General features: G+C 63.8%; 54 protein-coding genes and 1 pseudogene (1 of these 55 only partly in view). 23 read left to right on the top strand and 32 right to left on the bottom strand.

The genetic code is table 11. The annotated features are described in order from the left end of the window. Positions 1–89 precede the first annotated feature (89 nt). Positions 90–1,700: an ABC transporter substrate-binding protein gene (locus tag FJ949_RS25780; protein WP_140500423.1), complete on the bottom strand. Its 1,611-nt coding sequence runs from the start codon at positions 1,698–1,700 to the stop codon at positions 90–92. A 363-nt stretch (positions 1,701–2,063) separates the two neighbouring features. Here FJ949_RS25780 and FJ949_RS25775 point away from each other — a divergent pair, with 363 nt between their 5' ends. After that, positions 2,064–3,251: a Xaa-Pro peptidase family protein gene (locus tag FJ949_RS25775; RefSeq protein ID WP_140500421.1), complete on the top strand. Its 1,188-nt coding sequence runs from the start codon at positions 2,064–2,066 to the stop codon at positions 3,249–3,251. A 123-nt stretch (positions 3,252–3,374) separates the two neighbouring features. Here the strand turns inward: FJ949_RS25775 and FJ949_RS25770 are convergent, their stop codons facing one another. The 4 genes from FJ949_RS25770 to FJ949_RS25755 are packed head-to-tail and all read right to left on the bottom strand — an operon-like array spanning position 3,375 to position 6,413. After that, complete coding sequence (locus FJ949_RS25770) at positions 3,375–3,848, bottom strand: hypothetical protein (RefSeq protein ID WP_140500419.1); 474 nt, start codon at positions 3,846–3,848, stop codon at positions 3,375–3,377. Positions 3,849–3,899: 51 nt separating this feature from the next. Further along, positions 3,900–4,334: a cupin domain-containing protein gene (locus tag FJ949_RS25765; protein WP_140500417.1), complete on the bottom strand. Its 435-nt coding sequence runs from the start codon at positions 4,332–4,334 to the stop codon at positions 3,900–3,902. A 2-nt stretch (positions 4,335–4,336) separates the two neighbouring features. Next, complete coding sequence (locus FJ949_RS25760) at positions 4,337–5,206, bottom strand: phosphoenolpyruvate hydrolase family protein (protein WP_140500416.1); 870 nt, start codon at positions 5,204–5,206, stop codon at positions 4,337–4,339. A 10-nt stretch (positions 5,207–5,216) separates the two neighbouring features. Beyond that, entirely contained in the window at positions 5,217–6,413 is a 1,197-nt protein-coding gene (locus FJ949_RS25755; RefSeq protein ID WP_140500414.1) for a Tm-1-like ATP-binding domain-containing protein, read from the bottom strand. 120 nt (positions 6,414–6,533) lie between these two features. Between FJ949_RS25755 and FJ949_RS25750 the strand changes: the two genes are divergently transcribed. The 7 genes from FJ949_RS25750 to FJ949_RS25720 all read left to right on the top strand — a co-directional run bounded on the left by FJ949_RS25750 (position 6,534) and on the right by FJ949_RS25720 (position 13,242). Continuing rightward, positions 6,534–7,217: a TetR/AcrR family transcriptional regulator gene (locus FJ949_RS25750; RefSeq protein WP_140500412.1), complete on the top strand. Its 684-nt coding sequence runs from the start codon at positions 6,534–6,536 to the stop codon at positions 7,215–7,217. A gap of 357 nt (positions 7,218–7,574) precedes the next feature. Continuing rightward, positions 7,575–8,891, top strand: coding sequence for an ABC transporter substrate-binding protein (locus FJ949_RS25745; protein WP_140500410.1), 1,317 nt, complete (start codon positions 7,575–7,577; stop codon positions 8,889–8,891). 69 nt (positions 8,892–8,960) lie between these two features. Next, the gene (locus FJ949_RS25740; RefSeq protein ID WP_140500408.1) at positions 8,961–9,866 is read left to right on the top strand and encodes a sugar ABC transporter permease; all 906 of its coding nucleotides are present in this window, start codon (positions 8,961–8,963) and stop codon (positions 9,864–9,866) included. Position 9,867: 1 nt separating this feature from the next. Continuing rightward, positions 9,868–10,827 (top strand): carbohydrate ABC transporter permease, encoded by a 960-nt coding sequence (locus tag FJ949_RS25735; RefSeq protein ID WP_140500406.1) that lies wholly within the window; start codon positions 9,868–9,870, stop codon positions 10,825–10,827. Continuing rightward, positions 10,824–11,057 carry a hypothetical protein gene (locus FJ949_RS25730; protein ID WP_140500404.1) on the top strand — a complete coding sequence of 78 codons (234 nt, stop codon included), beginning with the start codon at positions 10,824–10,826 and terminating at the stop codon, positions 11,055–11,057. The genes FJ949_RS25735 and FJ949_RS25730 overlap by 4 nt, the downstream gene beginning before the upstream one ends. Beyond that, positions 11,054–12,157, top strand: a complete 1,104-nt coding sequence (locus FJ949_RS25725; RefSeq protein ID WP_140500402.1) for an ABC transporter ATP-binding protein — start codon at positions 11,054–11,056, stop codon at positions 12,155–12,157. The genes FJ949_RS25730 and FJ949_RS25725 overlap by 4 nt, the downstream gene beginning before the upstream one ends. Then, a complete protein-coding gene (locus FJ949_RS25720) occupies positions 12,157–13,242 on the top strand; it encodes an ABC transporter ATP-binding protein (protein ID WP_140500400.1) in 1,086 nt (361 codons plus the stop codon). The genes FJ949_RS25725 and FJ949_RS25720 overlap by 1 nt, the downstream gene beginning before the upstream one ends. A gap of 328 nt (positions 13,243–13,570) precedes the next feature. Here the strand turns inward: FJ949_RS25720 and FJ949_RS25715 are convergent, their stop codons facing one another. From FJ949_RS25715 to FJ949_RS25705, 3 genes are all read right to left on the bottom strand, one after another. After that, entirely contained in the window at positions 13,571–14,002 is a 432-nt protein-coding gene (locus FJ949_RS25715) for a DUF4437 domain-containing protein (protein WP_140500399.1), read from the bottom strand. Between the two features lie 146 nt (positions 14,003–14,148). Then, the gene (locus FJ949_RS25710; protein WP_140500397.1) at positions 14,149–15,120 is read right to left on the bottom strand and encodes an AraC family transcriptional regulator; all 972 of its coding nucleotides are present in this window, start codon (positions 15,118–15,120) and stop codon (positions 14,149–14,151) included. Between the two features lie 106 nt (positions 15,121–15,226). After that, entirely contained in the window at positions 15,227–16,213 is a 987-nt protein-coding gene (locus FJ949_RS25705) for an AraC family transcriptional regulator (RefSeq protein WP_140500395.1), read from the bottom strand. A 91-nt stretch (positions 16,214–16,304) separates the two neighbouring features. Here FJ949_RS25705 and FJ949_RS25700 point away from each other — a divergent pair, with 91 nt between their 5' ends. After that, positions 16,305–17,519, top strand: a complete 1,215-nt coding sequence (locus tag FJ949_RS25700) for an MFS transporter (RefSeq protein ID WP_140500393.1) — start codon at positions 16,305–16,307, stop codon at positions 17,517–17,519. Between the two features lie 120 nt (positions 17,520–17,639). On the opposite strand, the gene FJ949_RS25695 is transcribed toward FJ949_RS25700, so the two are convergent. Beyond that, entirely contained in the window at positions 17,640–17,987 is a 348-nt protein-coding gene (locus FJ949_RS25695) for a GFA family protein (protein ID WP_140500391.1), read from the bottom strand. Positions 17,988–18,107: 120 nt separating this feature from the next. On the opposite strand from FJ949_RS25695, the gene FJ949_RS25690 reads away from it, so the two are divergent. After that, positions 18,108–19,403 (top strand): amidase, encoded by a 1,296-nt coding sequence (locus FJ949_RS25690; RefSeq protein ID WP_140500389.1) that lies wholly within the window; start codon positions 18,108–18,110, stop codon positions 19,401–19,403. 18 nt (positions 19,404–19,421) lie between these two features. Here FJ949_RS25690 and FJ949_RS25685 read toward each other — a convergent pair whose 3' ends face one another. Genes FJ949_RS25685 through FJ949_RS25665 form a run of 5 tightly spaced genes read right to left on the bottom strand, consistent with a single transcriptional unit; the run spans position 19,422 to position 23,671 of the window. Continuing rightward, complete coding sequence (locus FJ949_RS25685) at positions 19,422–19,811, bottom strand: hypothetical protein (protein ID WP_140500387.1); 390 nt, start codon at positions 19,809–19,811, stop codon at positions 19,422–19,424. 41 nt (positions 19,812–19,852) lie between these two features. After that, a complete protein-coding gene (locus FJ949_RS25680) occupies positions 19,853–20,833 on the bottom strand; it encodes a hydroxyacid dehydrogenase (RefSeq protein ID WP_140500385.1) in 981 nt (326 codons plus the stop codon). A gap of 5 nt (positions 20,834–20,838) precedes the next feature. After that, positions 20,839–21,555, bottom strand: a complete 717-nt coding sequence (locus tag FJ949_RS25675) for a FadR/GntR family transcriptional regulator (protein ID WP_140500383.1) — start codon at positions 21,553–21,555, stop codon at positions 20,839–20,841. Positions 21,556–21,557: 2 nt separating this feature from the next. Next, positions 21,558–22,727 (bottom strand): mandelate racemase/muconate lactonizing enzyme family protein, encoded by a 1,170-nt coding sequence (locus FJ949_RS25670; protein ID WP_140500381.1) that lies wholly within the window; start codon positions 22,725–22,727, stop codon positions 21,558–21,560. A 56-nt stretch (positions 22,728–22,783) separates the two neighbouring features. Continuing rightward, positions 22,784–23,671 (bottom strand): sugar phosphate isomerase/epimerase, encoded by an 888-nt coding sequence (locus FJ949_RS25665; protein WP_140500380.1) that lies wholly within the window; start codon positions 23,669–23,671, stop codon positions 22,784–22,786. Between the two features lie 399 nt (positions 23,672–24,070). On the opposite strand from FJ949_RS25665, the gene FJ949_RS25660 reads away from it, so the two are divergent. From FJ949_RS25660 to FJ949_RS25650, 3 genes are read left to right on the top strand one after another with little or no spacing between them, the layout of a single operon-like run. Further along, positions 24,071–25,126 (top strand): sugar phosphate isomerase/epimerase, encoded by a 1,056-nt coding sequence (locus FJ949_RS25660; protein WP_140500378.1) that lies wholly within the window; start codon positions 24,071–24,073, stop codon positions 25,124–25,126. A gap of 55 nt (positions 25,127–25,181) precedes the next feature. Beyond that, positions 25,182–26,369: a Gfo/Idh/MocA family oxidoreductase gene (locus FJ949_RS25655; protein WP_140500376.1), complete on the top strand. Its 1,188-nt coding sequence runs from the start codon at positions 25,182–25,184 to the stop codon at positions 26,367–26,369. Positions 26,370–26,410: 41 nt separating this feature from the next. Beyond that, positions 26,411–27,262, top strand: coding sequence for a sugar phosphate isomerase/epimerase (locus FJ949_RS25650; protein ID WP_140500375.1), 852 nt, complete (start codon positions 26,411–26,413; stop codon positions 27,260–27,262). A gap of 350 nt (positions 27,263–27,612) precedes the next feature. Here FJ949_RS25650 and phnE (FJ949_RS25640) read toward each other — a convergent pair whose 3' ends face one another. The 11 genes and pseudogenes from phnE (FJ949_RS25640) to phnG form a co-directional block, all read right to left on the bottom strand. Continuing rightward, positions 27,613–28,971 (bottom strand): phosphonate ABC transporter, permease protein PhnE, encoded by a 1,359-nt coding sequence (phnE, locus tag FJ949_RS25640; RefSeq protein WP_140500373.1) that lies wholly within the window; start codon positions 28,969–28,971, stop codon positions 27,613–27,615. A 3-nt stretch (positions 28,972–28,974) separates the two neighbouring features. Beyond that, positions 28,975–29,931, bottom strand: coding sequence for a phosphonate ABC transporter, permease protein PhnE (gene phnE, locus FJ949_RS25635; protein WP_140500371.1), 957 nt, complete (start codon positions 29,929–29,931; stop codon positions 28,975–28,977). Positions 29,932–29,989: 58 nt separating this feature from the next. After that, entirely contained in the window at positions 29,990–30,898 is a 909-nt protein-coding gene (phnD, locus tag FJ949_RS25630; protein ID WP_140500369.1) for a phosphonate ABC transporter substrate-binding protein, read from the bottom strand. A gap of 91 nt (positions 30,899–30,989) precedes the next feature. Beyond that, a complete protein-coding gene (phnC, locus tag FJ949_RS25625; RefSeq protein WP_140500368.1) occupies positions 30,990–31,838 on the bottom strand; it encodes a phosphonate ABC transporter ATP-binding protein in 849 nt (282 codons plus the stop codon). A 259-nt stretch (positions 31,839–32,097) separates the two neighbouring features. Next, a complete protein-coding gene (locus FJ949_RS25620; RefSeq protein WP_140500366.1) occupies positions 32,098–32,715 on the bottom strand; it encodes a DapH/DapD/GlmU-related protein in 618 nt (205 codons plus the stop codon). Further along, a complete protein-coding gene (gene phnL, locus FJ949_RS25615) occupies positions 32,712–33,419 on the bottom strand; it encodes a phosphonate C-P lyase system protein PhnL (protein ID WP_140500320.1) in 708 nt (235 codons plus the stop codon). The genes FJ949_RS25620 and phnL overlap by 4 nt, the downstream gene beginning before the upstream one ends. 64 nt (positions 33,420–33,483) lie before the next feature. After that, positions 33,484–34,260 (bottom strand): phosphonate C-P lyase system protein PhnK, encoded by a 777-nt coding sequence (gene phnK, locus FJ949_RS25610; RefSeq protein ID WP_140500318.1) that lies wholly within the window; start codon positions 34,258–34,260, stop codon positions 33,484–33,486. 128 nt (positions 34,261–34,388) lie between these two features. After that, a pseudogene (locus FJ949_RS25605) lies at positions 34,389–35,228 on the bottom strand (alpha-D-ribose 1-methylphosphonate 5-phosphate C-P-lyase PhnJ); the annotation flags it as partial. After that, entirely contained in the window at positions 35,225–36,337 is a 1,113-nt protein-coding gene (locus FJ949_RS25600) for a carbon-phosphorus lyase complex subunit PhnI (RefSeq protein ID WP_140500316.1), read from the bottom strand. The pseudogene FJ949_RS25605 and the gene FJ949_RS25600, both read right to left, overlap by 4 nt. 2 nt (positions 36,338–36,339) lie before the next feature. Then, positions 36,340–36,951 carry a phosphonate C-P lyase system protein PhnH gene (phnH, locus tag FJ949_RS25595; protein ID WP_140500314.1) on the bottom strand — a complete coding sequence of 204 codons (612 nt, stop codon included), beginning with the start codon at positions 36,949–36,951 and terminating at the stop codon, positions 36,340–36,342. Further along, a complete protein-coding gene (phnG, locus tag FJ949_RS25590; protein ID WP_140500313.1) occupies positions 36,951–37,412 on the bottom strand; it encodes a phosphonate C-P lyase system protein PhnG in 462 nt (153 codons plus the stop codon). The genes phnH and phnG overlap by 1 nt, the downstream gene beginning before the upstream one ends. Positions 37,413–37,528: 116 nt before the next feature. Here phnG and phnF point away from each other — a divergent pair, with 116 nt between their 5' ends. Continuing rightward, positions 37,529–38,278 carry a phosphonate metabolism transcriptional regulator PhnF gene (phnF, locus tag FJ949_RS25585; RefSeq protein WP_140500311.1) on the top strand — a complete coding sequence of 250 codons (750 nt, stop codon included), beginning with the start codon at positions 37,529–37,531 and terminating at the stop codon, positions 38,276–38,278. Between the two features lie 120 nt (positions 38,279–38,398). Here phnF and FJ949_RS25580 read toward each other — a convergent pair whose 3' ends face one another. The 6 genes from FJ949_RS25580 to FJ949_RS25555 form a co-directional block, all read right to left on the bottom strand. After that, positions 38,399–39,418 carry a zinc-binding alcohol dehydrogenase family protein gene (locus tag FJ949_RS25580; RefSeq protein WP_140500309.1) on the bottom strand — a complete coding sequence of 340 codons (1,020 nt, stop codon included), beginning with the start codon at positions 39,416–39,418 and terminating at the stop codon, positions 38,399–38,401. 61 nt (positions 39,419–39,479) lie between these two features. Beyond that, on the bottom strand, positions 39,480–40,448 hold the full coding sequence (locus FJ949_RS25575) for an ABC transporter permease (protein WP_140500307.1): 969 nt from the start codon (positions 40,446–40,448) through the stop codon (positions 39,480–39,482). Next, entirely contained in the window at positions 40,445–41,998 is a 1,554-nt protein-coding gene (locus tag FJ949_RS25570; RefSeq protein ID WP_140500305.1) for a sugar ABC transporter ATP-binding protein, read from the bottom strand. The genes FJ949_RS25575 and FJ949_RS25570 overlap by 4 nt, the downstream gene beginning before the upstream one ends. Before the next feature lie 62 nt (positions 41,999–42,060). Next, on the bottom strand, positions 42,061–43,056 hold the full coding sequence (locus FJ949_RS25565; protein WP_140500303.1) for an ABC transporter substrate-binding protein: 996 nt from the start codon (positions 43,054–43,056) through the stop codon (positions 42,061–42,063). A 329-nt stretch (positions 43,057–43,385) separates the two neighbouring features. Beyond that, positions 43,386–44,384, bottom strand: a complete 999-nt coding sequence (locus FJ949_RS25560; RefSeq protein WP_140500301.1) for an aldo/keto reductase — start codon at positions 44,382–44,384, stop codon at positions 43,386–43,388. Positions 44,385–44,496: 112 nt separating this feature from the next. Continuing rightward, on the bottom strand, positions 44,497–46,002 hold the full coding sequence (locus tag FJ949_RS25555) for an altronate dehydratase family protein (RefSeq protein WP_140500299.1): 1,506 nt from the start codon (positions 46,000–46,002) through the stop codon (positions 44,497–44,499). Positions 46,003–46,254: 252 nt separating this feature from the next. Between FJ949_RS25555 and FJ949_RS25550 the strand changes: the two genes are divergently transcribed. The 6 genes from FJ949_RS25550 to gndA all read left to right on the top strand — a co-directional run bounded on the left by FJ949_RS25550 (position 46,255) and on the right by gndA (position 52,108). After that, positions 46,255–47,157 (top strand): GntR family transcriptional regulator, encoded by a 903-nt coding sequence (locus FJ949_RS25550; RefSeq protein WP_140500297.1) that lies wholly within the window; start codon positions 46,255–46,257, stop codon positions 47,155–47,157. A gap of 138 nt (positions 47,158–47,295) precedes the next feature. Then, the gene (locus tag FJ949_RS25545) at positions 47,296–47,652 is read left to right on the top strand and encodes a DUF2946 family protein (protein ID WP_140500463.1); all 357 of its coding nucleotides are present in this window, start codon (positions 47,296–47,298) and stop codon (positions 47,650–47,652) included. Positions 47,653–47,754: 102 nt separating this feature from the next. After that, positions 47,755–48,297, top strand: coding sequence for a copper chaperone PCu(A)C (locus tag FJ949_RS25540; protein WP_140500295.1), 543 nt, complete (start codon positions 47,755–47,757; stop codon positions 48,295–48,297). A gap of 38 nt (positions 48,298–48,335) precedes the next feature. Further along, positions 48,336–48,854 (top strand): YcnI family protein, encoded by a 519-nt coding sequence (locus tag FJ949_RS25535; RefSeq protein WP_140500293.1) that lies wholly within the window; start codon positions 48,336–48,338, stop codon positions 48,852–48,854. An 85-nt stretch (positions 48,855–48,939) separates the two neighbouring features. Beyond that, entirely contained in the window at positions 48,940–50,544 is a 1,605-nt protein-coding gene (locus FJ949_RS25530; RefSeq protein ID WP_224646447.1) for a copper resistance CopC/CopD family protein, read from the top strand. A 115-nt stretch (positions 50,545–50,659) separates the two neighbouring features. Beyond that, positions 50,660–52,108: an NADP-dependent phosphogluconate dehydrogenase gene (gene gndA / locus FJ949_RS25525; RefSeq protein WP_281405498.1), complete on the top strand. Its 1,449-nt coding sequence runs from the start codon at positions 50,660–50,662 to the stop codon at positions 52,106–52,108. Between the two features lie 102 nt (positions 52,109–52,210). Here the strand turns inward: gndA and FJ949_RS25520 are convergent, their stop codons facing one another. Next, entirely contained in the window at positions 52,211–53,254 is a 1,044-nt protein-coding gene (locus FJ949_RS25520) for a LacI family transcriptional regulator (RefSeq protein WP_140500287.1), read from the bottom strand. 403 nt (positions 53,255–53,657) lie between these two features. Between FJ949_RS25520 and FJ949_RS25515 the strand changes: the two genes are divergently transcribed. From FJ949_RS25515 to FJ949_RS25505, 3 genes are all read left to right on the top strand, one after another. Then, positions 53,658–54,896: an ABC transporter substrate-binding protein gene (locus FJ949_RS25515; RefSeq protein ID WP_140500285.1), complete on the top strand. Its 1,239-nt coding sequence runs from the start codon at positions 53,658–53,660 to the stop codon at positions 54,894–54,896. A gap of 99 nt (positions 54,897–54,995) precedes the next feature. Beyond that, positions 54,996–55,889, top strand: coding sequence for a sugar ABC transporter permease (locus tag FJ949_RS25510; protein WP_140500283.1), 894 nt, complete (start codon positions 54,996–54,998; stop codon positions 55,887–55,889). 34 nt (positions 55,890–55,923) lie between these two features. Further along, a protein-coding gene (locus FJ949_RS25505) for a carbohydrate ABC transporter permease (protein WP_224618053.1) crosses the window boundary here: on the top strand, positions 55,924–56,085 show its beginning. 732 nt of this gene lie beyond the right edge of the window; the window shows 162 of its 894 coding nt (coding positions 1–162); it begins with the start codon at positions 55,924–55,926; the stop codon falls past the right edge of the window.

Raw genomic sequence — 56,085 nt, 5'->3', positions numbered from 1 at the left:
TGAGGGGGAGATGTCCGGCAGGACAGAGGGCGGCCTCGTAGAACTCAACGCCTACGATGATTTCGCGAACGTTCATCCGCGAAATACTGTCACGATTCCAGATATGTGTCCGCCCAGTTCGATACCGCCCAGCGCGGATTGTTGGCGATGTTGCCGACCGTCTCGCGCGCGACGCTGATGAAGCTCCATTCGGCGACATTGATCAGCGGCAGGTCGGCGGCCACCTCTTTCTGGAACTCCTTGTAAAGATTGGTGCGGGCCGATGTACCGAGCGTCTCGGACGCCTTGGCGATGAGCGCGTCCAGCGCATCGTTCTTGTAGCCGCCCTGGTTGGAGAACGGCACGCCGTCCGGAATGCCGCTCTGCACCAGGATGGTGGTCGAGATCGCCGGGTCGCCGCGGAACACCGGCGGGCCGACGGCGAGGTCGAAAGCGTGGTCGGTGTAGACGGCCTTGATATGCGCGGCGGAATCGTTGTTGACGAGCTGGGCGTCGATGCCGATGGCGGCGAGCGCCTGGCGCAGATAGTCGCCGAACTGCTTGGTTTCGTTGAAATAGGGAGCCGGCAACAGTTTCAGCGAAAAGCGCTTGCCGTCGGCGCCCTTCTTGTAACCCGCCTCGTCGAGCAGCGCATTGGCCTTGGCGACGTCGAAGGCATAGGTCGGGACGTCGGCGGTATAGAACTGCGGGTCGTTCTTCGGCACCGGGCCGGTGGCGGTGGCGGCATAGCCGAGGAACACCGTCTTGACGACGAAATCCTTGTCGATGGCATGCGCGATGGCCTGGCGCACCTTCAGGTCGGCGAGCTCCTTGCGACGATGATTGATCTCGACGACGAGCTGGTAGGTCAGTCCCTCATAGCCCTTGGTGATCACCTTCAGGCCCGGCACTTTCGAGATGCGGTCAAGATCGGCCAGCGGCACGGCGGAGAAGGCGGCGAGCTGGATCTCTCCTGCTTCCAGCGCGCTCGCCGCCGAAGTGCGGTCGGGCAGCACCTGGTAGATGATCTCATCGAGATAGGGCTCGCCCTTGCCCCAATAATCCGTGTTCTTCGTCAGCCGGTAGTATTGGCCGGCCTTGTATTCGGCGAACTTGAACGGGCCGGTGCCGATGGGCGCGTTGTTGGCCGGGTTGTCCTCGATCTTGCCAACTTCGTAAACGTGCTTCGGCACCACGCTGCTCAGCGCCGGCAGAGCGTTGCGGATCAGCTGGAAGGGCGTGGGCTTGGCGAATTTGAACACGGCGGTCAATTCATCAGGGATATCTACCGAGGCAAGATCCTTGAACACGGTGCGGCCGAGATTCTGCAGCGGCTTCCAGATCTGCAGCGCCGAGAAGGCGACGTCGGCCGAGGTAAACGGCTTGCCGTCATGCCATTTGACCCCTTCGCGCAGTTTGAAGGTCGCCGACAGCCCGTCGGCGGCGCCTTCCCAACTGACCGCCAGGCGTGGTGCAAGCCCGTCCTTGCCATCGAAGGAGGCTTCGGCCAGCGTTTCGACGATCTTGCTGGAGATGAAGAAGACGCCATTCGAGGCGACGATGGCCGGGTTGAGGTTGCGCGGCTCGGAATCGGCGGCGAGCACCAGGCGGCCACCCTTCTTCGGCGTCTGCGCCCAGCTCAAGGCCGGCATCGCGGTGGAGGCCAGAAGCACGGCAGAGCCCGCAAGCACCGTGCGGCGTGAAATCCTGAACTCCGACATCATCCTATTCCCCCTCTATCTCATATCTTGCACGGAGGCCTTTCGGGCGTTTCCATGCACGTTTGATTATGGGCCTTGCCGTGGCTTTCGCCAGAGACGGAATTGGCGCATCGTGGCGTGGCTTTGAAATTTTTGTTCGCTGGACCAGTTACGGGAGAGTGGTCGATAAACCTGACCTGGTAAGACCAGGTCATCCGATGCACCTCACATTATGGGCACCGGCGACGGCCATTCAGCTGTGCGAGCCTGTTTCTGGCTGGACCAGATGGGCGAAAATGGTGCAGATTTGACCCGAAGTCGGTATCGGGATCGGGCAGCCGGCGGTCCAGCGCGATCTGCGCCGAAAATTCAGGGAGAGAGACAATGAACATAGCTCCGGGGAAGAGCGCGGTCGGCGACATCCCATTCGACCACGCCAGGGTCGATGGCCTGATGCAAGAGGCTGATATCGACGTTCTGCTCGCGACATCCAAGCACAACACCCAATATCTGCTCGGCGGCTACAAGTTCATCTTCTTCGCCGCCATGGATGCGATCGGCCACAGCCGGTACCTGCCGATCGTGATCTACGAAAAAGGCGGACCGGACCACGCCGCCTATATCGGCAACCGCATGGAGGGTGGCGAACACCAGAACCACCCGTTCTGGACGCCGACGCTGCATGCCGCCTGCTGGGGTACGCTCGATGCCGCCAATCTCGCCGTCGAGCATGTGCGCAAGATCGGCAAGGGCGACGCTCGCATCGGCATCGAGCCGGGTTTCCTGCCGTCGGACGCCTATGCCCTGATCCGCAAAGCGCTCCCCGACGCCAAGCTGGTCGATGCCACCGGCATGCTGGAGCGCATGCGCGCCATCAAGACCGAGGCCGAGCTGGAGAAACTGCGTATCGCTTCCGAACTGATCACCGATTCCATGCTGGCGACCATCCAATGGGCGCGCGAAGGCACGACCAAGAGCGAGATGATCGAACAGCTTCGCCGCGAGGAGACGAATCGCGGCGCGCATTTCGAATATTGCCTGCTGACGCTGGGCTCCAGCCACAACCGCGCGGCGTCGCCGCAAGCGTGGAAGAAGGGCGAAGTGCTGTCGATCGATTCCGGCGGCAATTATCATGGCTATATCGGCGACCTCTGCCGCATGGGGGTTCTCGGAGACCCGGATGCCGAGTTGGAGGACCTGCTGGCGGAGGTCGAGGCGGTGCAGCAGGCGGCGTTCTCGAAGGTAAAGGCGGGTACGCTGGGTGGTGACATGATTTCCCATGCCGAAGGCGTGCTGAAAAAATCCAAGGTCGCGCCCTACACGGATTTCTTCGCTCACGGCATGGGGCTGATCACGCATGAGGCGCCGTTCCTGATGACCAACCATCCGGTGACCTATGAAGGCACCTATGCGGGCAAGCCGCTGGAGAGGAACATGGTGCTATCGGTGGAGACGACCATGCTTCACCCGACGCGCGGCTTCATCAAGCTGGAGGATACGGTGGCGGTTACCGATACCGGCTATGTGATGTTCGGGGATCGGGGTCGGGAATGGAACCGGGGTGGCATGTAACCTGCCACGTTACAAATGAGCGTGCCGGTCTCGATTGTCTCTAAGGCGCGTCGCGTCGAAACGAATTCATGCGCGGCGCTTTGCCGTTGCCGCTAAACAGAAGTCACTTTTGCGCGACAGGCACTAAACCATTCCAGTGCAGACGACTTCCAATCTTCCGTCGATCGTCTGGGTGCAGCATATGGTAAGCCCCTCGGATGCGGAGACGACGGCGCAATCGGATGCAAACGTTGACGCCCACGGACTGCCGGATTTGGCGTTGCGATGGAACCAGGAGAGTTGGCTCTGAAGCCCGGCCATGATCATAAGCAGGGCATTGATGTCACGTTGATCCGGCGAGGGCGGTGTAAAAGCGATCTTGACCAGCGGATGCTTATGGTCTTTGCAGTTGACCGTCCGTACCTGCTCGACCGTCTGGATCAAGCTCAGCGGCACGGGTATCCAGGATTCGCAGGACAAATCGGTCGAAAAGAGAAGCGTTGACGGGTCGGCGTCGTTGGCCTTGACAATACCGCCAACCGTCATGGCCGGGTTGCCGTCCGGCAGGCTGCCCGTTGCGAGCTTTTCCACGAATTCCTGGGGACTGAAACGCGTCATCGCTTCTCTCTCAAGGAGGCATGCTGGACGATAGCATATCGGAAGGGCGCCTCAAAGTCGCGAGCGAGGGGAGTTCCCGGCCGGCAGCAACCTGAAATCCGGCAGTTCGCGCAATCCCAGTTCCGGCCCTGCCGGCGAATAGACGACGAACAGCTGCATCGGCCCGTCGCCGGTGTTGAGCGTCGAGTGGAAGCGGCTCTCCGGCACGTAAATGGTGCAGCCGGGGCCGACCTTCTCGACCACCGGATTGCCTTGCTCGTCCTCGACCATCTGCTCGCCATGGCCCGAAATGACAAAGATGATTTCCTCCGCGCCCGGATGGTTATGACGGGTATGGCCCTTGCCGGAGGGCAGGTCGACGACGCCGCCGGAAAAACGGGTCGCGCCGTTCACTTCCGGAGCGACCGTCAGCGACAATTTTCCCCAGTCGAATCCGAAGGCGCTGACATCCTTCGGGTACACGAACACCTTGCTCTTGTCGGTCATTCTCATGATCCCTTCTTTTTCTTCGTGGTCGTCTTCAGGCCGCCAAGCGTGACGGCCTTGAAATCGGCGGTCTGCCGGGCGATCGCCGCTTCCGCCGGCAGCCGCTCCATCGAGCTCGCGCCATAGAAGCCGTGCAGCCCCTTGCAGCGTTCGAGGATGTAGCGGGCGTCGTCCGGCATCGAGATCGGCCCGCCATGGCAAAGCAGGATGACATCCTTGCGCACCGAACGGGCCGCTTCGGCGATCGCGTCGATGGCGACCACGCAGTCGTCGAGCGACTTGGCAGAGGTGGCGCCGATCGAGCCCCCCGTCGTCACGCCCATATGAGCCACGACGATATCGGCGCCGGCCCTGGTCATGGCGCGCGCCTCGTCCGGGTTGAAGACATAGGGCGTGGTCAGAAGATCGAGCTTGCGGGCTTCGGCGATCATGTCGACCTCGAGCCCAAAACCCATGCCGGTCTCCTCGAAGCTCTGTCGCATGCTGCCGTCGAACAGGCCGATGGTGGGGAAATTCTGCACCCCGGAAAAACCCATCGTCTTCAGTTCGGAGAGCAGCAGCGGCATGATGACGAACGGATCGGTGCCGTTGACACCAGCCAGCACCGGCGTCTTCCTGACCACCGGCAGCACCTCGTAGGCCATCTCCTTGACGATCTCATTGGCATTGCCATAGGCAAGCAGGCCGGCGGCCGAGCCGCGACCGGCCATGCGGTAGCGGCCGGAATTGTAGATGATGATGAGGTCGATGCCGCCGGCCTCTTCGGCCTTGGCCGACAGGCCGGTGCCAGCGCCGCCGCCGACGATCGGCACGCCCTTGTCGATCATCCCCCTGAATTTCTTCAGTATGTCCTTGCGCGGTATTGCCGGCATGTCTTGGATCTCACTGTCTGGCGATTTCGAGGAAAGCCGCGACCGCGGCCTTGGCGAATCGGGGATCATTGATGTGCAGCGGCAGGCGTGTCAGCCGGCGCGTCGCGTTCGGCTTAATCGTGCGCTCAATGGCTTCGAACAGGGCGGCATCGGCTTGCGGGTCGAAGAAGGCGCCGCCTTCGATGTCGAGCGCCGAGACGCCTTTCTCCGGGACAAGGAAATGCACAGGCCCCTTGCAGCGGGCGAGCCTTGTGCCGATCCACTCGCCGATCTTGCGGCATTCCTGCGCCGTCGTGCGCATCAGCGTGACGTTCGGGTTGTGCTCGTAGAACAGCCGCCCGCGATAATGGTCCGGAATGGTCGCAGGCGCCCAGAAATTGACCATGTCGAGCGCGCCGACCGAGCCGACATAAGGCAGGCCGGTGCGGGCAACGGCACCGAAACGATCCTCCGTCGCCGGCAGCACGCCGCCGAACAGGAGATCGCAGACCTCAGTGGTGGTGATGTCGATGACGCCGGACAGCAGGCCGCTGTCGGCCAGTTTCTCCATGCTGCGGCCGCCGGTGCCGGTGGCGTGAAAGACCATGCAGTCATAGGTCGAACGGAGCTGATCCGCGATTGCCGTCACGCAGGGCGTGGTGACGCCGAACATGGTGAGGCCGATCGACGGCTTGCCCTCGGGCGGCGGCGGCGGTCCGGCGGCCATGCCCGATATCGCTTGGGCCGCATTGTGCAGAACGACACGCGAGAGCTGGTTCAGCCCGGCCATGTCGGTCACCGACGGCATCATGATGATGTCCGAGATGTCGACATAGGGCGCGGTGTCGCCGGAAGCGAGCGTCGAAACCATGATCTTGGGCAGGCCGAGCGGCAGCGTGCGCATGCCTGCGGTGATGATCGACGTGCCGCCGCCGCCGCCGATGCCGATCATGGCGGCAATGTCGTTTCGTGATTGGGCAAAGCGAGCGAAGGCGATGCCCATGGCGGCGACCGCGGCGCCGCGGTCGTTGCCGGCGAGCACCGCGTCTCGCCCGCCGGGATGGTGGCCTGCCACATCCTCAGCGGCAATGTCGACCGGCACGCTCGCGCCGCGCGTTCCGACGTCGACCCGGCAGACAGCGGCACCCGTGGCGGCGATCGCGTCGGCCAGGAAGGCGAGTTCCTCACCCTTGGTGTCCGCGGTGCCCACCACATAAATGCGCTTCATCGATGCCTCCCTCTGCCGGTCCAAGTCACCCAAGGCTCAGTGCTCTACAGAGCGTCAACCTAGCCATTCCAAAAATGAGGAGGTCATTGCAATTTTTTGAGACGCGCGTATCATATTGATATGGATGTCTCACGTCAACACGCCGCAGCAAGCGACGACACCGCCGGGGGACCCGAACGTGGACCGCGCGCGCGCACGAAACGGCTGATGCTGGAGACGGCGACGAGGCTGATGCAGGCAGGCGCAACACCTTCGGTCAGCGAGGTTGCCGAGGCGGCGCAGGTGTCCCGCGCCACCGCCTACCGGTATTTTCCGAGCCAGGCGGCACTGGTGCAGGCAGTGGTTAACGAGGGGCTCGGGCCGATCCTCACCTGGAAATCCACCTCTGCCGATGCCGAGCGCCGCGTTGCCGAGCTCTTCGACACGGCCATGCCGCGCATCGAGGCTTTCGAGGCGACCTTCAAGGCGGCATTGAAACTGTCGCTCGATCAGTGGGCGCGGCGCCAGGCCGGTACTTTGGGAAACGAACCGGCCTTCAAGCGGGGCCACCGCGTCGAATTGCTTCAGGACGCGCTCGCTCCGCTCATGGGCCGGCTGCCGCCGCGCGACCTCAAGCGGCTGGCGCAGGCGCTGTCGCTGATCTTCGGCGTCGAGGTGCTTATCGTGCTGAAGGACATCTGGGGACTGGACGGTCGCCGGACGATGTCCGTTGCCCAGTGGGCGGCGGTCGCCCTGGTGCGCGCGGCGATCGCGGAATCAGTCTCCGAAGCACAAGCGATCGAACCAACAAGGGTCACGAAATAGCAGGTATCTGGTTCTACCAGATTTGCATACTGGTTGCCGATATTAACCGCAATGCTGAAGCATGAACAAGGCCGATGTCTATCAATGAGTAGGAAAATTTAGGAAAAACAGGCAGATAAGGCTGGAATTCGAGGCTTCGAGCTGTCACCATTGCTCAAGAAAGGGCTTGACGGAGCTTCAAAATTGGTAATACCAGATCAAAGGAGAAAAGCGGATCGAAAGTGAGGGCTGCGATCCATTTCCGGACGGGCGAGGAGGCTCCAAACCGGAAGGCGCGACCAAGGGAGGAACTACCAGGGCCGGCCCCGTTTGCCGGCTCGCTTGATACGGTAGAATGCGCACAAGGGAGGAAACATCATGCGCAAGATAGTGACCAGCTTGCTTGCTGGTATCGGCTTGACACTTGCCTGCGGAACATCCGTCTACGCCCAGGACAAATCGCTCACCATCTTCTGGGCGGAATGGGATCCTGCCAACTACCTCCAGGAACTCGGCAACGAGTACGAGAAGGAAACCGGCGTCAAGATCACGGTGGAGACCACGCCCTGGGCCGACTTCCAGACCAAGGCCTTCACCGAGTTCAACGCTCATGGCGATGCCTATGACCTGGTCGTCGGCGACTCGCAGTGGCTCGGCGCCGGCTCGACCGGTGGCCACTATGTCGACCTCACCGACTTCTTCAACAAGCACAAGCTCGGCGAGGTGATGGCGCCGGCGACGGTGAAGTACTACGCCGAATATCCTGGCAACAGCGGCAAGTACTGGGCCATCCCGCTCGAAGGCGACGCCGTCGGCTGGTCCTATCGCAAGGACTGGTTCGAGGATCCCAAGGAGAAGGAAGCCTTCAAGGCCAAATACGGCTACGACCTCGACGTGCCGAAGGATTTCAAGGCGCTGCGCGACATCGCCGAATTCTTCCACCGGCCGGACCAGAAGAGATACGGCATCGCCATCTACACCGACAATTCCTATGACGCGATGGCGATGGGCTTCGAGAACGCGCTGTTCTCCTATGGCGGCGAACTGGGTGACTATTCGACCTACAAGGTCGACGGTTTCATCAATTCCGACAAGGCTGTCGCCGCGCTCGACGCCTATAAGGAGCTCTACAAGTTCACGCCTCCGGGCTGGGCCAAGTCGTTCTTTGTCGAGGACAACCAGGCGATCACCGAAAACCTGGCCGCGATGAGCATGAACTACTTCGCGTTCTTCCCCTCGCTGATCAACGAGGCGTCGAACCCGAACGCCAAGAACACCGGCTTCTTCGCCAATCCTCCCGGGCCGAACGGCGACCAGTTCGCCGCACTCGGTGGTCAGGGCATCTCCGTCGTCTCCTACTCGCAGAAGCAGGACGAGGCGATGAAGTTCCTCGAATGGTTCATCAAGGACGAGACCCAGAAGAAGTGGGCGGCACTCGGCGGCTACACCTGCAGCGCAGCCGTGCTCAAGTCCGAAGAGTTCCAGAATGCGACGCCCTACAACAAGGCCTTCTACGAGACCATGTTCAAGGTGAAGGATTTCTGGGCGGTGCCGGAATATGCCGAACTGCTCCAGCAGCTCAACCAGCGCGTCTATCCCTACATGATCGGCGGCGAAGGCACCGCCAAGGAAACGCTCGACGCACTGGCCGCCGACTGGAACGCGACCTTCAAGAAATACGGCCGCGGCCAATAATCGTTCATGTCCCACGGAGGGGGCGCTCATGCCTCCTCCGTTTCTTTTTCTTCAAGCGGGAGCAGGGTCTTGGCGACCACGATGATCACCACGCTGGACAGATCTTCACGCGCGGCCGCGCGTGGCCTTAGCGATATTTCGATCCGCAATCTTTTCATCATCCCGACGATCCTGTTCCTGATCGTCTTCAACATCTTTCCGCTGATCTATTCGCTCGGCTATTCCTTCACCGATTTCCGCGCCTCGACCAACGCGCCGGCGAATTTCGTCGGGTTGCAGAACTACCGCGACCTGCTCAGCGATCCTTATGTCTGGTCCAACTTCGCGATCACCGCCAAATACGTGATCATCTCGGTCGCCGGACAGTTGCTGGTCGGTTTCGGCGTGGCGATGCTGCTCAACCGCGATATTCCGCTGAAGGGGCTGCTGACGACCCTGCTGCTGCTGCCGATGATGCTGTCGATGGCCGTCGTCGGCCTGTTCTGGAAACTGCTCTACGATCCGTCATGGGGCGTCATCAACTATGCGCTTGGGCTTGGCAATTTCGAGTGGCTGGCCGACCCCAAGATGGCACTCTACGCGGTGGCGCTGACCGACATCTGGATGTGGTCGCCCTTCGTCATGCTGCTGTCGCTGGCCGGCCTCTCGGCGGTGCCGAAGCACCTCTACGAAGCCGCCGCTATCGACCGCGCCGGTCCGTTCTACACCTTCTTCCGCATCACCTTGCCGCTGGTCGCGCCGATCCTGATGATCGCCGTCATCTTCCGCACCATGGAAGCGTTCAAGACCTTCGATCTGGCCTACATCCTGACCACCCAGCCGACGGCTGAACTGATCTCGATCCGGCTCTACAAGATGGCGTTCCAGGAATGGCAGACCGGGCGCTCCTGCGCGCTCGCCTACATCGTGCTGATCATGGTGCTGGCCATCACCAACATCTACGTCAAATATCTGAACAAAGTGAAGGAGCGCTGAGATGGCCGCCGTCCGCACTTCTTCCGAGATCGCCCTCAACCGCGTCGCAATCGTCGCCGTGCTGGTGGCGACAGTGATCTTCCTGGCACCGATCTACTGGATCGCCTCGACGGCGTTCAAGCCGCGCAACCTTGCCACCACCATCCCGCCGACGGTCGTGTTCCAGCCGGAGATATCGCCCTTCGTGAAGCTGTTCACCAAGCGCTCGCAATTGCGCAGCCCGCCTTCGCCCGAAGAATACGCGGCGGCGCCCTGGTGGGAACGCGTCGTCTTCGACGGCGGCGAAAAGATCGTGCGCGACGGCAAGGGCCAGGTGCAATGGTCGGGCTATCCGAACCGTTTCATGAATTCGCTGATCGTCGCGATCACCTCGACGGTGCTGGCGGTCGGCATGGGTACATTCACCGCCTATGGCTTCTCGCGCTTCAGGGTCAAAGGCGAGGCGGACCTTTTGTTCTTCATCCTCTCGACCCGCATGCTGCCGCCCGTGGTGGTGGCGATCCCGATGTTCCTGATGTACCGGGCGGTCGGCCTCAACGATTCCCATATCGGGCTGATCATCCTCTACACCGCCTTCAACCTGTCCTTCTCGGTTTGGCTGATGAAGGGCTTCATGGACGAGATCCCGAAGGAGTACGAGGAAGCGGCGCTCGTCGACGGCTATACGCGCATGGAAGCCTTCTTCAAGATCGTGCTGCCCGAAGCCGCCACCGGCATCGCCGCCACGGCCGTGTTCTGCTTCATCACGGCATGGAACGAATATGCCTTCGCGCTGATCATGACCAATCGCCGCGCCCAGACGGCACCGCCGTTCATCCCGAGCCAGGTCGGCTCCGGGCTGCCGGACTGGACGGTGATCGCCGCCGGCACTTTCCTGTTCCTGCTTCCTGTCGCCATCTTCACCTTCCTGCTTCGTAATCACCTGTTGCGCGGCATGTCCTTCGGAGCGATCCGCAAATGAGCTTTCGCGCCATCAACCAGAAATATCTGGAACCAGGCAGCCAGGTGCTGATGGTGCTCGGCATCATTGCGCTATGCCAGCCCTGGAGCTTGCTGCTGCACAGCTATGGGCTGACCATCATCCTGATCGGCCTGATCGGCTTCAACATCACCTCCAAGATCGCACCGCAAGAGGAAGCCGGAACCGGCCAGTCAGGCGATCCGCAGCGAAATCCGGGAGCGCAGCATTGACCCAGATCGAGCTTCGCGGCGTCCAGAAGTTCTTCGGCGCCGTCCAGGTCATCAAGGACCTCAACCTCAAGATCGAAGACAACGAGTTCATCGTGCTGCTCGGTCAGTCGGGCTGCGGCAAGACGACGACGCTGCGCGCCATTGCCGGGCTGGAGACGATCGACGAGGGCGACATCCTCATCGACGGCAAGCCCATCCAGCATCTGAAGGCCGCCGATCGCGACATCGCCATGGTCTTCCAGTCGTTCTCGCTGTACCCGCATATGAGCGTCTACGAGAACATCGCCTTTCCCTTGCGCGCCACGCGAAAGAGCAAGAGCGAAATCGACCAGGAAGTTCGCTCGGTCGCCAAGACGCTGCAAATCACGGACCTGCTCGGCAAGAAACCGTCGGCGCTGTCGGGCGGCGACATGCAGCGCGTGGCGATCGGCCGGGCACTGGTGCGGCGGCCGAAAGCGATGCTGATGGACGAGCCGATCGGCGCGCTCGACGCCAAGCTGCGCGAGGAGATGCGGGCCGAGATCAAGCGGCTGCACATCAAGCAAGGCTCGACCACCATCTACGTCACCCATGACCAGATCGAGGCGATGAGCCTCGCCGATCGCATCGTCATCATGCATGAGGGGGTTCTCCAGCAGGTCGGCTCCCCCGACGAGGTCTATTCGCACCCGGCCAACCTCTTCGTCGCGCAATTCGTCGGCAGTCCGGTGATGAACGTGGCCGACGCGGCGGTGGCCGAAAAAGCCTCGTCGGCCTCGGTGACGGTGGGCGATGCGCCAACCGGTTTCGAATTCCCGCGCGCGCTCCTGTCGAAGCTGAACGGCCATGCGGGCGGCCGGCTGGCACTCGGCATCAGGCCGGAAGGCGTCCTCATCAGCCGTGAGGCGGCGGAGGGCTTCATGGCGGTCGAGACGCAGATCGTCGAGCCGCTCGGCTCGTTCGACATCGTCGACCTGAAAGTCGGCTCCAAGATGCTGCGCGCCCGCACCAAGAGCGGCTTCATTTCAGGTCCCGGCGAGAGGGTGTTCGCCAGGATCGATCCGACACAGGCGCATTTCTTCGACGCGGCGAGCGGCAAGTCGCTCGGAGTGAGACTCTGATGGCCCATATCCAGCTCAAGAACATCTCCAAGACGTTCGGCAATCACACGGCCCTGACCGGGCTCGACCTCGACATCGCCGATGGCGAGTTCTTCGTCCTGCTCGGCGAGACGGGCGCGGGCAAGACAACGACGCTGCGGCTGATCGCCGGACTGGAAAGGCCGAGCGAGGGCCAGGTCTTCATCGACGGGATCGACGTTGCCGACTGGGGCGCCGCGGAGCGCGACGTGGCGCTGGTGCTACAGCAATATTCGCTCTACCCGCGCTATACGGTGCGCGAAAACCTCGAATTCCCGCTGAAGCCGAAGATCCGGCGGCTGCCCGACGCCGAAATCAAGGACCGCGTCGATCGCGCGGCGCGGACGCTCAGGATCGAGCATCTGCTCGACCGCAAGACCGACCGGCTGTCGGGCGGCGAGATGCAGCGCGTCTCGATCGGCCGGGCCATCGTGCGCAAGCCGCGCGTGTTCCTGATGGACGAGCCGCTGTCGGCGCTCGACGCCAAGCTGCGCGAGGCGCTGCGCACGGAACTGAAGAACCTGCAGATGCAGCTCGGCGCCACCTTCCTGTTCGTCACCCACGACCAGATCGAGGCGATGTCCATGGGCGACAAGGTGGGCGTGCTCAACCATGGCCGCATCGTCCAGACCGGCACGCCGCATGAGATCTACAACAATCCGCGCGACACCTATGTGGCGAGCTTCGTGGGCTCGCCGCCGATGAACCTCATCGACGGCAGGGTGGTCAACGATCGTGCGGTCATGGCGCCGCTGAATTTCGAATTGCCGCTTTCAGGGGGAGCCAAGGCGAGTGCGGCGACCGACGGTCGCCCGCTCGTCTTCGGCATCCGCCCCGAGGACGTCTATCTCGAGAGCGGTGCGCCGGTCGAGGCGCGCGTCCACGACGTCGAAAACCATGGCGTGGAAAAGATCCTGACGCTGCGCGTGGGCGAGACCACGCTGCGCGCCACGGTGCCGGCGCGGACCGATGTCGCGATCGAGCAGCCGGTGCGCTTTGCCTGGAATCCGGACAAGGTGGTGCTGTTCGACAAGGGCAGCGGCGTGAGTTTGCGGCACGCCGGATGAGGCGAATATCGCGAATGCGATGTTCCGGACAGCGCCCTAAACAAAAAGCCCGCCTTGCGGCAGGGCAAGGAATCCGGGTTAACGGGTCCCTCCGGAGCCTTCGTCGGTGCGCTGTTGATGAAGCATTGAACGGAAAAACCCGCCTGTGCGGCGGGTCCCTGGCGCAACTCAGCACCATAACCAAATATCTACCATAGTTGCCTTCACCCAGTCAAGAAAAAATTCCTATCATGGGAAACTGGCACAGCGGGACCGGCTGTGGTCAGGTCTTGTCAACCCGAGTTCTGAGCCCCCGCAGCAATGTCGGCCGGACAGCCGTCCCGCACCTCTACTTCGGCAGGTAGGTCTCATAGGGCTCGGTGTTGATCAGCAGGATCACGCATTCCGTGTCCGAGAGGCAGGCGTCGTCATGCATCTCATTGGCCTTCTGGGTCCAGTAGGATCCGGGAGGCAGTTCGACCTTGCTCGCCTCGCCGCCTTCCATCTGCCAGTGCGCCCATAGGCCCTGGATCACCACGGCGCGATAATCGGCGGTGTGCGCGTGAACAGGAGCGCGCCAGTTGCCCGGGACTTTCAGCAAGGTTCCCGCGGGGCCCTTGGCCCTTTCTCCCCATAGCGGACCGAGGCGCTGCGGCTGGTCCGGCGCCTCGGAAACATAGGGAATCTTGCTGGCCGGCAGATAGCTGTCCTCAAGGGCGAAGGCACGGCCGGGGATAGTGAGCATTGCAGCCAGCGTCAGGATTTTTAAGTGATTTGGCATCGCTTCTCCTCTTCGGGCCGACTTGCCGCCGGCGCTCGTCTGTTGGATGACAAGCTATTGCAAATGGCCAAACCGGGAATGGCATTCTGTCCGGAACACTTGGCAATTCATCCAGGCCGGAAATCGCCACTGCAAACAGCGTTGATTTAGCCTTTTCCCGAGCCGCCGCCCGCGGCGCGCAAATGGCTGGGCGCGCTGCCGACGATGCGCTTGAAGGCCCGGCTGAACGACGCTTCCGAATCATAGCCCAATCTGGCGGCGATCACCGACACCCGCATCCCTTCTTCCTCGAGCCACCGTCTTGCCTGATGCATGCGCACCCCGGCGACATATTTTGCCGGCGTCTCTCCGACGACGGCCGTGAAACGTTCGGCAAAAGCCGACCGTGAGGCGCCCATCTCGCGGGCCAGCGCTTCGACGGTCCAGTTCCTGTCAGGCTGCCGATGAATGGCGACCAGCACGCGGCCGATGTCCCGATCCTTGATCGCCGCGATCCAACCCGTGATGTCACCGGCGCTGTTCTCCACCCAGGAGCGGATGATGGCTGCGGCCAATACATCGGCCAGCCGCGCCAGCATCATGCCGGAGCCGGCCCGGTTCCTCGTCGCCTCGTCGGCCATGGCTTCCAGCAAATGCGGGATGCTTGGCTCGCCGGCCATCAGCTCCTTCGCGCGCAGCATATCCGGCATCATGGCCAGCAGTGGATGCGAGCCATCGTGGTTGAAGTGCATGCTGCCGCAGAACAGCAGCGTTTTTGCACCATGGCCGCCGTTCGAGACGGCGTAGACATTGTCCTGCAGGGGCTCGACGCTGTAGCTTTCGAGCGGTTCGGCTTGTACACCGGGTGCGCTGGCAAGGATATGCCCGGCGCCGCGCGGCAACAGCAATGCATCGCCGGCTTTCAGTTCCATCCATTCGCCTAGTGGCGAAAGCAGCCAGCATCCGGCACGGCCGATGAAGTGAAACCGCGCCGCCTTCTGCACCGGAAAGAGCACGGCCCAAGGCGCGCCCAGTTCGCAGCGGCCATAGTCGACGCCCTCGAGGCGCAGCGCGCGCAACATCTCGGTCAACGCACCCCCCGGGGCCGGCACAGTGTCGTTGGGCGAGGTCAAGTCCATGCCGATTCCTACAGCAGTTCAGCGTCCCACGGAAACGCTGAACTGCTGTACCTCTTCGGGCAATTCCGGACGGAATTGCTCCAGCCTGGAGTCACGGCCTGGCGCTTCAGCCGGCCTGGCGGATCTCAGCATGTTCCTCGGCACGCAGGTGGCTGGGAGCCGAGCCGATGACGCGCTTGAAGGCCCGGCTGAAGGCGGCGTCCGACTCATAACCCAGGCGTGTGGCGACGACGGAAATCTTCTGGCGATCGCGCACCAGCCATTGTCGGGCCTGGTGCATGCGCACCTGGGTGACGTACCTGGCCGGCGTCTCGCCGACAATGGTGGCAAAACGCTCGGCAAAGCCCGATCGCGAGGCGCCCATCATCCTGGCGAGCGCCTCGACGGTCCAGTCGCGGTCCGGTTCGAGATGGATGGCGGCCAGAACGCGCCCGATGTCGGGATCCCTGACCGCCGCGATCCAACCGCTTGAATCGCCGCAGCCGCGCTCGACCCATGAGCGGATCACGGTGGCGGCAAGGACGTCGGCGAGCCGCGCCAGAATGCCGCCGGAGCCGACGCGCTCCATCGTCACTTCACGCGCCATCGAGTCCAGGAGATGCGGAATACCCGGCTCATAAGCTTCGAGTTCATGCGCGCGCATGACATCAGGCATCATGCCGAGCAGGGGATGCAGGCCATCGATGTTGAAGTACATGCTGCCGAAAAACAGCAGCGTGCCCGGACAGCGACCATCGGGGCACATGGCTTCATTGGACATGCAATAGACGTTCTTGCAGACTTCTTCGGCCGCGTAGCCCTGGATCGGCCAAGCCTTGGTGCCCGGTTCGCTTGCCAGCACATGCGCTGCGCCACGCGGCAGCAGCGCCGCGTCGCCCGCCTTGAGCTCGACCCACTCGCCCGAGGGCTGCATCAGCCAGCAGCCCTTGCGGCCGATGAAGTGGAATCGCGCCGCTGCCTGGGCCGGAAACTGGATGCCCCAAGGCTCCCGCATTTCGCAACGGGCGTAGTCGACGCCGTCGAGACGCAGCCCGCGCAATATGTCGGTCAGCGGATCGCCAGTGGTCGGAATTTTGGACGAACGGTCAAACATAATGGTGTTTCTAGCATGGAAACTCCAGGCCGTCACTCCCTATGTTGCAGTGCAGCCAAATGTTGCGCTGCAACTTCATCGGAGACTGACCATGGCCGAACCCGCGACGGGCGTCGTCGACGCCGCCCTATTGAACACTGTCGATCAGGAGGAACGAACAGAGCCGGCATGGGGCGCCGTCGTCTCGCTGGCGCTTGGTGTTTTCGGTCTCGTCACGGCGGAATTCCTGCCCGCCAGCCTGTTGACGCCGATGGCGAGCGATCTCGGCGTCAGCGAAGGCGTTGCGGGACAAGCGGTCACCGCGACCGCGATCGTCGGCGCCATTGCCGCCCCCACAATGGCGATCATGACACGGCGCATGGATCGCAGGCTGGTGATGTGGATGCTGACCGCGTTTCTGATCGCCTCGAACCTTTTGGCCGCCTTTGCCTCGTCGCTGTCCATGCTTCTGCTTGCCCGCGTCGTGCTCGGCGTTGCACTCGGCGGCTTCTGGGCTATGTCGGCGGCCATGGCGTTGCGGCTGGTGCCGATGCGGCTGATGCCGCGCGCCATGTCGATCATCCTGACCGGCGTTTCGCTGGCCACCGTCACTGCCGCCCCTGTCGGGGCCTATGTCGGCGACATCTGGGGCTGGCGCACGGCTTTCATGATCGCCACCGTCGTCGCCGCGCTGGCGTTGCTGGTGCAGGTCGCCACCATTCCGAAGCTGCCGCCGATGGGCGTGGCAAGTTTCCGCACCTTGCTCGAGGTGCTGGAACGCCCGTCCATCAGGGTGGCGCTGCTGGTCGTGCTGCTGGTCGCTTCGGGGCACTTTGCCGGCTTCACCTATGTGCGCCCCTTCCTCGAGAAGATCCCGATGCTCGGCATCGAGACAATCTCGCTGGTGCTCCTGGCCTATGGCATAGGCGGCTTCTTCGGCAATATCGCCGGCGGCATCCTGGCCGAACGCAATCTCAAGGCCGCCGTCGCGCTGGCACCCCTGCTGATCGCAGTGGCCGCCGCCTCGATGCTGGTCTTCGGCGCCTCGCCGGCGATCGCCGCCGCCGCCGTGGCGGCCTGGGGCTTTGCCTTCGGCGCGGTGCCGGTCGGGCTGCAGACATGGCTGGTGCGGGCCGCGCCCGATCAGGCCGAGAGCGCCGGCGGCCTGATGGTCTCCACCTTCCAGGTGGCGATTGCGCTCGGCGCCGTCTTTGGCGGCCTGCTGGTCGATCATGCCGGCGTCGCCAGTGCCTTCGCCTATTGCGGCGTGGCGACTTTGCTGGCGGCAGTCGTGGTGTTTCTGCTCGGCCCAAAACGCGCCGAGTAGGCTCTCCCGACAACCATCCCTGACTTGCGCAACGGCCCGAGAACCATCATGGTTCTCGGGCCGTTGCCTTTGCGATGGCGGCGTCGCTGACAGGCAGACGCGGCAGGCTGCCGGCGAAATTCAGGCTGAACGCCCATCGAAGTCGAAGATCGACAAGGCGGACGGATCGACATCGGCGACACAGTTGACGTTGATGTAGGCGCTGCGTTCACTCCCCTCGCGCACATCCTCGGCGAAAGGATGGATGCCGCAGGTGCGACAGAAGCGGTGCGCGATGGCGCGGTTGCCGAAAGTGTAGGTGCCGATCTCGTCGCTCCAGGCCAGCACCCGCAGCGCCTGATGCGGAACGGCGCACAGCAAGGCGCCCTTGCGCGAGCAGATCGAGCAATTGCACCGCACGGCTCCGGTCAGTTCCGCCTCGAACTCGAAGGCGACCTTGCCGCAATGACAGCTGCCTTTGTAGAGCATCGTTCTCTTCCTTGCGTCCGCCAGGGGTGCAAAACCGCCCGCGCCGGGTTAAGTCTCGGCACGCCACGCGCCGGCTGCTAAGCTTAAGACGTCCCAGAGGTCCGGAGTCCGACACCGAAGATGCAATCCGTCCGCGATCACCTGGAAACTACCCTTGCGCGTCTCGCCGCCCGTGCCGGTGAAGAACGTGTGTTCACGAAACTCTATATCGAAGCCGCGCGAGCCGCAGCCGATGCCGCCGACGCGCGGCGGAGGGCCGGCGTGAGGCTCGGACCGCTCGACGGAACGATCATTTCGATCAAGGACCTGTTCGATGTCTGCGGCGAGGCGACCACGGCCGGATCACTGCTGCTCAAGGATGCTGCGCCGGCAATTGGCGACGCCATGATTGTGCGCCGGCTGCGGCAAGCCGGCGCGGTGATCATCGGCAAGACCAACATGACCGAGTTCGCCTTTACCGCCATCGGCGACAACCAGCACTATGGCACGCCTGGCAACGCGACCGATGCCGACCGCATTCCCGGCGGCTCTTCCTCCGGCGCCGGCGTTTCCGTCGGCGAGGGGACGAGCGAAATCTCCATCGGTTCCGACACTGGCGGATCGATCCGTATTCCGGCGGCACTTAACGGCGTCGTCGGCTTCAAGCCGACGGCGCGGCGGGTGCCGCTCACAGGCGCCTTTCCACTGTCGGCCACGCTGGACTCGGTCGGCCCGCTCGCCCGCACCGTGGCGCAATGCGCCGCAGCCGATGCGGTGATGGCGGGCGAGGACTTGGCGCTGCCGGCGCCACTCGCCCTTGCGGGGTTGCGCATCGGTCTCCCGCGCGGCGTGCTTTTCGGAGAGACTGAAGGCGCGGTGGCAGCAGCGTTCGAGCGCTGCCTCGGCAAGATCGAGCAGGCCGGCGCACGGGTCGCGGACCTGTCGATCGACGACCTGATCGCCGACCTTCGCGCGGTCACAAAACGCGGTTCGATCGCCGCGATGGAAGGGGCCGAAGTGCATGCAGACTGGCTGGCGGCGGGCTCTCCGGTGCCGGTTGACCCGCATGTGAGCGGACCCTTGTCGCGGGCGGCAATGCTGCCGACCCCGGTTTACATCAGGGCACTGCGTCGCCGTGCCGTGCTGGCCGCCGCCATGGATGAGCGGCTGACGTCGGTCGACGTGCTGGCCCTGCCAACCACGCCGGTGACGGCGCCGACCATCGTGTCCCTGGCGCAAGATGCCGGTCTGCGCGATCGCACGGAGGGCCTGCTGCTGCGCAACACGCAGGTGGCCAACCAGTTCGATCTCTGCGCGATCTCGCTGCCGATACCAGGCATGGCGCTGCCGGCCGGCTTGATGCTGGTGGCGCGCCACGGCCATGACCGCCGTCTGCTGAGCATCGCCGCTGAAGTGGAGAGATTGCTGGGCGGCTGATCGGGACTGAACCGAATGTCAGTGTGAAGAGCAGTGCTTGCGTTCGCTGTCCTTGGCGGCGCGCTCGACGGCCGTCGCGATCAGCCACGGCAGGCTGTATTGCTTGCCGGTGATGGTCTGGGTGCGTCGCTCGATCGATCCCCTGACGACAATCTTGCCGGCAGAGAGCGCATCCGACGCCTCGACCATCGCCTTGTCCTTCGTCGGCAATCCGCCGGTGTCGATCGACACGCCTTTGATGATCTTGCCGGTGGCGAGGTCGAGCACGCTGTTCGATGGGCAGGGAGCTTTGAAGCAGCGCAGCCCGTTGTCGCAATAGACATAGCTGCTTTCGGCCGCGGCGAGCGAGGGCAGCAGGCCCGCTGAAGTGGTGGCAAGGCAAAGGAATGCGAGGCGGAGAACGGACATGGCTCCAGCGTCGCGAAGAATTGGGGCGAAACGGCGATGGTCTAGCTGTCGGCGGGAAACCGTCGCCGATAGTGCCCGACCACTTCCGGGTTGCGCAGATTGACCGGCAATTTGCCTGCCAGCACCAGCAGGGCCTCGCCGGCCGCGCCAACGCCCATGCGCATCATCGATTCCTCGGTGATGCCGGCCATGTGCGGGGTGATCACGACATTGTCGAAGCTGAAATAGGGATGATCCGGTGGCAGCGGCTGCGTCGAGAACACGTCGAGCGCGGCACCGCCGATGCGGCGCTCCCGCAAGGCCTCGATCAGCGCGTCGTCATCGACGACGGGCCCGCGCGACACGTTGATCAGCAGCGCGTTGGGTTTCATGCGCGATATGCGTTCGCGGCTGATCAGGCCGCGCGTTTCCGGCGTCAGCGGACAGCACAGGACGATGATGTCGCTCTGCTCGACCAGCGCGTCGATCGACAGGAAGCCGACCTTGTCCGGCGCCGGCTGCATGCTGCGGGTCGTTGCGACCACTTTCAGGTCGAACCCATGCGCGGCGATATGGCCAACGGCCTGTCCGACGGCGCCGAGACCGACGATGCCGATCGTCTTGCCGGCGAGCTCGATGTTGGAATTCGCGTGCTCGCGACCGGCAAGCCAGCCCTTGGCGCGCAGGTCGCGGTCGACGACACGAAACTGCCGAAGCAGGGCGAGGGCTGCAAACATCACATGCTCGGCCACCGAGCGTGCGTTGACCGCCGGCACGTTGGCGACCAGCACACCTGCCGCGGTCGCTGCTTCCATCGGGATCATGTCGAGCCCGGCGCCATGGCGGATCGCTGCCCGCAACCTGGTGGCACCCTCGAACAACAGTGGCGGCAGGGGCGCGCGCACAATGACGATGTCGGCATTCCTCGCCTCGGCGGCCAGCGTGCCCGGATCGATGGCCGAGGCGACGACAAGCTCACCCGCCCCCGCCAGCATGGCCGCGGCGCGCGGATGCAGTCTGTGCGTCGACAGGATGCGCGTCATCCCCGTCAGGCCTGTTCGAGCGTCGGGTTTTGCGACGCCGCCCCGAGGCCTTCGATCAGCCCCTTCCAGTAGCTTTCCGCGCCCTGCAGGTGGGCGCTCATCAGCGCCTGGGCGAGATTGCCGTCGCGCCGCAGCAGCGCCTCGTATATCTGGATGTGTTCGGCATGCGAGCGCACGCTGCGCTCCGGATCGTTGAAGTAGATCGGTAGGCGCTGCTCGCCCATCAAATAGTAAACGCTGCAGATGTTGTGGAAGACGCCATTCTTGGTGGCGCGCACGATCTCGAGATGGAATTCGCGGTCCTCCTTGGCGAGGCCTTCGCCTGCCGCGATGCGTTCTTCCGAGGCCTTCAGGATCTCGCGCAGCCGTTCGAAATTCTCCTCGGTGGCACGCGAGCATGCAAGTTCGGCCGCCTTGATCTCATGGATCTTGCGCAATTCGACCGTCTCGTAGATCTGCAAGGGATCGAGCGGCAGGCCGGCGCGCGCGAACAGCGCCAGCGCCTCGACGCTGGCCTGCTTGGTGTCGATATAGATGCCGGACTTGGCCCTGCGCTCGACGATGCGCATGGCCTCGAGAATGGCCAGCGCCTCGCGGATCTGGCCGCGGCTGACGCCGAAATGCTCCGCCAGTTCGCGTTCCGACGGGGTTCGGCCCGTCTCCTTGTCGGAATGGGAGAACAGATAGGCGGCAAGCTCCGCGAGAAGGTTGTTTTCTTTCATCGTCAATTGCGTTGCGCGTGCGCCTCCAGGAATCGCTCCGAAATGGTGAATCCCAATCCGGGTTTTTCGGGGATCGCTATCATACCGTCCCTGGCTTCGACAGTCTCTTCGACAAGGTCGTGGATCATCGGATTGGCACCGAGCGAATATTCGACGGTGAAGCTCGACGGCGAGGCGGCGCAGACATGCAGCCCGGCGAAGAAGCAGGGCGCGCCGGCCCATAGATGCGGCGCAAAGCGCAGGTTGAAGGCGCTGGCGATGGTTCCGATCTTCATGGCCTCGCTGATGCCGCCGCAGAAGGCGGGATCGGGCTGGAAGATGTCGGCGGCCTTGAGCACGGCGAGGTCGCGGAAGGCATAGCGGGTCGCATCGCTTTCGCCGGTGGCGATCGGTATGGCGCCGGAGGCACGGACTTCGGCAAGGCCGGACTTGTCGTCGGCGATCACCGGCTCCTCGAACCAGGCAAGGTCGAGATCGCCGGCGAGATGGATGAAACGCTTGGCCTCCGCCACCGTATAGGTGCCATGGGCGTCGACCATCAACTCGACGTCGGGGCCGAGCGCCTCACGGGCGGCGCGAACGCGAGCGGCCGACACATGCGCGGCGCCATCCATGGCGCCGATGCGCATCTTCAGCGCCTTGAAGCCGCCCCTGGCGACATAGGATTTGAGCTGGTCGCCGATCGCGTCGGCGGACGCCCAGCCACCCGAGGCGTAGGCCGGCATGCGATCGAGCTTGCGCCCACCGATCAGCCGCCAGACCGGCTGCCCGAGCGATTTGCCCAGTATGTCCCAGAGCGCGATGTCGACGGCGCTGATGGCGGCCACGCTCATGCCGCGCCGCGCCAGCTGCGGCATGGCATGGCCGGCGCGCGCCGCGCTGTCGTGGCGCACGCCGTTGTAGAGCATTTCCCAGATGATGCCGATATCGGCCGGATCGCGGCCGACGAGCTGCGGCCCGACCTCGCGGTTCAGCATATGGACGAGCGCACCATAGCTGCCGGCGCTGCCGGCGGCGTTCTTGCCTTCGCCCCAGCCGACCAGCCCGTCATCGGTTTCGATGCGCAGGATGGCGGCGTCGAAGGTCGTCACCTGACCGAAATCGCTGCGGTGCTGCTTGGCCGCCTCGATCGGTATGCGAATCCACCAGGCCTGGACGCTTTTGATGCGCATGGTCTTCCCCGGCCCTGCCGCCGGATGGCGGGAGGGCTCATTCCCAATCGGATCGGCTACTTGATCAGCGGCAGCAACGTTTCGGCAGTGATCCGCATCTGGTCGGTGTAGAACTTTTCCGTCAGCACGCTGGAGCCGTGATCCTGGATGAATTTGAGCTGCTCGGGCGAGATGTCGACCGGGTGGCGTTCGACCATGTCGGGGTAGGGCGCGGCCGGGGTGCGGTCGACAGGCGCGACGAACTCGTTGGTCAGCGCCCCGTCATAGCCGACCTCCCGCAAGGTCGCGACGATCTTCGGCCAGTCGATCTGGCCAAGGCCTGCGGCGAAGCGGTTATTATCGGCGACATGGAAGTCGAACAGGCGCTTCCCGACCTTACGGATCGCGTCGTAAACGTTAAATTCCTCCATATGGAGGTGGTAGGCGTCCAGGCAGACGCCACATTCCGGGCTGACAGCGTCGGCCAATGCCAGGGCCTGGGCGCCGCGATTGAACAGGTAGGTCTCGAAACGGTTGAGTGGCTCGACCGCGATCTTGACGCCGACCTTCTTGGCGTGGGTGAAGCACTCCCTGGTGGCATCGACCACCCACTTCCATTCCTCTTCCTCGGTGCCGTCCGGCACGACCTTGCCGACGGTCGCGGGAACCAGCGTGATGATCTCGCCGTCGAGTTCGCTGACCATGGTCAACACGTCCTTGACGTATTGCACGGAGCGCTCGCGCTGGCCCTGGTCCCGGGCGGCAAGGTTGCGTTCGCCCAGCATCAAGGTCACGGCGCCCCAGCAGCGTATGCCGTGCTCCTTCAGGAGCGCGCGCGTCTCCTTGGTCTTGTATTGGTCGGGCTCGCCGGAAATCTCGATCGACTCATAGCCGAATTTCTTGATGCGCTTGAGCGTCGTCTCCAACGGTTCCGCGCGCATCCAGTTGTGCGTCGAAAGATGCATGGTCTGTCCTTCCCGGATCGTCCCTAATGGTTCGCCTGCAACATGCCGTCACCGGATGTGACGGACGGTTCCTCCCCAAGGCGTTCCAGCATTTCTTCGCAAACTGGTTCGACCAATTGGGCCCAAGACGAGGTCTACAGCAATTTCCCACGCGCGGCAAGAACTGTGCGATGGCAACTTGATGTCTGGATTACTCCATTGATTATATTGGACTATGCTGCCCTCCCGTGGCACGGTGGAGGGCTCTGAATGTGAGTGGCAAGGCTTGACCAAATCGCCACGTTTGGTAATACCAGAATGACAATGCACGCAAGTGACCGTTGAGAACAGACCAAAGTGGCTGGCTCTGTCTTCAATCGGCGCTATGCTCGGGCGCGACAACAATGAGGGAGGATGCCGATGCCGAGGACGATGAAGGGCCCTGGACTGTTCCTGGCGCAGTTCGCGGGCGATGCAGCGCCGTTCAATTCGCTTGCATCGATCACAAAATGGGCGGCCGGCCTCGGCTATAAGGGCGTGCAGATCCCGACCTGGGACGCGCGCTTGTTCGACCTCCAGAAGGCTGCGTCTTCCAAGGCCTATTGCGACGAGGTGAAGGGCATCTGTGTCGACGCCGGCGTTGAGATCACCGAACTATCGACGCATCTGCAGGGGCAATTGGTGGCGGTGCATCCGGCCTATGACGCGCAGTTCGACGGCTTTGCGCCGGCTTCGGTGCACAACAACCCCAAAGCGCGGCAACAATGGGCGGTCGAACAGATGCAGTTCGGGGCCAAGGCGTCGCGCAATCTCGGGCTCGACGTCTCGGTGAGCTTCAGCGGCGCGCTGGCTTTCCCCTACCTCTATCCCTGGCCACAGCGGCCGGCCGGATTGATCGAAGAGGCGTTCGCAGAACTAGGCAAGCGCTGGAAGCCGATCCTCGATGTCTATGAGGACAATGGCGTCGACGTCGGCTACGAAATCCATCCCGGCGAGGATGTGTTCGACGGGGCGACGTTCGAGATGTTCCTCGACGCGGTCGGTGGCCACAAGCGCTGCAACATCAATTACGATCCGTCGCACTTCCTGTTGCAGCAGCTCGATTATCTCGAATTCATCGACATCTACCACGAGCGCATCAAGGCCTTCCACGTCAAGGACGCCGAGTTCAACCCGACCGGGCGGCAAGGCGTCTATTCCGGCTACCAGAGCTGGACGAACCGCGCCGGCCGCTTCCGCTCGCTCGGCGACGGACAAGTGGATTTCGGCGGCATTTTCTCCAAGCTGACGCAGTACAACTATGATTCCTGGGCGGTGCTGGAGTGGGAGTGCTGCCTGAAGCATCCGGAGGACGGCGCGGCCGAAGGCGCGCCCTTCATCCAGCACCACATCATCCGGGTGACGGAGAAGGCGTTCGACGATTTCGCCGGCGGTGCCACGGATAAGAAGGTGCTGCGCGCCATGATGGGAATCTAGCGCGGGTTTTCCCTCTCCCTCGAGGGAGGGGTATCTCAGACACGAGGGAGACGACATGGTCGGTGCATCGAAGTCGGAAACGGGAGGCGGCCCGATCCGCTATGGCATGGTCGGTGGCGGGCAAGGCGCTTTCATCGGCGCGGTGCACCGGATCGCGGCGCGCATGGACAATGAGTTCGTGCTGGTCGCCGGCGCGCTGTCGTCCGATCCGGCGCGCGCCAAGGCCTCTGCCGCCGAGCTCGGGCTCGACCCTTCGCGCAGCTACGCGTCCTATGCCGAGATGGCCAAGGCCGAGGCAAAGCGCCCGGATGGCATCGAGGCGGTGGCCATCGTCACTCCGAACAATGTGCATGTGCCGGCGGCCAGGGCGTTTCTTGAAGCCGGCATCCATGTCATCTGCGACAAGCCGCTGGCGACGACGCTGGCCGAGGCAAAGAAGCTCGCGGCGATCGTCGAGAAGACCGGCAAGGTGTTCGTGCTGACCCACAATTACACCGCCTATCCGATGATCCGCCAGGCGCGCGAGATGGTGGCCAAGGGCGTGCTCGGCGACATCCGCATCGTGCAGTCGGAATATCCGCAGGACTGGCTGACGGAGGACCTTGCCGCCACCGGTCAAAAACAGGCGGCGTGGCGTTCCGACCCCAAGCAGGCCGGCGCCGGCGGCGCGCTCGGCGACATCGGCACGCATGCCTACAATCTTGCGCGCTTTGTCTCCGGGCTGGAACTCGACACTCTGTCGGCCGATCTCGACGCCTTCGTGCCGGGACGGCAGCTCGACGACAATGTCAACGTCATGCTGCGCTTCAAGCCGGTCGGCAAGACGCATGCGGCAAAAGGCATGATCTGGGCAAGCCAGGTGGCGCCCGGCCATGAGAACGGGCTGAAGCTGCGCATCTATGGTTCGAAGGGCGGGCTGGAATGGGTGCAGGCCGACCCGAACTATCTCTGGTATACGCCGTTCGGCCAGCCCAAGCAGCTGATCACCCGCAACGGCGCCGGCGCGCTGCCGGTGGCGGGCCGTGTCAGCCGCGTTCCCTCCGGTCATCCCGAAGGCTATCTCGAAGGCTTCGCCAACATCTACCAGGAGGCCGCACGCGCCATCCGCGCCGCGCGGCGCAAGGGCGGCAAACCTGCCAAGGACGTCGTGTTCCCGACCATTCAGGACGGCGTCGAGGGCATGGCCTTCATCGAGGCCTGCGTGAAATCGTCGAAGAAGAATGGAGCGTGGACGAAACTTTAAATTTGATCTCGCGGGGGGATCATTTTGGGGGAGGGGCGTCGATGAAAATCGGCATGTGCATGTTCTTGTGGACGACGGCGGTGTCGAAGAAGCACGAGCCATTGCTTCGCGACATCAAGGCCACCGGCTTCGACGGCGTCGAGATACCGATCTTTGCCGGCATGCCGGACGACTACAGGAAATTGGGCGAGCTGCTCGATCGCATAGGGCTTGAACGGACCGCCGTTTCAGCGATGGGCGATCCGGCGATGAACCTGATCTCGGCCGATGCGGCAGCGCGCAAGGCCGGTGTCGACTACATGAAATGGGCGATCGATTGCGCAGACGCGCTCGGCGCCAGAACGCTGAGCGGCCCGTTGCATTCGACGCTCGGCGCCTTTTCCGGTTCCGGGCCGACCGCGGCCGAGAAGAAACGCTCCGTCACCTCGCAGCGCGCCATCGGCGATCATGCAGGCAAGAGGAACGTCATCATCGGGCTCGAGGCGCTCAACCGCTTCGAATGCTATCTCCTCAACACGATGGCCGACCTGTCGGAGCATATCGATGCCATCGACCGGCCGCACATCAAGGCGATGTACGACACCTTCCACGCCAATATCGAGGAGGCAGACCCGATCGGCGCCTATACGAAGCATCGCAGGAATGTCGTGCATATCCATATATCGGAGAACGATCGCGGCGTGCCGGGGCGCGGCAACATCCCCTGGAAGGAAACATTCTCGGCCATCCGCAAGAGCGGCTACGACGACTGGCTGACGATCGAGGCGTTTGGACGTTCGCTGAAGGATCTCGCGGCGGCGACCAAGGTGTGGCGCGATTTTTCCGAGAGCCCGGAAGCGGTTTATCGGGATGGATATAAGCATATCAAGAACGGGTGGAAGAAGGCCGCCTAGGTGCCTTGGTCGGGCGATAGTGACGCGAACAAGACCTGCGTCGGCGACCTTTGGCGCAAGGCGAGGCGTTGATTGCGCCTGGCCCATTTTCCAGTTGCGTTCGCGGCGGTTTCCAGGTGGTTCCCCCACTCCGTCTCGGCTTCGCCGAGCCACCTCTCCCCCCTCCGGAGGGAGAGGAAAGGCCCCGGTGGCTCGGGATAGAAAGGAGCCTCCGCCTAGGATCGGCCAGGACGCCCTGGCGCTTTCCTCTCCCCCGTCGATCGGGGGAGAGGTGTCGAGCGCAGCTCGACGGAGTGGGGGTCGACCCTTGGCGCGGCACCATACGATGCCCGCGCTTATGCGTCACAAGGTTAGCCCAGTTCGGCCTGCAACCTGTTGTAGTCATGAATCGTCCGGCTCAGCCTGCGGCGCAGGAAATTGGAAATGTTGTCGAAGATGAAGACCACGACCAGCGTCAGCAGCACCATGTAGAAGACGTTGGCCCAGTTGGAATTGGTGCGCATCGCTTCCCACAGTTTCAGGCCGATGCCGCCGGCACCGACGGCGCCGATGATGGTCGCGCCCCTGGTGTTGGATTCCCACTGATAGAGCGTCTGGCTGATGAACACCGGCACCACTTCCGGCAGTACGCCGTAGCGCTGCACCAGAAGACGGTTGGCGCCTGTCGACACAACACCCTCGCGCGGCTTGTCATCGATGTTCTCCAGCGCCTCGGAATAGGTTTTGCCGAGCGTGCCGATCTCGGTGAAGAAGATCGCGGCGCTGCCGGCCAGCGGACCCGGTCCGAAGGCGCGCGTGAAGAACAGTGCCCAGATCAGCATATCGATGGAGCGCATGAAGTCGAAGAAGCGCTTGAGCAGTTGGTTGACCAGCCGGTTGGGGGTGATGTTGCGGGCGGCGAAGAAGGCGAGCGGGAAGGCGACGATGCCGCCGAGCGCGGTGCCGAGAAAGGCCATGACGATGGTCTGCAACAGCTTTGTCCAGACATCGCCATGCTGCCACTGCGCATTGTTCCAGATGTTGTTGCCGGCGAGCGCCAGATTGGAGGTGCCCGCTTTCAGCTCGGGGCCCGACGTGATCAGTGACACCACCTCGCCGGCGGATTTTCCGAAGAAGGGCGAGCGTGTGTCGAAGACGAAGTTCGCCCAGCCGAGAAAGCGCTTGCGGATCCTGACGCGATCGGGGGCGACGCGGACCTCGCCGGCGAAGCCCATGTCGGCGACGACCTCATCCTCATGCACGGTGACCCAGTCGGGAACAGGTCCCGAGACCAGCGGCTTGCCGCTGTCCAGCGCCACCGCCACGCTCGTCCCAGCGGCGACGATCGTTGCTCGTGCCTTGTCGAAGGTGACCGACTTCGCCGTGCCGTCGATCAGGACCGTCACCGAACCGTCGGCGTTGGTCTTGACCCAATCCGGGTGGGGATTGGGGCCGAGTACAGAAAAGCGGGGGTATTTGGCCGTTATCTGCGGCTCGTCGAGGCGGAAGATCGGCTGCACGTCGTAACTGATCCACTGGGTCAGGAACAGCGGCAGCCGCTCCCAATGCGATTCCCGCAGCACTTGCGGCAGATTGAAGAACCACAGCGCGTAGAGCAGGTAGAGCAAGATGCCGCCAAGCAGCAGCAGCGGCCCGAAGCGCCTGTGGAACGGCCGGCGGAACACTTGCGGGAAGCGGTCCTCGATCGACTGAATTTCGGCGGCGGTCATGGATCAGGCGCTCATCACAAAGGCTTGTTCGCCGACCAGCTTGCGGCGCAGCCAGGCGGAGAACTGGTCGACGATGAAGATGGTCGTGAACAGGAGCAGCACCAAGGCTATCGTCTTGGCGCCGAAGCCGCGCGAGATCGACAGCTTCAGCTCCTCGCCGATGCCGCCGCCGCCGACCGCGCCCATGATGGTGGAGATGCGCACGTTGATCTCGATCCTGAGCAGCGTATAGGACATGAAATTGGGCAGCACCTGCGGCAGGCCGGCAAAGCGTACCCGCTCGAACCAGTTGGCGCCGACGGCCCGCAGGCCTTCCTCGGTGCGCATGTCGACGTTCTCGTTGATCTCGTAGAACAGCTTGCCCAACGCGCCGATCGAATGCAGACCGATGGCGATGATGGCGGCGATCGGACCGATCGAAACGATGGCCGCGAACAGGCCGGCGATGACGATCTCGGGAAAGGCCCGCAGCAGTTCCATGAAGCGCTTGACGACAAGCCGCAGCAGCGGATGCGGCGTCAGGTTGCGCGCCGCGATGAAGGAGAACGGCACGGCGAAGACGAAACCAATTGATGTCGAGACCAGCGCCACGTTAAGCGTGGTCAGCATCAGCTCGAAATATTCCGGGATGTAGAAACCGCCCCAGACATAGGCGCGGCCGAGCGGAAAGTTGAATTCCTGCGTGCCGGTGTCATGCGGGGAGGCGATGTCGAACAGCGCCCGCCAGACATCGTTCCAGTCCTTGGGAACGAGCCAGCTCAGGAAATCCAGAATATGCGGCAGCCGGTCGAAGAAGTGCCCGGCATTGGCCTCGTCGGCAAACCACATGGTGCCGCCGAGTGCGACCAACAACAGGCCGACGCCGATGGCGGTGTAGAGCCGGCGCAAGGAGGTCTGGCGACGCCAGGCGTCGGCCATCTGGTGCGTGGCGCCGGAAGGAGCTGTCAGGGAAAGGGTCATGGTCGGAGATGCAAGAAGGGCGGCGTTTTCTCGGCGCCGCCCTTCCTGATTTCTGCCTTTAGCCGCCGATGGCTGCCTTACGGGCTTCGACGATGACGTTATAGAAATCCGCCTTCACCGGAACGTAGCCGGTAAAATCGCCGCCTTCGACGCCTTCGAAGCAAGCCTTGTCCTTCTTGGGCAGGTCGGTGAAGAAGGCGGCCAGCTTGGCCGTCATCTCGTCGCCGAGCGCCGTGCGCACGACCAGCGGACCGTTCGGGATCAGGCCCGAGCGCCAGACCTCGACGAAGTCGTTGGGGTCGACGGCGCCCTTGGCGACTTCCTTGTGGAAGGTGCCGGAGGTGTAGCCGTCCTTGAAGTCGCCGATGCCGGAGGAATCGTCCACCGCCACGTCGACCTTGCCGTCACGCACGGCGAGCACATTGTTCTCATGGCCGCCATTGAACTGGGTCGAGGCGAAGAAGGTCTCGTTCGACGCGCCCGTGTCCTTCGGAATCTGCGTCAGCGGGATCAGGTAGCCGGAGGTCGAATCCGGATCGGCGTAACCGAGCTTCTTGCCCTTGGCCGACTTGATGTCGGTGATGCCGGAGGACTTCAGCGCCAGGCCGATCGAATAGTAGCCGGTCGCGCCGTCGGTCTGCTGGGTTGTGAGAATCGGGGTTACCGCCTTGGGATCCTTGAGGACGACGCTGGCGTAGCCGGAAGCGCCGAGTTCGGCGAAGTCGAGCGTGCCGCCGAGAAGTCCCTGGATGACGCCGTCATAGTCGGCGGCCGGGAACAGCGAGACCTTCTCGAAGCCGAATTCGGCCTTCAGGTGATCGGCCAGGCACTGGTAGTTGCGCAGCCGGTCGGTTTCGTTCTCGCCGCCGAGGATGCCGACGCGGAATTCCTTCATATCGGCGGCATGCGCCGCGCCGGTGGCCATTGCAAGCACCGAAACGGCGCTGAAAACCATTTTCCTGAACATCTGATTTCTCTCCTGTAGGTTCCGGCCCCGCGCCGGCGGCGTTGGTGATTTTGACGGGTGCCCTGACGCGGGCTGGCGATCCAGGTCGCTCTCAGTAACCCGGGAATGCGGGTTCGAGCGGTCCGGCGGATGCGGCGATCTTTTGCTTGAAGGCAACGCTGGTCGAGGTGATGGCCTCGGATATCTCGCCGCCATTGCTGTCGGCGCCATAGACGAGACGGACGGCCTCGCGGTTAAGCTCCTCCGGCGGCCCGTCGAACACGACCTTGCCCGCGGCCATGCCGATGATGCGGTTGCAATAGGTACGGGCGGTGTCCAGCGTGTGCAGGTTGGTGACCACGGTGATGCCTTCGCGCAAATTGATGTCCTGCAGCGAATCCATCACCACCTTGGCGTTGAGCGGGTCGAGCGAAGCGATCGGTTCGTCGGCCAGGATCACCCGGGGCTGCTGCATCATGGCGCGGGCAATGGCGACACGCTGCTGCTGGCCGCCCGACAAGGTGCCTGCGGGCTGCAGCGCGGTACGGGCGATATCGAGCCGCTCGAGGGCGGCGACCGCCTGCGCACATTCGGTTCGCGAGAACATGCCGAAAAGGTTCGACAGGGTCGGACGATGGTTCAGCCGGCCGAGCAGCACATTGGTCAGCACGTCGAGGCGCGGAACAAGGTTGAATTGCTGGAAGATCATGGCGCAGTCGCGCTGCCAGCGCCTGAGCGGCGAACCGCGCAATTGCGAGACCTCGGCGCCGTCGAAGAAAATCGATCCATGGCTGGGATCGATGAGGCGGTTGATCATACGCAGAAGGGTCGACTTGCCGGCGCCGGAACGGCCGATGACGCCGACCATCTGACCCTGCGGGATCGAGATGCTGACATCGTTGACGGCGGTGTTCTTGCCAAATCGTCGGGTGACGCCGCGGATTTCGAGCGTGGCTGACATGGTGCGTTCCCGTCCAGTCGCGGTTGAAGGTCCTGTTGACCCTCGCTAGCGCAGCGCCATGAACCTGCGGTGTCGGATTGATGTCAGTTTTGTTACCACCCACAGCCGCGTCGCGCGCGATCAGGCCAGGACCATCAGTTCCTCGAAATGCTCCACGTCCCTGAAACTGCGGAAGGCAGGCGGCTTGAGAAGACAGCCCCCTGCCCGAACTCTATGTAAGGGATGCGAATAGTGAGCAGCCCTATTCCATTCACCACCGTCATCCACCGTATTTTTCCAGGAAAGCTTCGGCCTCGAGCTGACGGAAATCGTCGAGTGCGGCGCGCAGCCTCGCATGGTCCCAATCCCACCAGGCAAGCGCCTGGTAGCGCTCGGCAGTGCGGCGGTCGAAGCGCTCGCGGATCGGCTTTGCCGGCACGCCGGCGACGATGGTGTAGGGAGCGACATCCTTCGATACCACCGCTCCGGCGCCGACGGCGGCGCCATCGCCGACGGTGATGCCGGGCAGGACTGTCGAGCCATGGCCAAGCCATGTGTCGTGGCCGATTGTGACGCGCCTGGCGCGGCGCTCAGCGAAAAATTCGCTCTCGTGTTCGGCATCGTCCCAATAGTCCGATGCGCGGTAGGTGAAATGGTGCAGCGTCGGCCGCCAGGTCGGGTGGTTGGTGGCGTTGATGCGCACGCTTGCCGCGATGTTGGAGAATTTGCCGATCGTCGCACACCAGACGGCGCAGTCCTGCATCATGTAGGAATAGTCGCCGAGTTCGCTTTCCGAAACCCGACAGCGGTCGGCGATTTCGGTCCACCGGCCAAGCGTCGAATTCTCCACGTCCGCCGTCGGGTGGACCAGCGGCGTCTCCGACAATTTCCTGCTCATGCGGCGAGCTTTCCCGGGGCGAAGGCGGTGACGTCGATGATGCGGTCGGCCACCGCTTCGCGCACATCATGGTCGTGGAAGATGCCGAGCAGGGCGACGCCTGCCGCCTTCTTGGCGGCGATGAGTTCGATCACCACATCGCGGTTCCTTGCGTCGAGCGAAGCGGTCGGCTCGTCGAGCAGCAGGATCGGGTGCCCGGTGATGAAGCCACGCGCGATGTTGACGCGCTGCTGCTCGCCGCCGGAGAAGGTCGCCGGCGGCAATGCCCAGAGTTTTTCCGGCAGGTTAAGCTGCGCCAGCAGGGCGCGCGCCTTGCTTCTTGCTGCTTCGCGATCCTCACCGCGCTCTACGAGCGGCTCAGCGACGACGTCGAGCGCCGATACGCGGGGCACGGTGCGCAGGAACTGGCTGACATAGCCGATGGTCTGGCGGCGCACGGCAAGCACGGTGCGCGGGCTGGCGCTGGCAAGGTCGATCAGCCCGTCTTCGTGCGTGACGATGATCTGGCCTTCGTCGACGGCGTAATTGCCGTAGAGCATCTTCAGGATCGAGCTCTTGCCGGCCCCGGACGGGCCGCCGAGCACGGTGCATTCACCGGCGCGGATCGAGAAGGAGACACCGGCGACGACAGGCAGTTTGATGCCGTCGCGCAGATGCATGGTGAAGCTCTTGGCGACGTCGGAAACAACGAGAGGCGTCGGCATCAGAAGGTACTCCAATCGTTATTCGTTTGCGGGCAGGACAGAGGGGGGTGACTTGGCGCCATCGTCAAACCTGCAGAATCGAGGAAACAAGTAATTGCGTGTACGGCGCGCGCGGGTCGTCGAGCACGCGGTCGGTGAGGCCGCTTTCGACGACGCGGCCGTCCTTCATCACCATCATGCGCTGCGACAAAAGCCGCGCCACCGCGAGGTCATGGGTGACGACGACGGCGGCGAGGCCGAGATCGGTGACGAGGCCGCGCAAGAGATCGAGCAGGCGCGCCTGCACCGAGACGTCGAGGCCGCCTGTCGGTTCATCCATGAACACCAGCCGCGGGCCGGTGACGAGGTTGCGGGCGATCTGCAGGCGCTGGCGCATGCCGCCGGAAAAGGCGCGGGGCTCGTCGTCGATGCGATCTTCCTCGATCTCGACGCGCGACAGCCAGTCGACGGCGGTGGCGCGGATCTTGCCGTAGTGGCGGTCGCCCACCGCCATCAAGCGTTCGCCGACATTGGCGCCGGCCGACACCGTCATGCGCAAGCCGTCGGCCGGATTCTGGTGGACAAAGCCCCAGTCGGTGCGCATCAGGAAGCGGCGCTCGGCCTCGCTCATGCGGTAGAGTTCGCGGAACTGGCCGTCGCGCATGCGGTAGCTGGCGGTGCCGGATGAGGGCAGCAGCCGCGTCGACAGGCAGTTGAGCAATGTCGTCTTGCCGGAGCCGGATTCGCCCACGACAGCCAGGACTTCGCCCGGCCACAGATCGAAGGTGACGTTGTCGCAGCCGACGCGCGAGCCGTAGAATTTCGAGAGCGCCGAAACGCGTAGCAAGGGTTCGTCGGTCATTGTATCTCCTTACCCTCCCCCTTGTGGGGAGGGTCGGCGCGCAGCGCCGGGGTGGGGGCTGCCGATGGGTCGCTACCCCCACCCGCGCCTTCGGCGCGACCTCCCCACAAGGGGGAGGTAGGGGTGCTGCGCCGCTTCTCGCAGTGGTCGGTGTCGGAGCAGACGAACATGTGGCCGCCGTGATCATCGAGGATGACCTCGTCGAGATAAACGTTCTCGGCGCCGCACAACGCGCAGGGCTGGTCGAAGGTCTGCACCTCGAACGGATGATCCTCGAAGTCGAGGCTGACCACATCAGTAAAGGGGGGCAGCGCGTAGATGCGCTTCTCGCGGCCGGCGCCGAACAGCTGCAAAGCCGGCGAGCGGTGCATCTTGGGATTGTCGAATTTCGGCGTCGGAGACGGGTCCATCACATAGCGGCCCTCGACCTTCACCGGATAGGCATAGGTGGTGGCGATGCGGCCGTGCTTGGCGATGTCCTCATAGAGCTTCACATGCATGAGGCCGTATTCCTCCAGCGCATGCATTTTGCGCGTTTCGGTCTCGCGTGGCTCGAGAAAGCGCAGGGGCTCGGGGATCGGTACCTGGTAGACCAGCACCTGGCCTGCGGCGAGCGGATGTTCGGGAATGCGGTGGCGGGTCTGGATGATGCTGGCGCTGGCGGTATCGGTCGTAACCGCCACATTGGCGACCTTCTTGAAAAAGGCGCGGATCGAGACCGCATTGGTGGTGTCGTCGGCGCCCTGGTCGATGACCTTCAGCACATCGTCGGGGCCGATGATCGAAGCGGTAACCTGGACGCCGCCGGTGCCCCAGCCATAGGGCATCGGCATTTCGCGCGAGGCGAACGGCACCTGATAGCCGGGAATGGCGATGCCCTTGAGGATCGCGCGGCGGATCATCCGCTTGGTCTGTTCGTCGAGATAAGCGAAGTTGTAGGCGGCGATGTCGGTCGGTTGCGCGCTCATTCCGCGGCCTCTTTCTTCTCTTCAATCTTGCCGGGATTTTCGCGGGCGCCGTACTCGGCGCGCATGCGGCGCACGAGGTCGAGTTCGGCCTGGAAGTCGACATAATGCGGCAGCTTCAGATGTTCGACGAAGCCGGTCGCCTGGACGTTGTCGGAGTGCGAGATGACGAATTCCTCGTCCTGGGCGGCGGCGACAATGTCCTCGCCGAGTTCGCTTGCACGAAGAGCGCGGTCGCAGAGTGCCATGGCCATCGCCTTGCGCTCGCTCTGGCCGAAGACCAGCCCGTAGCCGCGTGTGAATTGCGGTGGCGCCTTGGCCGAGCCCTTGAACTGATTGACCATCTGGCATTCGGTAACGCGCGCGGTACCGAGCGGCACAGCGAAAGGCAGTTCGGGCACGTCGAGCTCCAGCTCGACCTCGCCGATGCGGATCTCGCCGACGAAGGGATGGTTGCGGGCATAGCCGCGCTGCGTGGAATAGCCGAGCGCCAGCAGGAAGCCCTCGTCGCCGCGCGACAGCGCCTGCAGGCGGATGTCGCGAGCCATCGGGAACTCCAGCGGCTCGCGGGTAATGTCGCCGGGGACATGGTCCTGCGGCATGTCTCCGTCCGGCTCGATCAGCCCATCGCGAGCGAGGATCGCCGAGACGCGCGGCATTGGCTGCGCTTCCGTCTCGCGCCGCAAGGGCGCGGCGACATCGGCGCCGGCGGCAAGCTCGGGATCGAGCAGCCGGTGCGTGTAGTCGAAGGTGGGCCCAAGCAACTGGCCGCCGGGCAGGTCCTTGTAGGTCGCCGAAACGCGGCGTTCGACCAGCATGGTGGCGGTGTCGATGGCATTTGTATAGCCAAAGCGCGGCAGCGTGGTGCGGTAGGCCCGCACCAGGAAGATCGCCTCGATCATGTCGCCGCGCGCCTGCACGATAGCGAGTGCGGCGAGTTCGCGATCGTAAAGCGAGCCTTCGCTCATCACCCGGTCGACGCCGAGCGCCAGCTGTTCGACGATCTGGTCGAGGCGCAGTGCCGGTACCGAGCGGTCACCGCGCCGACGGTCAGCGAGCAGGCTGTGGGCGTTGGCGATCGCGGCTTCGCCGCCTTTTACCGCAACATACATCGCTAGGCCTCCGTCGTCTTGATGCGTGTCGTACGCGGCAGGCAGGCGAGGCTGTCATGTGCCGCCAGGATGATGTCGACGCCGCGCGGAAAGCGGTTGATGTTCTGCTTCCACTGCTCGATGAAATGACGCGGCATGCGGGCCGGCGCGATCGTCGCCGTCTTCTCGATGCCAGGACCTTCGAGCAGCAGCGGCGTGCCTGACGTGAGATCGCCTACCTGCAGGATCAATGTGGTCGAGCGGTCGGGATAGTCCTGCGTGCCTTGCGAGAAACCGTCGAGCGCCATCATCTCGGCCGGCGAGGCCACAAACGCGAAATGCGCGTCGGCCGGGGTGTTGGCCAGCGGCGCACCGCTGTGAAAGCCGAGCCAGGACATGACCGCTGCCGAGGCATGCAGGGCCGGGTCGAGCCAGAGCGGCGTGTCATTGTCGCACAATGCCAGCGCAACCGCGCCCGATGTCGCCGAAAGCGGCGCCGGCGGGCGGGCCAGGGCCGGCAAGGGTTGCACGCTGCCCGGCCGCGCCATTGCGTCCATGACGGCGCGAAACACCGTCTGGGCGTTGAACACCGGATCGGCGAACCCGCCCTCGATCGATTGCGCTGCGATATCCATCAATCTTCTCCGCGAACCATGGTGAAGAAATCCACCTTCGTTGCCGCCGTTTCGGCGCGGCGCCTTTCTCGTGCCGTGGTCAAGGCAGCCCGCAGCGGCGCGAGAAGGCCCGTTTCGACCGCCTCTCGGTGGGCGGGGTCCTGCCACAGCGCGTCGGCGATGGCCGCCAGCTTCGCCTTCTGCTTGTCGCGGCCGAGCGCATAGCAATGGCCGACCTGTCCGGACGGCAGGCGCACTGTGGCGCGGGTCACGGTGGCCTCGCCGACATTGAACGGCGCGCCGCCGCCGCCGATGCGGCCGCGCATGGTAACCAGGCCGGTCTCGGGACCGCGCAGCAGTTCGGCCTCGGCAGGCAGGCCGGATTCGTTCCAGAGGCGAACGATGTCGTCGCCGCTGGACTGCGCCAGGGTTGCCATGGCCGCCTTGCGTTCGGCCTGGTCGCGCGCTTCCTGTCCTCGCATGAGCAACACCCTTGCTTCTAATTTGTCTATTGATATAGACAATCATACGAATTATACCCATTACCTAACGCGAGTCCATGACGGGTGCGTGACAGGGGCCGGCCAGGGGCGAAACCGTGAACGGAAAACACGTGGCTGACGGTATCGAGCGGCGCAGCGGCGTCTCGTTGTGGCGCCAGATCGCCGACCGAATCCTGCAATCGATCGCTGCCGGCGATTTTGCCGAGAATGCCGCGCTGCCGCCGGAGGTGGCGCTGGCCGAGCGCTATGGCGTCAACCGTCACACGGTGCGCAGCGCCATCGCGGCGCTCGTGCAAGACGGGGTACTGCGGGCCGAGCAGGGGCGCGGCACTTTCGTGCTGTCGCGCAAGCGGCTGTCCTATCCGATCGGCGCGCGCACGCGATTTTCAACCGGCTTGCAGGGCCAGGCGTCGGAGCGGCATATCGTGCTGCTGGCCTCATCGGTCGAGCCCGCCAGCCGGCGCGTCGCCGAAGCCCTGGGCGTTGCCAGGGGATCGGATGTGATTCGCCTGGAGACGCGCGGCGAGGCCGATGGGAAGCCGGTGTCGCGCGCTTCCGGCTGGTTCGACGCCAGGCGCTTCGCCGGCATCGATGTGGCCATGGCCGAGACCGGGTCGATCACCGCATCGCTCAAGCGTTTCGGCATAGACGATTATCTCAGGCAATCGACGGTGCTGTCGGCGCGTCACGCCGATGCTTCCGACCTTGCCGACCTCGATCTGCAGCCGGGCGGCATCGTGCTGGTCACGATGGCCGTCAACATGACGACGGACGGCCGGCCGATCCAATTCGCCGAGGCGCGCTTCCCGGCGGAGCGGGTGGAGCTGAAACTGTCGGCGCTGTAGGGCGTGTCGGCCTTATACTAACGCTGGTACCAGACCAGCTCGGTTGTCAGCGGCTTGGCGGTTTGGGGGTCGCCCTGCGCGGGGCGTGGTCAATACGGGCCGGGTTCACGATCTGCCAGCTTATGCCCCCACCTCGATCACGGCCTTGATCAGGCCGGATTTCTCATGCGCCCAGCGGGCGAGATCACGTGGCGTGTCGGCAAGCGTGGTGCGGTGGGTGACGAGCTTGGCCAGCGGCACGGCGCCATCGCGGATCGAAGCGGCGACGTGGTCAAAGTCGGCCCTCAAGGCATTGCGGCTGCCGACAAGCGTCATCTCGCGCTTGTGGAATTCGGGGTCGGAAAAGGCGATGTCGTCCTTCACGACGCTGACCAGCACCAATGTCCCGCCATGCGCGACATGAGCGAAGGCCGACTGCACCGAGCCGGTGTTCCCGGTGGCGTCGAAGACCACGTCGAAGCCTTCGCCTGATGTCGCTTCGCTGACCAGATCGGATGCCGCGCCGCGCGACCCGTCGAGGGTCTTGAAGCCGAGTTCATTGGCGGCGAAGCCGAGCCTTTCGCTGCTCATGTCGAGCAGCGTCACGTCGAGCCCGGCGATGCGGGCGAAGATGGCGGTGCCGAGCCCGATCGGTCCGACGCCGATGACGAGCGTCCGTGCGCCGGGATCGGCACGCGAGCGCCGCACCGCATGGGCGCCGATGGCCAGGAACTCGACGGCCGCGGCATCGGCCAACGACAGGCCGTTGGCTGGATAGAGGTTTTGTTCCGGGATAAGGATCTGTTCGCACATGGCGCCGTCGCGATGCACGCCGAGCACTTCGATCCGGACACAGCAATTGGGTTTACCGTGCCGGCAGGCGATGCATTTGCCGCACGCCAGATAGGGATTGATGATGACCGGCTCGCCCGTGGCAAGACCAACGCCTTCGCCCGCCTCGACGATGGTCCCCGACACTTCATGGCCCATGATGCGGGGGTAGGCGAGGAAGGGATGCTTGCCCTCGAAGATGTGGTAGTCGGTGCCGCAGATGCCGACAAGGCTGACCGCCACCAGCGCCCAGCCGGGAGGCGGCGAGCCAGCCGCGGGACGGTCTTCCACGACAAGGTCGCCGGGCGAACGGCAGACAACGGCTTTCATGCTTCAATCCAGTCGGTTCATGGAATCGTCGGCCGATTTTCGACCCGGCCGGCGATCGATTTTACTTGCCACCTCGGCGGCGCAGGCCGTCGAAGTAGACGATGACGATGATCAACATGCCGGTGATGACGCGCTGCCAGAACGTGTTGACGTTGAGCAGGTTGGCGCCGTTGTTGATGGTGGAGAGGATGAACGAGCCGATCAGCGGCCCGTGCACCGAACCGATAGCGCCGAACAACGACGTGCCGCCGATCACCGACGAGGCGATGGCTTGCAGCTCGTAGGTGTCGCCCTGCGTCGGATTGCCGATGCCGATGCGGGACGCGAGCAGCACGCCGACGAAAGCCGCGCACAGGCCGGACAGCACATAGGCCATGTAGATCGTGCGCGGCACGTTGACGCCGGAGAGGCGCGCGGCTTCCGCGTTCGAGCCGACGGAGAAGAGATAGCGTCCCCATCGCGTGTGGTGCAGGAAGACGTAGGAGGGCAGGGCAACCACGATCACCATCCAGAACAGATAGGGGATCCCCAGCAGCGAACCGCGCGAAAACGCCTGGAACGCGTCGCTGTTGATCGATATCGAATTGCCATTGGTCATCAGGAGACCGATGCCGCGCAGCGAAGTCATGGTCGCCAGCGTGATGATGAAGGGCGGCAGGCCCATCCTGACGATGCCGAAACCGTGGAACAGGCCAATGGCGACTCCGACCAGCAGCGTCGCCAGTACCGCGATCCAGACCGGCCAGCCGGCATTGATCAGCAGCGCGACGATGACGGTGGCGAAGCCGACGATGGCGCCGACGGAAAGGTCGATGCCGCCGGTGATGATGACGAAGGTCTGGCCGACGGCCAGGATGGCGATCAGGGAACCCTGGCGCAGCAGGTTGGTGATGTTGAGCGCCGAGGCGAAGGACGGCGTCGCGACCGCCAGGATGACCCACATCAGAAGCAGCAGGCCAAGCAGCGTCAGCCCGAACAGGGCATTGTAGTTGCGCTTCGGCTTTTCGGCAGGGATCGCCTCGGTGCTCATGTCTGTCCTCCCGTCTTTTCTTGTTTCTCGGCCAGGGCCTGGCTCAGAATGTCCTCGTGATCGGCGGTGCGGAAACCATGCGTGGCCACCAGCTTGCCGCGCCTGAACACATGCAGCGTGTCAGCCAGTTCGTAGACCTCAGGCAGATAGGACGAGATCAGGATGATGCCCGCGCCCTTGGACAACAGCACACTGAACAGCCGGTAGATCTCGGCCTTGGTGCCTACATCGACGCCGACCGTCGGCTCGTCGAAGATGAACAGTTTGGCGCCGTGCGCCAGCCACTTGCCGATGACGATCTTCTGCTGGTTGCCGCCCGACAGGCTGGAGGCCAGCGCGCCGCGCGTCGGCGTCTTGATCCTGAGGTCGGCGATCTGCCGGTCCGCCTCGGCCTTCTCCTGCGCAGACGAGATCAGCAGATTTTTCGATATGCGCTTGTAGATCGGCAGGTTGAGATTCAATGCAACCGGCAGGTTGAGGCACAGGCCCTGGTCGCGGCGGCTTTCCGGTGCCAGCGCCATGCCGAGCTTGATGGCGTCGTGCTCGGAGTTGACCTGCACCTCCTTGCCTTCCCACAACACCTGGCCGGCCGATTTGCGGTGGCGGCCGTAGAGGGTGGTGACGAATTCGCTGCGGCCGGCTCCGATCAGGCCGTAGAGCCCGACGATCTCGCCCGCGCGCACCGACAGAGAGACATTCTCGAAACCCTTGCCGGACAGGTTCCGCGCCTCGGCGATGACGGCGCCCGGCGTGAAATGCTCCTTGTGATAGATCTGCTCGATCGAGCGGTTGATCATCAGCTTGACCAGCTCCGGCTCATTGGTCTCGGCGATGTTGCGGGTGCCGACCAGCGTGCCGTCACGCAGCACCGAGACGCGGTCGGCGAGCTCGAACACCTCCTCCATGCGATGGCTGATGTAGATGATGGTGACGCCTTCACCCTTCAGGCGGCGGATCAGCGTGAACAGCTGGTCGGCCTCTTTGCGGGTGAGGTAGGCGGTCGGCTCGTCGAAAATCAGGAATTTGGTGCCGCGCACGGTGGCTCGGGCGGCGGCGATCAGCTGCTGCTGGCCGATGGTGAGATCGCCGAGCACGACATGCGCCGGCAGGTCGAAGCCGAGACCGTCGATGATCTTCTGCGCTTCCCTGACCATGGCTCGTTGCTGGAGGATGCCGAAGCGCGAGTTCTCCTCGCCGAGGAACATGTTGGCGGCGACGGTCAGGTGGCGGCAGAGCACGACTTCCTGGTGCACGGCGTTGATGCCGAGCGCCATGGCTTCGTGCGGCGTCGCCAGGGCAGCCGGCTTGCCTTCCCACACAACCTCTCCGGAGGTGCGCGGGATGACGCCGGTCAGAAGTTTGATCAGGGTCGATTTGCCGGCACCGTTCTCGCCGACGATGGCGTGGATCTCTCCCGCCTTGAAGGCCAGGGTCACAGGCTTCAGCGCATGCGTGCCGGGATACCGCTTTTCCAGACCCTGCAGCTCGAGGATCGTCCTGCCGGGCTCCAGCACGGGGGCCGGATGCAGTTCCTGCGCGGTCGACGTCATGGCAATCCTCCCTGTTGTTTCCGGGGCGCAGAGGCCCCGGAAACAGTTGCGCGTGCCGATGCTCAGTTGAGCTTCGGGTTGAGCAGCGCGTCGATCTTGGGATCCTTCATGTTGGCCTTGGTGACCAGGTTGGCGCCGGTGTCGACATTGGTCTCGACCTTTTCGCCCTTGGAGGCGGCAAGCGCGGTCTTGATGCCGTCATAGCCCATCCGGTAGGGATCCTGGACGACGAGGGCGGAAATGACGCCGTCGTTGAGGAACTTGATCAGCTTCTCGTCGCTGTCGAAGCCAACCAGCGCCAGCTTGCCGCCGAGGCTGTTTTCGGCGACAGCCTGCCCGACGCCCTGCGCCATGATCAGGTTGGAAGCGAAAATACCCTTGAGGTTCGGATTGGCGGTGATCAGGTCGGTGGCGATGTTGAGGCCGGTGGTGGCCTGGCCGTCGGCATATTTGTCGGCGACCAGCTTCAGGCCCGGATATTTCGCCTTGAGCTGTTCGATGAAGCCCTGCTTGCGCTGTTCGAGCGAGCCGGCGCCAGGCGTGTTGGTGATCAGGGCAACGTCGCCCTCGATCTTGCCGCCATTGGCTTCGCCGATGGCCGCTGCGAGGCCGTCAGCGGCGACGCGGCCGCCCTGGACGTTGTCGGTGGTCAGGAAGGAGGTGAAGGCCTTGGAGTCGGCGCCGGAATCGATGCCGATAACCTTGACCTTGGCGGCGGCTTCGTCGATCGGCTTGCCGAGCGCCTTGAACTCGGTCGGCGAGATGACGATCGCCGCCGGATTGCTGGCGACGGCGTTTTCGAGGATCGAGATCTGGCCGTTGACGTCAGTTTCTGCCTGGGCGCCGAGCTCCGGCACGTTGACGCCGAGATCCTTGCCGGCCTTGCGGGCCCCGGCCAGAACGATCTGCCAGTAGAAGGACGTGGTGTCCTTGACGATGATCGGAATGGTCACGTCCGCCGCCGAAACCGGCGCCGGGTGCATGACGCCGGCAAGCATCGACGCGGCCGCCAGCGCCATGACAGCGCGGCGATTGAGAATGCTGGTCACGAATTTCATGGAATTCCTCCCTAGGTCGCCCGGTGAACGATACGGAAGCTCGGTTCGGATAGGCGTAGCCAAACAGAACTTTATCAATAAAAAACAGTTGCAGCATTCTGATAGTGCATCGATCCGGTCGATGCAAGCAGTGTTTATGCCATCCTCGGGACACGGCGGTCATGACCGCACTGGCGCCTTGCTCTCTGCCCGACGCTTCCGTTTCGCGTGACTAACGTATGGAATATTAATTCCATAAATTAGTCAATATAGAATGCCCGTTCCTTCTCCGGTTCGCGGGATCGTGAAGCCCCGCGATCGCACGCCTTCGCCCGGGCGGACGGGGCACTTCATGCCAATTCCTGCACTACGGTGTAGGGGCGGTATCTGGCGTAGTCCGCCTGAGGCACGTCGACATCAAGCAGTTCGAGATTGCGGGTCAGGTTCGCCAGCTTGGCGGTGCCGGTCAGCACGGTGGCGACCGAGGATTCCTGGAGGGGGAACTGGAACGCGGCGGCAGCGAGCGGGTAACCACCTTCGGCGGCGATCCGCTCCATCGCGCCGACGCGGTCGAGCACGTCACCGCTGGCGGGCTTGTAGTCGAAATGGGCGCCCTGCACCGGTCCGGTCGCCAATATGCCGGAGTTGAACACACCGCCGATGACCAGCGAAGTCTGTCGGGCGCGGCAGAGCGGCAAAAGTTCGGCTTCGGCGCTGCGATCGAGCAAGGAATAGCGGCTGGCGAGCAGGATACAATCGAGCGGCGCGCGACGCATCACGTCGAGACATATCCGGACTTCGTTGACGCCGAGCCCGTAGGCGGAAATGACGCCGGAGTCTTTCAGTTCTTCGAGCGCCTTGAGCCCACCGTCCATCAACTGGCGAAAGTGCATCTTGGTCTTCTCGACGCCATGCGTGTACACGCCGATGTCGTGCACAAACAGGATGTCTATCCTGTTTAGACCAAGCCGCGCATAGCTGAAGTCGACCGAGCGCATGATGCCGTCATAGGAATAGTCGTAGTCGAGCGCGAAGGGCAGCGGATCGACATAGGAGTGATCGGGAACCTGATCCTCCGGAACGGGCCGGAACAGGCGCCCGACCTTGGTCGACAGCACATAGGAATCGCGCGGCTTATAGCGCAGGAAGTCGCCGAAACGCCGCTCCGACAGGCCGAAACCATAGAAGGGCGCGGTGTCGAAATAGCGCAGGCCCGCCTCCCACGCGCCTTGCAACGTTTCCATCGCCGCCTCGCGCGAACAGGCGCGGTAGAGCCCGCCGATCGCGGCACCGCCGAAGCTTACTTCGGTGACCTCGAGCGCCGTCTGGCCGATGCGGCGTTTTTCCATGCACAACCTCCCCGTTGCCCGCCATTATCCGGCGCGGCAGATTCCAAGACCTCAAGCCGCAGCATTCCAGGAAAGTTCGTGGCCACTTTCCGGACTGCGCGACTTCAAAGAGCTAGAGCGTCGCGCCGAGATGCCAGGGCACGAACTCGTTGTCGCCGTAGCCGAAATCCTCGCTCTTGGTCTTGCGGCCGGAGGCCGTCTCGACGATCAGTTCGAAGATCTCGCGGCCCATGCCGGCGATGGTCTTCTCGCCGGAGGCGATGACGCCGCAATTGACGTCCATGTCCTCTTCCATCTGATGATACATGGTCGAGTTGGTGGCGACCTTGATCGACGGCGTCGGCCGGCAGCCGAAGCAGGAGCCGCGGCCGGTGGTGAAGACGATGATGTTGGCGCCGCCCGCCACCTGGCCGGTGGCGGACACCGGGTCGTAGCCGGGCGTGTCCATGAACACCAGCCCGCTGCCGGTGACCTTTTCGGCATAGCCGAAGACGCCGTTGAGCGGCGTCTGGCCGCCCTTGGCTACCGCGCCCAGCGATTTCTCCAGGATGGTGGTGAGGCCGCCGCGCTTGTTGCCGGGCGAGGGGTTGTTGTCGATCGAGGCGCCGTGCTTGGCGACGTGGTCCTCCCACCACTTGACGTAGCCGTCGAGCTTCTTGGCGATCTCGGGCGTCGCGGCGCGATAGGCGAGCAGATGTTCGGCGCCGTAGATTTCCGTCGTCTCGGAGAGAATACCGATGCCGCCGACGCCGGCCAGGATGTCTACGGCAGCGCCCAGCGCCGGATTGGCTGTGATGCCTGACATGCCGTCGGAGCCGCCGCATTGCAGGCCGACGACGATCTCGCTGACCGGGATGGGTTCGCGCTTGAGCTGGCCGACTTCCTCGGCGATCTCGGCCAGCACGCCCATCGCCTTTTCGACCGATTTGCGCGACCCGCCGGCATCCTGGATGTTGAAATGGCGTTTACCGGCGGCCGCACCCTTCTGGCCGTACAGCGTGAGCTGGTTGACCTCGCAGCCGAGCCCGACCATCAGCACACCGCCGAAATTGGGATGGCGGGCATAGCCGGCCAATGTGCGGTGCAGCACCATCATCCCGTCGCCGGTGGCGCTCATGCCGCAGCCCTGGCCGTGGACGATCGGGACGAAGCCGTCGATGCCGGGATATTTTGGCAGCAGCGTGCGGTTGGCCGCGTCGGCGATGGCGTGGCAGACGGTGGCCGAACAGTTGACGCTGGCGATGATGCCGATGAAGTTGCGCGTGCCGGCGCGGCCGTCGGCGCGGCGATAACCCATGAAGGTGCGGGCGCGGTCGGCCTCGGTCGCATGCTCGGCCTCGCTTGGCGGCACCACCGGCAGGCGGCCGGCCTCGAACACCAGATTGTGCGAATGGACATGTTCGCCGGGCGCGATGTCCTGCGTGGCGCGGCCGATTGCCTGGGCATATTTGACCACGGCGGACCCGGCGGGAATCGGCTTGATCGCCACCTTGTGGCCGGGCTCGATGACGGCGGCGGCAAGCGCGCCGCCGGGCAGCGCGGTGCCGGTCTCGATGCGGCCGTTGGCGACCGCGACATTGTCGGCTGGGGACAGAAGAATTGAGTTGGAGGCGTTCACGGGCGTTTCCTGGGGTGATCCTGGGAGGCGCGGATTGACACGCGCTTGTTAAGAGTTAATGTCTTTTATCGTGAAAAAACAGTTTTGCGTCAATTGTTTTTTCCGGCAGTTCCTGTGCGGCTGGATGAGTAGCGGCGCTGCAACCGGTAAGCGAGCCCCTCGGCAAAGCGATTCCGCTTTCGAGGGCGATAGGAACGTCATATTGCGCTTCAAGCCGGCCGCCGCAAGCGCCGGCCAGCGATGGGTCAGGGCATGTCGAAGAGCAACAACGTCTACAAGGATGCCTATAACAGGTGCCTCAGGCTGCTCGACGAGACGCGCAGCCTGCCTTCGGAACCGGAGCTGGGTACGCTGCTCGGCGTCAGCCGCACCACGGTGCGCAGCATCCTTGCGCGCATGGAAGAAACCGGATTGATCGCCTGGAACAAGCGCGCCAAGACGGTGCTGCGCGAAACGCGCCCCGATGATTTCTTTCCCGAGGAAGAGACCGACACGCTGGCCGAGATCATCGAGCGGTCGTTCATGCGCAGGCTGCTCGCCGGCGGCGCCGAGGCCGGCATGCAGATCAACGAGCTCGAACTGGCGCGCGAGATCGGCGTCGGCACCACCAGCGTGCGCGAGTTCCTGATCCGCTTCTCCCGCTTCGGCCTGATCGAGAAGCGCCGCAATAGCCATTGGGTGCTGAAGGGTTTCACCCGCGCCTTCGCGCTGGAGTTGACGGAAATCCGCGAGATGTTCGAGCTGCGCTCGGCATCGGCATTCACCGCACTGCCGCAGGACAGCGCGGTGTGGGCTGATCTCGACAATCTCGAAGAGGAACACCGCGGCCTCGCCCGTGACATCGCCACGCGCTTCAACGAATTCTCCGAGCTCGACGAGCGCTTCCATCGGCTGATTCACCGCGCCTCGCACAACCGCTTCATCGTCGATTTCTATGATGTCATCGCCATGATCTTCCATTACCACTACCAGTGGAACAAGGCGCAGGAGCGCGAGCGCAACGAAATCGCGATCGGCGAGCATCTGGCCTATATCGCGGCGCTCAAATCACGCGACCTGGGCAAGGTCGATGCCGCCTGCCGCAAGCATTTGAAGTCGGCGCGCCAGACGCTGCTGACCTCGATCCCCGAGAGCCGGCACCCACAGAGGCCCTGATCGCGCCGCGTTGCCGCAGCACCGATTTGCCGATTTTCCGTCTCTTGCTGCCGTGGTAGACATCTTCCGGTGATCGCTTGAAGATGCAGATGGTTTGAACAGGCAAGTCATTTGACCAAAAAGGGGAGACGGTGGAGCATTCCGGTCGCGCTTGTCGCGGCCTACCTGCTGCTGCTTCAGTCGACGCTGAGCGCATTCGCCTTCGCCACCGGACCGGCCGCCTCGCAAATCGACGCCTTCGGCAACGTCATCTGCACCCACGAGGGCACTGCCCAGCTTCCCGATGGCGGCCCGCATCCGTCGCATCTGCCGGCATGCTGCATGCTGGGCTGCAGCATGGTTTCAGCGGCCTTTGCGCCGCCACCCGATGCCGGGCTTGCGCTGGCCTCGCTTTCGTTCGAAGCCGTCGTTTTCATCTTTCCGGCGGCCACGCATCTCAATTTCGCGCGCCAGCGGTCGCCGTCGAACCCGCGCGCGCCGCCGCTTTCGGCCTGAGCCTGCTGTACGCTCGGCGGAACCTTCCGCCGGTGCTTTCATCCAAAGAACGAATCGTTCGCGACCGGCCAACGGCGCGATCCCCTATTCATGGAGCAAACCATGTCCCAAGCTTTTCATATCGCGGCGCCTCCTTCGGGCGGCCGCACCAAATTCCCGCGCCGTTTCAATGAACGTGTCGGCCTTGCCGTGCTGGCGTTTGTGCTCTTGTTCTTCGGTGCCCAGGCCGTCTGCGCGCATGAATTCAAGGCCGGCGATCTCGAGATCGAGCATCCCTGGTCGCGCGCGACACCCACAGGCGCCAAGGTGGCCGGCGGCTATTTCACCATCACCAACAAGGGCAATGCGGCCGACCGGCTGCTGTCGATTTCCTCCGATGTCTCCGACAAGGCAGAGCTGCATGAAATGGGCGTCAAGGACGGCGTCATGACCATGCGGCCGGTGGTGGGCGGCCTGGAGATCCCGGCCGGCGGCAAGGTGGCGCTGGCGCCCGGCGGCTATCACCTGATGTTCATCGGCCTGAAGCGGCAACCCAAGCAGGGCGAAGAATTCGCCGCCACGCTGACTTTCGAAAAGGCTGGCGCCGTCAACGTCGAGTTCGCTGTCGAAGGCATGGGCGGCGGCATGGACGACCACGCCAATTGACCGCGCCATCCACAACTATTGAATTCAGAGGGACCATCATGAACAAGTATCTTTTGTCGGCCGGCGCGCTTCTGGCGCTGGGGACCAGTGCCGCCTTTGCGCATGTCACGCTCGAAACACAGGAAGCGGCGGTCGGTTCGACCTACAAGGCCATCCTGCGGGTGCCGCATGGCTGTGACGGCAAGGCGACGACCGCCGTGCGCGTGCAGATCCCGGAAGGGGTGATCGCGGTGAAGCCGATGCCGAAGCCCGGCTGGACGCTGCAGACCAAGAAGGGCAAGTACGAGAAATCCTACCAGCTCTACGGCCAGGCGGTGGCCGACGGCGTCAAGGAGGTCGATTGGAGCGGCGGCAATCTGCCGGACGAATTCTACGACGAGTTCGTCTTCCGTGCGATGCTGACGGCAGACCTCCCGGCGGGTCAGAAACTCTATTTCCCGGTGGTGCAGGAGTGCGATGGCGCCGCCGACCGCTGGATCGAAATCCCGGCGGCCGGGCAGGACGAAGACGCCCTGGAGAACCCCGCGCCCGGCATCGAGCTCACGCCGAAAAAGTAAGCTCTCGCGGTGCGCTCCATGTCGGGAGCGCGCTGCATTTCATGGCAATGACATGACGGTGATATTCCCTTCCAGGATGGTTCGCATGGCCGGCAAGCTCATCGGCCGGGTTTCTGCTGGGCTGCTGGTCGTGGCCGTGCTGCTGATTGCCATGGCGGCGACAAATCAGGCTTTCGCCCACGCCGCGCTGATCAAGACCGATCCGGCCGATGGCGCCGTGCTGTCGCAGGCCCCGGCGCAATTCGCGCTGACTTTCAGCGAACCGGTCTCGCCACTGGTGCTGACGCTGGTGAAGCCCGACGGCACGCCCGTTCCGCTGACGTCCTTCCGCCTCAGCGACCAGACCGTCGTGATCGACGATCCGCAGGCACTTGGATCGGGCACGCATGTGCTGAGCTGGCGAGTGATTTCCGCCGATGGTCATCCGGTCGGCGGCTCTCTGCTGTTTTCCATCGGCGCGGCGAGCCAGCCGCCGACTGTTTCCGAAGCCGTCGACTGGCAATTGCGCTCGGCGATCTGGATCGGCAAGGTCTGCCTCTATATCGGCCTGTTCCTCGGCGTCGGCGGCGCCTTCGCTCTCGCCTGGCTGGCGCGAAGTGGCCGCGCCGGACAGCGCTGCGTCGCCGCCGCAATCCTGTGCGGGCTTGTCGCGGCACCCATGTCGCTTGGCTTTCAAGGGCTGGATGCGCTCGGCGCACCGCTCTCGCATATGGCGCAGCCGGCCATCTGGACCGCCGGTCTCGGCACCAGCTTCGGCTGGACGGTGTTGATCGCGTTGATCGCGCTAGGGCTCGGCCTTTTGTCGCTGGCCGGACCGCGCGCGGCCGCCAGGCCCCTCGCGCTCGCCGGCCTGGCCGGAACGGGCCTCGCGCTCGCGGCCAGCGGCCACGCAAGTGCCGCCGAGCCACAATGGCTGACGCGGCCGATGGTGTTCCTGCACGGCGCCGGCATTGCCTTCTGGGCCGGTGCGCTGGCGCCGCTCGGACTCGCGCTAAAACGGCAGGATGCCGAAGCCGTCACGTTCCTTCGCCGGTTCTCCGCCGCTATCATGCCGGTGGTGGCCTTGCTCGCCGCCGCGGGCGTGGTGCTGGCCGTCATCCAGGTGCAAACACCCGCAGCGCTGGTCAACACCGCCTATGGCCGGCTGCTGCTGGTCAAGCTTGCGCTGCTGGTCTTCCTGTTCACGCTCGCCGCCGTCAACCGCTGGAGATTGACGGCAATGGCCGAGGCGGGGGCGACGGAAGTGCGGCGCAGGCTCACCCGTTCGATCGGCGTCGAAATACTGATCGTGCTCGCCATCTTCGGTGTTGCCGCCGGCTGGCGCTTCACGCCGCCGCCGCGGGCGCTGGCGATTGCCGCGGCGCAGCCGGTGTCGGTTCATATCCACGCGCTGAAGGCGATGGCCGACCTCAGCATCACGCCCGGCCATGCCGGGCCGGTCGCCGCCTCGATGATCATCATGACCGGCGATTTCGGGCCGCTCGACGCCAAGGAGGTGACGCTGGTGCTGTCGAAGCCGGACTCCGGCATCGAGCCGCTGAAGCGGGCCGCGACAAAGCCCGGCGACGGCAGCTGGCGTGTCGACGATCTCGTCATCCCGGTCCCTGGCCGGTGGATGGCGCGCATCGACATACTGGTCTCCGATTTCGAGATGGTGAAGATCGAGGCGCCGGTAGACATCAGGCCGTGATGGCTCTCCAACACAATTCGGCGAGGCGGTTGACGCGAGCCTGAAGGCCCGTCAATCATCCTGGCAGGATGCATCTTGGCAAAAACCCGGGCAATCGCGGGCTCGAACAAACAAGATCCGAAAGCAGGGAAGAAACATGGAAAAAGCCGAAATTGGCCTGATCGGCCTTGGCACGATGGGCTCCAACCTGGCGCTCAACATCGCCGAGCACGGGCACCGCATCGCTGTGTTCAATCGCACCAAGGCGCGTACGGATGCCTTTGTCGAGAATGCCGGCGCGCTCAGGGATATGGTTGTCCCCTGCTACAGCCTGGAAGAACTCGCCGCCGCGATCCGGCCGCCGCGTCCGATCATCATCATGGTGCTGGCCGGCAAGCCGGTCGATGAACAGATCGCCGCATTGCGCGGCGTGCTGTCCCATGACGACATCGTCATCGATGCCGGCAACGCCAATTTCCGCGACACGATGCGGCGCTTTTCCGAGCTGGCGGGCTCCGGCCTCACCTTCATCGGCATGGGCGTGTCCGGCGGCGAGGAGGGTGCGCGCCACGGGCCGTCGATCATGGTCGGCGGCACCGAGGAGTCCTGGAAGCGCGTCGAGAAGGTGCTGACGGCAATCTCCGCCAAGTTCAAGGACGAGCCATGCGCGGCCTGGCTCGGCACCGACGGCGCCGGCCATTTCGTCAAGACCATCCACAACGGCATCGAATATGCCGACATGCAGATGATCGGCGAGATCTACGGCATCCTGCGCGACGGCCTGGGCATGGCGCCGAAGGAGATCGGCGCCGTATTCGCCGGCTGGAACAAGGGCCGGCTCAACTCCTACCTGATCGAGATCACCGCCAAGGTGCTGGCGTCAGATGATCCCAAGACCGGCAAGCCGGTGGTCGACATCATCCTCGACCGCGCCGGCCAGAAGGGCACCGGCAAATGGTCGGTTATCGAGGCACAGCAACTCGGCATTCCGGCGACCGCCATCGAGGCGGCGGTGGCGGCACGCGTCCTGTCATCGATCAAGGACGAGCGGCTTGCGGCGGAAAAAGCCTATGGCAACATCGGCGTCACCAGGATTTCGGGCGACAAGGCAGACCTGCTCAAGGATCTGGAACTGGCGCTGTTCGCCGGCAAGATATCAGCCTACGCGCAAGGCTTCGCCGTGATGAGCGGCGCTTCGAAGGCGTTCAACTGGAACCTGCCGATGCCGACCATCGCCAAGATCTGGCGTGCCGGCTGCATCATCCGATCGCAGATGCTCGACACCATGGCCGAAGCCTTCGGCCGCGGCGGCGCTTCGACCAATCTCCTGATGGCGCCGGCCTTCATCACCATGATGCAGGAGGCGCATCCGTCACTGCGGCGCGTCGTGGCCAGGGCTTCCGAAGCCGGATCGCCGGTGCCGGCGCTGTCTTCGGCCCTTGCCTATTTCGACAGCTATCGCCAGGGCCGCGGGACCTCGAACCTGATCCAGGCACAGCGTGATTTCTTCGGTGCGCATGGCTTCGAGCGTATCGATGACAAGGGCGCCTTCCATGGACCCTGGGGGAGCGGCGCCGCCGGCTAGCGGTTCAGCGTTTCGCGGAACGGCGTACCGCTCTATCTCTTTGTTTTTTGGGCAATGCCTTAGGAAAGCTACGCGGGAATTGCTCTGGCGGCGGGGCTTCAATCAGCCGCGATAGGCCACAACTTCGCCCGGCGCGCTGAGTGACTGCAGCGAGCCGGGCGCCGCGCCGCCGATCCAGCCGAGCACGGCGCGGGCGAGCTCGGAGCCGGCCAGCCGGAAGTTCTCGTTGACGATCAGCAGTTCCCGGCGGAACAGATGCAGCAGTTCCGACGATTGCTTCGACACCACGTCGATGTCGCGGCCGAGTTTCAACCCGGCGTCCTCGATGCCGGCAACAATGGCAAGCGTGGCGGCCGCGGCGCTGCTGACGATGCCGTCCGGCCTGATGTCGCGCCGCATCAGCTGCGCGGTCCTCATCCTGATCTGCTCGATCGAGTGGTCGATCGAAACGGTGTTGAACGGCACCTCCGAGGCGCCGACTTCGCTCAGCGCGTCGGCAAAGCCGTTCACGGTGTGGCCGTGATAGGTCAGGCCTACCGGCGGCGTCACCAGGGCCAGCCGACGCCGGCCCAGGCCGGCCAGATGGCGCACCGCCTCGGCCGCGAAGGCGTAATTGTCGAAATCATGATAGGGGTGCACGAGCCCCATATCGGTGCGGCCGTGCGTTGCAAAAGGTATGCCGCGCTCCAGCATGTAGCGGGCCCTTGGATCGTTGGGCTGCGTGCGCGAAATGATGACGCCGTCGGCGGAGCCGGTCTCGACGAGATAACGCACCGGATCCAGCGGATCCTGTGAGCGCGAGTAGGGCGTGACGATCAGATGGTAGGGCGTATCGGCGATGACTTCGGTGACGCCGTAGATGATGTCCGAGACAAAGCTCATGATCTCGTGCTCGGTGTTGAGCACGAGGCTGATGACGTTGGTCTTGCCGGTTCGCAGGCGCACGCCGGCGCGGTTCGGCCGGTAACCGATCTGCTTGGCCACGAGCTGGACGCGGCGCCTGGTCTCGGCGCCGATCTCCGGCGCGTCCTTCAGCGCCCGCGACACGGTGGTGACGCCGAGCCCGGTCATGAAGGCAAGCGTCTTCAGCGTCGGCCGCTCCCTGGCCGACGTCTCGTCATCGCTGTCCGTGCGCCGTCTGTCCATTCGTCCCGCCCCGTCAGGCGCTTAGCAGCCGCCGGCCAGGCCGGCAATCGCCGCCGTCGCTCCCATGGCGCGTCTCCTTAGCTGAACAAGCCTATACTGAAACGTTACAGATTGTCACGACCGGTGTTCGACCAGGCTGTGGCCGAGGTCGAAAGTCCGCATGGGCTCGCCGCCGAAAAGCGTTGGGAATCAGCAGGAAAGGCATTGGGAGCAAGCTTCTTGCGAGCTTTCTGTCTTGCCATGTGGGATTTTGCGTCTTGCGCTGCACAACGGGCTCCATCCCGAAAGGATTTTGTTCGCGGCTCGAAAAATATCGAACTGACTTTCAAGGGAAGGGTTGCGCATATCTTGCAATTGCCGTATCGAAAATCTGTAACGTTTCAGATTCTGGGAGGAAACCGAAATGCGATACAAATTCCTGACCGCCGCGCTTGCGGCGACGGTGGCGTTGAATTTTGCCGGGCCGGCGGCCGCAACCGATCTGGAAGTCACCCATTGGTGGACATCCGGCGGCGAGGCCGCGGCGGTCGCCGAACTCGCCAAGGCCTTCGACGCAACCGGCAACCACTGGGTCGACGGCGCCATCGCCGGGTCCGGCGGCACGGCGCGGCCGATCATGATCAGCCGCATCACCGGCGGCGACCCGATGGGTGCCACCCAGTTCAATCACGGCCGGCAGGCGGAAGAGCTGGTGCAGGCAGGCCTGATGCGCGACCTCACCGATGTCGCCACCAAGGGCAAGTGGACCGAGGTCGTGCGGCCGAAGAGCCTGCTCGACGGTTGTACCATCGACGGCAAGATCTATTGCGTGCCGGTCAATATTCACTCCTGGCAGTGGCTGTGGCTGTCGAACGCGGCCTTCGAGAAGGCGGGCGTGCCGGTGCCGAAGAACTGGAACGAATATGTCGCCGCCGCCCCGGCGCTGGAAAAGGCCGGCATCGTCCCGCTCGCGGTCGGCGGGCAGGCCTGGCAGGCATCGGGCGCCTTCGACGTACTGCTCGCCGCAGTGGGCGGCACCGACACCTTCCTCAAGGTCTACAAGGACAAGGATGCGACGTTCGCCGCCGGTCCCGAAGTCGCCAAGGTCTTCAAGGCGGCCGACGATGCGCGCAAGATGGCCAAGAACACCAATGTCCAGGACTGGAACCAGGCGACCAACATGGTCATCACCGGCAAGGCCGGCGGCCAGATCATGGGCGACTGGGCGCAGGGCGAATTCCAGGTCGCCGGCAAGACCGCCGGCAAGGACTATACCTGCCTTCCCGGGCTTGGCCTGAACGAGGTCATCGCCACCGGCGGCGACGCCTTCTACTTCCCGCTGCTCAAGGACCCCGACAAGTCCAAGGCGCAGGAAGTGCTGGCCGAGACCTTGCTCGATCCCAAGACCCAGGTCGCCTTCAATCTCAAGAAAGGCTCGCTGCCGGTGCGCGGCGACGTCGACCTCAACGCGGCCAATGATTGCATGAAGAAGGGCCTCGACATCCTGGCCAAGGGCGCTGTCATGCCCTGGACGGACCAACTGCTCTCGCAGGACAGCCAGAAGCAGAAGGAGGACCTGTTCTCGGAGTTCTTCGCCAAGCCCGACATGACGCTCGAAGAGGCGCAGAAGCGCTTCGCCGACATCATCGCCTCGGCCGATTGACCGCCGACGAGCCGTCTCGCTCCCGACCCGGCCACCGCAGGGCCGGGAGCGAGGCGTGCTGACCTTGCCGCCCTTACCCGATCCAGCATGGCTGCACCGATGAGCAAGAGCGAACGCCCGAGCCAACTCTTCCGCAATCTCAATGCGAAGGTCGCCTCGATCCCGATGATCCTCACCGCGCTGGTGGTGTTTGTCGGCGGCACGGCCTGGACGGTGCTTTATTCCTTCACCAATTCGAAGCTTCTGCCGCGGCTGCATTTCGTCGGGCTCGACCAGTACTACCGGCTGTGGGCGACGCCGCGCTGGCTCGTCTCGATCGAGAATCTCTTGATCTACGGCGTGCTGTCGCTCGTCTTCTCGCTGGTAATCGGCTTCCTGCTTGCGGCCCTGCTCGACCAGAAGATCCGTTTCGAGGACACGTTCCGCACCATCTTTCTCTATCCCTTCGCGCTTTCCTTCATCGTCACCGGCCTCGTCTGGCAATGGCTGCTCAATCCCGATTTCGGCATTCAGGGAGTGGTTCGCGACCTCGGCTGGACGAGCTTCAATTTCGATCCGCTCTACAATTCGAGCATCGTCATCTACGGCATATTGATCGCCGCGCTGTGGCAAGGCACCGGGCTGATCATGTGCCTGATGCTGGCCGGCCTGCGCGGCATCGACGAGGACATCTGGAAGGCCGCGCGGGTGGACGGCATCCCCACCTGGAAGACCTATCTCTTCATCATCATCCCGATGATGCGACCGGTCTTCATAACCACGCTGGTGATCATCGCGTCGGGCATCGTCAAGGTCTACGACCTCGTCGTCGCGCAGACCAGCGGCGGTCCCGGCATTTCCTCTGAAGTGCCAGCCAAATATGTCTACGACTACATGTTCTTCGCCCAGAACCTCGGCCAGGGTTTTGCCGCCTCGACCATGATGCTCTTGTCGGTGATGATCGTCATCGTGCCGTGGGCCTATCTCGAATTCGGGGGCCGCAAGCGTGTCTGATCATGCCGTCTCCCTGGCCGCGTCCCCCGCCGCCATTCGCGCCGATGCCTCGGGGCCGAGCGGACCGAAGCCCCGGCACATGTTCTCGCGCCGCAACATCTTCCTGTACGGCACGCTCATCGTGGTGGCGCTCTACTACCTGCTGCCGCTCTATGTGATGGTTGTCACCTCGCTCAAGGGCATGCCGGAAATTCGT

Source organism: Mesorhizobium sp. B2-4-1, from assembly GCF_006442185.1.
Classification (GTDB): domain Bacteria; phylum Pseudomonadota; class Alphaproteobacteria; order Rhizobiales; family Rhizobiaceae; genus Mesorhizobium.
This window is presented reverse-complemented; position numbering and strand designations above follow the sequence as displayed.

Bases quoted from the DNA above. Each gene is read 5' to 3' on its own strand.
- FJ949_RS25745 (WP_140500410.1), top strand. From the start codon at position 7,575: ATGCGCAAGATAGTGACCAGCTTGCTTGCTGGTATCGGCTTGACACTT.
- FJ949_RS25720 (WP_140500400.1), top strand. From the start codon at position 12,157: ATGGCCCATATCCAGCTCAAGAACATCTCCAAGACGTTCGGCAATCAC.
- FJ949_RS25535 (WP_140500293.1), top strand. From the start codon at position 48,336: ATGAACAAGTATCTTTTGTCGGCCGGCGCGCTTCTGGCGCTGGGGACC.
- phnL (WP_140500320.1), bottom strand. From the start codon at position 33,419: ATGCCGACGCCTCTCGTTGTTTCCGACGTCGCCAAGAGCTTCACCATG.
- FJ949_RS25710 (WP_140500397.1), bottom strand. From the start codon at position 15,120: ATGGACTTGACCTCGCCCAACGACACTGTGCCGGCCCCGGGGGGTGCG.
- FJ949_RS25765 (WP_140500417.1), bottom strand. From the start codon at position 4,334: ATGACCGACAAGAGCAAGGTGTTCGTGTACCCGAAGGATGTCAGCGCC.
- FJ949_RS25530 (WP_224646447.1), top strand. From the start codon at position 48,940: ATGGCCGGCAAGCTCATCGGCCGGGTTTCTGCTGGGCTGCTGGTCGTG.
- FJ949_RS25685 (WP_140500387.1), bottom strand. From the start codon at position 19,811: ATGTCCGTTCTCCGCCTCGCATTCCTTTGCCTTGCCACCACTTCAGCG.
- FJ949_RS25510 (WP_140500283.1), top strand. From the start codon at position 54,996: ATGAGCAAGAGCGAACGCCCGAGCCAACTCTTCCGCAATCTCAATGCG.
- FJ949_RS25705 (WP_140500395.1), bottom strand. From the start codon at position 16,213: ATGTTTGACCGTTCGTCCAAAATTCCGACCACTGGCGATCCGCTGACC.
- FJ949_RS25655 (WP_140500376.1), top strand. From the start codon at position 25,182: ATGGTCGGTGCATCGAAGTCGGAAACGGGAGGCGGCCCGATCCGCTAT.
- FJ949_RS25620 (WP_140500366.1), bottom strand. From the start codon at position 32,715: ATGAGCAGGAAATTGTCGGAGACGCCGCTGGTCCACCCGACGGCGGAC.
- FJ949_RS25680 (WP_140500385.1), bottom strand. From the start codon at position 20,833: ATGACGCGCATCCTGTCGACGCACAGACTGCATCCGCGCGCCGCGGCC.
- phnK (WP_140500318.1), bottom strand. From the start codon at position 34,260: ATGACCGACGAACCCTTGCTACGCGTTTCGGCGCTCTCGAAATTCTAC.
- FJ949_RS25540 (WP_140500295.1), top strand. From the start codon at position 47,755: ATGTCCCAAGCTTTTCATATCGCGGCGCCTCCTTCGGGCGGCCGCACC.
- FJ949_RS25670 (WP_140500381.1), bottom strand. From the start codon at position 22,727: ATGCGCATCAAAAGCGTCCAGGCCTGGTGGATTCGCATACCGATCGAG.
- FJ949_RS25715 (WP_140500399.1), bottom strand. From the start codon at position 14,002: ATGCCAAATCACTTAAAAATCCTGACGCTGGCTGCAATGCTCACTATC.
- FJ949_RS25770 (WP_140500419.1), bottom strand. From the start codon at position 3,848: ATGACGCGTTTCAGTCCCCAGGAATTCGTGGAAAAGCTCGCAACGGGC.
- FJ949_RS25565 (WP_140500303.1), bottom strand. From the start codon at position 43,056: ATGAAATTCGTGACCAGCATTCTCAATCGCCGCGCTGTCATGGCGCTG.
- FJ949_RS25515 (WP_140500285.1), top strand. From the start codon at position 53,658: ATGCGATACAAATTCCTGACCGCCGCGCTTGCGGCGACGGTGGCGTTG.
- FJ949_RS25575 (WP_140500307.1), bottom strand. From the start codon at position 40,448: ATGAGCACCGAGGCGATCCCTGCCGAAAAGCCGAAGCGCAACTACAAT.
- FJ949_RS25665 (WP_140500380.1), bottom strand. From the start codon at position 23,671: ATGCATCTTTCGACGCACAACTGGATGCGCGCGGAACCGTTGGAGACG.
- FJ949_RS25730 (WP_140500404.1), top strand. From the start codon at position 10,824: ATGAGCTTTCGCGCCATCAACCAGAAATATCTGGAACCAGGCAGCCAG.
- phnE (WP_140500373.1), bottom strand. From the start codon at position 28,971: ATGACCGCCGCCGAAATTCAGTCGATCGAGGACCGCTTCCCGCAAGTG.
- FJ949_RS25750 (WP_140500412.1), top strand. From the start codon at position 6,534: ATGGATGTCTCACGTCAACACGCCGCAGCAAGCGACGACACCGCCGGG.
- FJ949_RS25600 (WP_140500316.1), bottom strand. From the start codon at position 36,337: ATGTATGTTGCGGTAAAAGGCGGCGAAGCCGCGATCGCCAACGCCCAC.
- phnD (WP_140500369.1), bottom strand. From the start codon at position 30,898: ATGTTCAGGAAAATGGTTTTCAGCGCCGTTTCGGTGCTTGCAATGGCC.
- FJ949_RS25735 (WP_140500406.1), top strand. From the start codon at position 9,868: ATGGCCGCCGTCCGCACTTCTTCCGAGATCGCCCTCAACCGCGTCGCA.
- FJ949_RS25755 (WP_140500414.1), bottom strand. From the start codon at position 6,413: ATGAAGCGCATTTATGTGGTGGGCACCGCGGACACCAAGGGTGAGGAA.
- FJ949_RS25560 (WP_140500301.1), bottom strand. From the start codon at position 44,384: ATGGAAAAACGCCGCATCGGCCAGACGGCGCTCGAGGTCACCGAAGTA.
- FJ949_RS25760 (WP_140500416.1), bottom strand. From the start codon at position 5,206: ATGCCGGCAATACCGCGCAAGGACATACTGAAGAAATTCAGGGGGATG.
- phnE (WP_140500371.1), bottom strand. From the start codon at position 29,931: ATGACCCTTTCCCTGACAGCTCCTTCCGGCGCCACGCACCAGATGGCC.
- phnC (WP_140500368.1), bottom strand. From the start codon at position 31,838: ATGTCAGCCACGCTCGAAATCCGCGGCGTCACCCGACGATTTGGCAAG.
- FJ949_RS25570 (WP_140500305.1), bottom strand. From the start codon at position 41,998: ATGACGTCGACCGCGCAGGAACTGCATCCGGCCCCCGTGCTGGAGCCC.
- phnG (WP_140500313.1), bottom strand. From the start codon at position 37,412: ATGCGAGGACAGGAAGCGCGCGACCAGGCCGAACGCAAGGCGGCCATG.
- FJ949_RS25675 (WP_140500383.1), bottom strand. From the start codon at position 21,555: ATGAAAGAAAACAACCTTCTCGCGGAGCTTGCCGCCTATCTGTTCTCC.
- FJ949_RS25695 (WP_140500391.1), bottom strand. From the start codon at position 17,987: ATGCTCTACAAAGGCAGCTGTCATTGCGGCAAGGTCGCCTTCGAGTTC.
- FJ949_RS25780 (WP_140500423.1), bottom strand. From the start codon at position 1,700: ATGTCGGAGTTCAGGATTTCACGCCGCACGGTGCTTGCGGGCTCTGCC.
- FJ949_RS25550 (WP_140500297.1), top strand. From the start codon at position 46,255: ATGTCGAAGAGCAACAACGTCTACAAGGATGCCTATAACAGGTGCCTC.
- FJ949_RS25775 (WP_140500421.1), top strand. From the start codon at position 2,064: ATGAACATAGCTCCGGGGAAGAGCGCGGTCGGCGACATCCCATTCGAC.
- phnH (WP_140500314.1), bottom strand. From the start codon at position 36,951: ATGGATATCGCAGCGCAATCGATCGAGGGCGGGTTCGCCGATCCGGTG.
- FJ949_RS25580 (WP_140500309.1), bottom strand. From the start codon at position 39,418: ATGAAAGCCGTTGTCTGCCGTTCGCCCGGCGACCTTGTCGTGGAAGAC.
- FJ949_RS25700 (WP_140500393.1), top strand. From the start codon at position 16,305: ATGGCCGAACCCGCGACGGGCGTCGTCGACGCCGCCCTATTGAACACT.
- FJ949_RS25690 (WP_140500389.1), top strand. From the start codon at position 18,108: ATGCAATCCGTCCGCGATCACCTGGAAACTACCCTTGCGCGTCTCGCC.
- FJ949_RS25660 (WP_140500378.1), top strand. From the start codon at position 24,071: ATGCCGAGGACGATGAAGGGCCCTGGACTGTTCCTGGCGCAGTTCGCG.
- FJ949_RS25520 (WP_140500287.1), bottom strand. From the start codon at position 53,254: ATGGACAGACGGCGCACGGACAGCGATGACGAGACGTCGGCCAGGGAG.
- FJ949_RS25650 (WP_140500375.1), top strand. From the start codon at position 26,411: ATGAAAATCGGCATGTGCATGTTCTTGTGGACGACGGCGGTGTCGAAG.